The sequence below is a fragment of the Vibrio sp. 10N.247.311.12 genome, assembly GCF_041467515.1.
GTDB lineage: Bacteria > Pseudomonadota > Gammaproteobacteria > Enterobacterales > Vibrionaceae > Vibrio > Vibrio crassostreae_C.
Map to the genome: position 1 here is coordinate 1 of NZ_JBFSUV010000031.1, position 57671 is coordinate 57671.

Here is a 57671-nt window from a genome sequence, read left to right on the forward strand (position 1 = left end):
TGGCTACCGATGTATTGTTGAACGCGAAATGTACAGCAAAGATCAACACGCCCTAATAAATATAAGCCAAGTTCATGGAATTGCGAGTCATTGATTTAATTGTCACTCGGTGGCTTTTGGAAGAGAAGAGGATGGGGATGAAGTAGAAAAGGGCAGGTTGCAAGATACGCTAAAATGACTCGAATGTTGGCCATTCAATTATTTTAGCGACCTGCTTGTGAGCTCGTTAGTTGTTTAGAGTTGAAATCGATTCAACGTTAGAAGAGGAATCAAATCGAACGTTGACCAACACATTTTCACTTTCGAAAGTCACATCATCAAAGTCAGTCGTTGCGATCTTAAATCCATTTCTTGCGAATAAACTCGTCACCGTTGTTCGTTGTTTCTGTTCCATAGCGCATGTCAGTAGTTCGTTCATCGTGATCTCCATTAGGTAACCGTGTGCATAGTGTAAGCGTACAGACTCTACATTATGAGATCAATCGCTTAATCGATAAGCTATATTGATATGTTCAATTGAGTGATTCAGGTATTTAAAAGCCGGATGGATGGTGGGCAAGGGAGTTATACGACCTATGACAAGTGGAGCGTTATGTGACCACTGTTCAGCATTCCTTGAACACGAAGTTTGTCGCAAAAATCGCGTTGAAATAAGTGGTTACAAAGCAGGAGGAATTATGCCCGCCGTTTGGTATGTTTGGTCGGTTATTGGAAATATTATCGGCCTATATCTCACTTAACTAAAGTACATCGATTTACGATGAATAGACTCCTCAATAAGCCTTCTTTTTATTTGAATTTTATATGCTAAGTGGTGTTGTTATAATTGTTATTAATTGCATAGGCTTGATTTTAATATTGGTTTGATTTATAAAACAAGCATTCGTTCATTAACTTCATGATTATATTAGTTTTTACTAACCTTTAAATAACATGGAGAAAGGCGATGAATAAGAACCAAACACGCAACAGGTTAGCGAATTTAGTGCGACTTCGTAGGTCATACAAAGCATCAGATTTTCTGGTGAGCTCTAACGAACTCCGAGTTAAGAAAGATGTGTACAGCTTACGTAAAATCAAACAGTTAGAAATTCGCCAATTGGGTCTTAAAGAAAACGCAATCAATATTGTTTCGTTGGCTTTAGTTCTCTCGGCTGCGACTTGGGCATTTGTTCCTCAGTTCGGTTTACCGATGCTTGCACTGACCTTTATCTTGGCGTTTGTTACATGGCGAAGATATGAGTTGCGTGCAGAGTTTAAAGGAGCCGATGAAACTGGCGACCATTGGGTTTCCGTGGCACGCGGTTGTACTCGAGAAGAGTTCAAAGTGTTGAAAAACGTTGAATTGGCTTTACGCGATCAGCTGTCTTAGTGGCTAGATCTGTTAAGGTTAAGGTCTTATAAGCGTTAAGCTCCCATAATCAACAAGGCTCGTCATTGTATGGCGAGCTTTTTATTTTCTGAAAAACACAGGTAGTGCAGGTTACTTTGAGAGGCCAATGCTTATATGTGTAATGGGGGTTGATATGAATCTTAAGTCACGGCGTTTTTGATGCTCTTTGTGGTTTTGAATATAGGGAGAGGGTGGAAATGAATACACGAGTCAGTGAGAGTTCTTTTAAAAGGCTCATCCAGTTAGTTGGTTGTGTTTTGATTATAGTGTTGAGCAATAGTCGACTCTCCAATGCTCAAAGCATCGAGTTTCCTAATTGTGTACAGAGCGAGGTTTTGAATACAGAAATCCACCTTTATGTTGATGAATCGGTGTTAGATGAATATTCCAAAGCATTTATAGCCTCTAAAATAGCGACATGGGAAAGCTATTCGAATCTGGTGTTAAAAAACTCCTGCGTCCCTATGACGAGAAAAGTCACCAAGGTGACTTATACGTCTGAAATCGACAGCCTTTGGTTTCAAGATTTGGGCGCAGCAGAGAGGTTATTAAAACTCTCGATGGAAGAACCGATTCCAGAAACAACAGAAGACGGCGTCCCCATTTTTACTGGGATAGTATTTTCTAATTATAATTTTAGCTTTGAGTCTGATTATTGTGGTATGTCTTCTTCGGTATCCTACTTTTTTTCTTTAGCGATAAACTGCCCTGATTACTTAATGGAGCATGAAATTGGCCATTTAAGTGGTGCTAATCATGACTATAAAACGTTATTGAAAGATTTTGATAGTATCGAAAGTTACATTTCTGGAACGTATCCAAGAGCTCCTCAATATTCCTTCGGTGCAATTTGTGCTGACAGAGGGACAGTGATGTCTTATGAGCGAGATGTTATACCTGCATATTCCAGCCCGGACATCAGAGTAGATGGCATAAAATGCGGAGATAGCAAACACCACAATAATGCAAGAGTGCTTAGAGAGTTCGCACAAGCTTATTTAACCCCATGATTGCCTAGTTGGTAGCCTGTTGTTTTATCGAACGTTATAACGCGTTCAATTCAAAGTGTTTGTCCTGTGATCTTTAAATTTGGAACGAGCGTATTTCTCCCAGTTTATTAAGGAAGAATATGTATGATGTTATCCAAAGAGAATGAATCAAGAATTATTGAAATGGCGTGGGAAGACAGAACGCCGTTTGAAGCAATAGAACAGCAATTTGGTTTGAATGAATCGCAAGTGATTCGTTTTATGCGTAGCCATCTCAAGCTTGGCAGTTTTAAGCTGTGGCGCTCACGTGTTTCTGGGCGCTCGACCAAGCATGTAAAACTGCGCAGTTCGGACGTTTCGAGAGGTTATTGTCCGACTCAGTACAAGCATCGTTAAAAGAGGGGATGCCCAACCAGTATCCCAAATCAACACACAGATATGGGAAATGAAAGGAATGAAACAATTTTTCGCTCTACTTATAGTGCTGCTTAGCTTCGGCATCAGTCATGTTCAAGCGAATGATACGCGACTTAAGCAAGCTTACGAAAATCACCAAAGCGACGTTCAGGTGCGCGGATCGGGTACGGTGTATCGAGTACTTCCTGATGATAATAAAGGCTCTCGACATCAGAAATTCATTTTGCGACTCGATAGCGGACAAACCTTGTTAGTCGCACATAATATTGACTTAGCGCCTCGTGTTCAGGGACTGGCAAAGGGCGATCGAGTTGAATTTTATGGTGAATATGAATGGAACAAGAAAGGTGGCGTAATGCACTGGACGCACAAAGACCCTCGTAATCATCACACTCATGGTTGGTTGAAGCATAACGGGAAAGTATACGAGTAAACACCTCCGAGACTTTTCCTTTCAAGGCTATAAGATAAAAAGGAATTTTGATGTTTAAGCTGGAAACTGACAGGTTGATTCTTCGAGATATGAGTCTCGAAGACGAGTGTGCCTTTGTTGCGATGTCTCAAGACGCTAAGTATCAGCGTTTCTATGATGAAAGTGATTGTGAACCTAACAAATATCGAGAGCTAACCCAGTTGTTTGTTGCACAGGCTTTGGAAGTACCACGCCAGTCCTATCAGCTAGCGGTTGAAAGCAAAGATTCGGGGAAGTTTATTGGAACCGTTTGTTTACGTCTTGAACGCGATAAACAAGCTTCAATGGGCTGTGCTTTCTCAAGGGAAATTCAGGGAAAAGGGCTTTCTATAGAAGCTTCTGAAGCCCTCGCTGATTTTGGTTTCTCAGAGTTAGGCATACACCGTATCTACGCTGAAACCATCAGCAAGAACTTGGCTGCGATTAAATTATGTAAGTCATTAGGAATGAAACAAGAAGCGTGTTTTAAAGATCATCGATTCTTCAAAGGTCAATGGTGGGATACAGTTGTGTTGGCGGTTCTACGTTCTGATTGGAAAAAGGCTTAGTGATGGAAAGTGGTATGCAGAAGCTAGATAGAGGGCTCGATCGAGAAGGGTTCATTCAAAATCTTTATTCGCCAAAGAACATTGCGCCTGAATTTCAAGAAGTGGTGTCAGCAGTCGTTGATTCGTTGCTAAGAGAACTTCCAAGTCAAGTTGATGGTATCTACTTGTATGGAAGCGTGCCTGGAGGAACGGCCATTGTTGGTCGCTCTGATTTGGATGTTTCTATCGTACTCGCTACGCCTGTTGGTCAGAGAGAAAAGGAAGTATTTAACCTACTTTCCGGCACCATACCCCAAACCTATCCGCAAGTGACTAAGCTTGATATTGATCCAGGGTATCTCTCAGAGGTTCTGCAGCCCAACGAAGAATTCCATTGGCAGTTTTGGCTCAAGCATTGCTGCTGTTGTGTTTGGGGGAATGATTTATCTAATGAGTTCCCACTATACAAACCAAGCATTGAAATCGCTCAAGCTCTCAATGGTGACTTGTCTACTTTTCTTGAGCAAATGCCCTCGAGTTTCAAAACAATGACTGATGCGGATGTCGCTAAGGTGATTGGAAAGAAGTTGGTTCGAGTTGCGTATTACTTTGTGGCTGAGCAAGACGGCAGCTGGTACACCAACCTGAGCCAGTGTGCTGCAGTCGCCAAGCGCTATTACTCCAATCAAAGCGACGATATTGAGCTAGCTCATCAATACGTTCTCGGAAATTTGATATCTAAAACAGAAGCTTTTGAATTGTATGAAAGGCTGAGTAAAAAGCTTGTTGTAAATTAAGCATTAACACAAGCTAGAACAACAAACTTAACTACCTTTGTAACGGCTTTAGGAAAATTAGATGGATGTCCACGAGTGTGTTTCTTTTATCATGCTGAAGGAATCGCAGGTATTACTAGAAAAGCGTAGTGAGTCTAGGGAGACCGATCCCGGTTTAATCACTATACCTGGCGGCCATATTGAACACGGTGAAAACCAGGTTCAGGCGCTGTTTCGTGAACTTGATGAAGAGCTTAATGTTGTTCCGATTGATTACCAATACTTGTGTTCGCTTTACCATCCTACGAAGGAACTTCAGTTGATTCATTATTTTATCGTGAGTGACTGGAAAGGAGATATCACCGCTCAAGAGACTGATGATGTTAAGTGGTATTCACTAGGTTCAGCTCCTGTTGGTATAGCAGCCGATGGTATTGCTTTGAAAGAAGTAGAGCGCGTGGGTAGGTATCTTTAGTTTGGATTCGATAAGATGTTTTGGACGTTTTTTGAGGGCTCAAAAACGGTGAAACCCCGATGTTGGTAGCATCGGGGTTTCGAATTTCTAGATTTCTCGACTGGTAAGATCGATTATCTTTTCTATGCAGAAGGCTGGATTAATCCAATCTTATTCCTTGGTAGGGAATTAGATGCGGATGAAGTCCATGTGCTCAACTTTTGGCTTGAACGCGTGACGTTGAACGTCTTGTGGCTTAACCTTAACTTCTGCGCCGTCAATCAGTAGAGTGATTGCTTCGTAGAATTCAGGCTTGTCCATTTGGTTGATCACGTCAGCGTGAACAAGTTCGATAGCTACAGCTTCAGCTTCGCCACCGTAGATTACAGCTGGGAATTTACCAGCGTGACGTAGGCGGCGGCTCGCACCTTTACCTAGTTCAGTACGTACTACTGCTTCAAATTTCATAGTTTTACTCTCAAATTAGTAAAAATTAACTTCACACCTCAATGCGACCTTGAGTGTGTGGTAATGCTTAAACATAAAAGTTCATGCTTAAGCGAGCGCGGATACTAACATCACATTCCAATATGAGCAAGTCAGAAGCCCATCTCAAAGTGAATTTCCTTCGATAATGGGTTCGTTTGGAGATAAAACGTTCGCTAACGCTTGTTTAGCGCATTTTACTCCCTTTTACATCGCAATCCTTATCTATTTATATCACTGCTAAATCATCAAGTTAATGAACGGAAAATGAATGTTTGCCTAAGACTTGGTTAAGTCTTAGTTCGTTAATCTTAGTGTTAATTAAACAGCAGAATGAATAGGTGAAAATATGAAACCGGTAAGCATTGTCGTAATTACGCTAAACGAAGAGAAACGCATTAGCCGCTTAATGGAAGAGTTGAGCGTGCAAACCCACCAAGAGTTTGAAGTGATTGTTGTCGACTCGAACAGTGAAGATAACACCAGAGAAGTGGCGCAAGCTTATGAAAACGCGTTGCCAAAATTAACGGTGCATCACATGGAAAACCGTGGTGTGAGCCTTGGCCGAAACACGGGTGCTTCATTGGCGCAATACAACCGAATCCTTTTCTTAGATGCTGACGTGAGCTTGCCTCGAAACTTCCTTGCGAAAGCGCTTTATGAACTAGAAGAGAAGAAGCTTGAAGTGGCGGGTGTGTACATGAGTTCGAAAGGTTTGCCGCTTGTACACAAGTTTGGTTACGGGCTATTTAACGCAGGCTTGTTTACTACTCAGTTCTTTTTCCCGACGGCGATTGGCGCATGTATTTTCTCGACTAAACGGGCGCATGATGAGATCGGCGGTTTTGATGAAGAGATCGTCCTGTGTGAAGATTGTGACTACGTAAAACGTGCGAGCAAAACATGGCGATTTAGATTCCTAAATATGACTTTTGGTTTTGACCCACGTCGCTTAGACCAAGATGGCGTTGTGAAGACAGGCTCTACTTATCTTAAAGCCAATGTAAGACGCTTCTTTAAAGGAGAAATGCGTAATAACGAGATGAACTACAAGTTTGGTCACTACAAAGAACAGTAAGCGTTGAGGTTGTTATGTTTGATGGACTAGGGTTGTTTCTGGGAGCATTGGGTGATGCTCTCATTGGCCCAAACCTATTTGTACCGGGAGAGCCGTTCTTTATCGCAGCGGGCTTTCAACTGTATTCAGGTGCATGGATGGCGTTGGTTTTGGTGATGCTAGGTGGTTTGCTTGGTGATCAACTCAGTTATTTCATTGGTTATAAATACGGTGTTAAGGTGCAACGAAGGCTCATTAAGTTTCGCCCTAAAACCAAAAGATTAATTGCGCGCTGCCGCTATCTGGTTGCTCGCAAAGGCACATACATCATTCTTTTTGCTCGTTTATTAGGGCCTATCGCTTGGGTTGTGCCATTTATAGCTGGCTCGCATCGTGTACCGTGGCGTAATTTTAGTGTGTTGGCGTTTATCGGTTTGGCCCTTGGTGGAGGGCAGTTCATTGCTTGGGGCATGTTACTGGCGCACGGCGTTGAAAACTTCCCGTGGCTTAATAGCCTTAAGATATTTATCTCGGAGCATAATAGCTTGATCGTTGGTGTGTTCGCGGTATTAGTCTTCACCATTATCGGTTACCGAATGAAGTGGCGATGCTTAGTACTTAAGTCTAGTGCGCTGTTGTTGGCGTGGGTATTGTTTGCGAACTACGCTCACTTTTTCTGGAAAGCGGATGACTTTCAGAATCAACCAGAGACGGCTCAAATAAACAAAGTCGACTGGAACTCGGTTACCTATAAAGCGTTCCCCGGTAAATCTTCGTTCTACTCGGCGCAAGCGATCAACGTAATTTATGTTGGAGCAACCCCAAGAGACTTAATGAAGCAATTAGGCTGGATAGAGAATCAAACCTTCTCTCGAAATGAGATTGAATGGGGTGGTTATCTCGCATTGCTTAGAGAAAAAACGCCGCCAGTGTCTGATTTATATTGGCGAGACAAGCCGCAAGATATGGCTTTTCAATTGCCGGGTAACCTGATGAAGCGCAGCCATATTCGTTGGTGGCGTGCAGGTGTTGATATTAAAACTAACCAGCCTCAGTGGTTAGGCGCAATTAGCTATGATGATGGCCTTAAAGTCACGCCTTACTCAGGCATTGTGACCGTGCTTCATAACATTGACCCTAATGTTGATGAAGAGCGAGATCGGCTTGCTAATCAGATACGAACGTTACTACCAGACATCGAGTTAGACAAGTACCAATTAGCAACGGTGGAAGTGATCAATGACGATCATGACTATTACACTGATGGCCGGGTATTAACGATTGGAGCAACGACCCTTAGTGATAATTCACAAACTTTGGATGTTGCTGTGAACGATATATAGAGTTGTATATAAGGTCGATAGAATTAAGCCCTAGCATTACGTTAGGGCTTATTGTGTTTAACTTTTACTTAGCTTGTTCAGCCTTTACTTACTTTAAGCACCAGAGAAGCTTTTAAGCCGCCCATTGAGCTCTTGCTGAGCGTTAGGCTGCCTCGGTAACTGTGTGCCATTTCATTTACGATATTAAGCCCTAAGCCTGTTCCTGGTGTGGTTTCATCAAGTCGGACGCCACGTTTGGTCACTTGCTCAAGCTTCTCTTCAGGAATGCCTTGGCCATCATCTTCAATCACCAACTCTATGTTGCCATCGTCGAGTTCATTTGCATGGACGCGAATAATGCTGCCCGCCCACTTGTAACTGTTCTCGAGTAGGTTGCCGACCATTTCATCAAGGTCGGTTTTTTCTACTGCCACTTCAATCTCAGAGTCTAGCTCGTTAATCATGGTGACTTCATTGGCAGCGTAGACTTTATCAAACGCCATTGAGATAGCTTCGACACGCTCACAAGGTGAAGACTTCACCGAAAGAATGTTCATTGCACCTGCCATACGAGCGCGGCCAAGGTGATAATCAATTTGGCTTTGAATCTGATGAATGGGCTGTTGCAGCAGTGCCTTGTCATCCTCTGGAAGTCGCTCTATCTCATTTTTTAGAACTGAAAGCGGTGTTTTCAACGCATGAGATAAGTTACCCGCGTGGTTACGAGCTCGTTCTAATAACTCTTGATAGTGAAAGAGCAGGGCATTGAGGTCAGAGACTAATGGAGAAACCTCTTTCGGGTAGTTATCGCTTAACCCTTGTTGCTCGCCGTTTCTTAGCATTACCAGTTCGCGTTGCATCTTGCTGAGCGGTAATAACGACCAACTGACTTGAATACCGATCAACATCAGCACGCCAACAAACAGCAACATTAGGATCAACCAGACTTGACCAGTAAGCTCTGTCAGTGTGGATTCTAATGGATCTTCATCAATACCAATGGTGATCGTGACAGGGTCGCTCAGTTCAGGCAGGTAGATATCTTGCTCGATGTAAATCAGCTTTTCTTTCTCTGGCCCTTTGACTGATGTGTGAATCGGTGAACGCTTGATGGTGAGGTCTTTATCCCATAGCGAGCGAGATCGAATGATCTGCTCTTGGGTAGCGGCGCGCCAATAAATACCACTGTAGGGCTGGTTGAACCTAGGATCAGACAGACGCTCTGCCATGATCAGGTTACCACTGTCATTGGTTTCGATATTGGCGGTTAACTCATCCATGGTTAAGCCAAGCTGCTGCTTCATGTCATCGACTAGGTAGTCGTTAACCAGTTTCGGAATCCCGACACCAGCCGCTAATATCATCGCACCTAGCCAAAAAGCCGCAGCAAGGAGCAAGCGGCTTTTTAGACTGACGTTTTTAAGTGTTCGTTTTTTTAGATTCATACGTTACCAGCCTGTCTTTGCTCATCTTGCTATGAGAACAACGACGATCAGCACAGGCTGTCCACTAATTGGAGATTGCTCTTAGCTTAATTAAATACAGCATTATTCAGCATTCAGTTGGTAGCCAAGGCCACGAACGGTTTTGATGATCTTAGGTGCGATCTTCTTACGAATACGACCGATAAAAACTTCAACCGTGTTCGAGTCGCGGTCGAAGTCTTGCTTGTAGATATGCTCAACCAACTCAGTGCGCGAGATAACCTTGTTTTGGTTATGCATGAAGTACGCGACAACTTTATATTCCAGCGCCGTGAGGCTAACTGCTTGACCTTGCCACAACACTTTAGAACTGCGTGTGTCTAGGCTTAGATCACCGATTTGAAGTATCGGAGCAGCACTGCCTGATGCTCGGCGCAGTTGAGCTCGGATACGGGCAATCAGCTCGACCATCTCAAATGGCTTAGTTAGGTAGTCATCAGCACCGGCGTTCAAGCCCTCAACACGTTGAGTTAGCGTGTCACGAGCACTTAAGATAATCACTGGCGTGTTGATGTTTTCGTCTCGAATGCCTTTTAATACCGTTAGGCCGTCAAGCTTAGGTAAACCTAAATCGAGGACAATCGCGTCCCATTCTTCTGACGTTGCACGGTAGAGTGCGTCGATACCATCTTGAGAGAGCTCTGGAACCCAGTCGGCCCCCTCAAGTGTTTCAATAATTTGTTGGCCCAAACGAGGCTCATCTTCAACGACTAAAATTTTCATAATTGTTCTTCTAATTTCTTCTAATGACTGTTCGTCGTGCTTAGCTCTTCGCCGTACGTAACTAGTCGCCGTGTTTAATTGCGTCTTTAAAGTTGCGGCCTTTGATCATAAGCATTTCTAACGTCTCAGCGTTGTATTCGACTTTGATGATGTTGTTTTGGTAATTGATTTTTAGTTCATACACCCAAATGTCGTCATCTTCTTCTAGTTCTACTTTAATGATTCTGCCATGAAGATCGTTTTCAACCGCCGCATACATTTCTGAGAAAGGGCGAATGTAGCCTTCTCGTACGGCTTCATAGACTTCGTCTTGATCTTCTTCAAATTCGATGCTGGTTCCTGCTTTATGAACGTCCTGCACTAATTCATGACCATTATGATGTGAGTCAGCCCATGCGCCAGCAGAAACAAATAAGCCTAAGCTTATAGAAAACAAAGAAATCATAGCTTTACTAAACATAGCGAATCCTAGAGAAGGTTGATAGCGTTCAGTATAAAAAAGTAATTCTGAACAGAAAGTGAACCTGATTAATAATGAGAATTTGATACCGAAAAACTTAACGCTTAAATGGCGCAGGCTTTAATACATAAGATTAATTGCCGAGTGTTAAGAACGTAAGACTTACTTTTATTCTTAACCTTAACGCTGCTGTAGTTCGTCTTCGAATATCTTGTCTCTCATTTTCCAAAAGCGTCCGACTTTACGGGCAATCACGAATTGAGGTGGGCGGAATCTATGTTGGTGAGCAACCACTTTCGTCGGTGAGGCTTCTTCGAAAGGGCGATGTCTGTCTGCAAGGTGAGGGCGAACAAACTGGTCTTTGAAGTTCTGCTTCTGCTTTTTGCTGGTTAATGACCAAAACTCATGCACTTGCGCTTGGTTTTCTCCGCGATAGGTGACCTTAAGTTGTGATTTACCTTTCTCGTCTTTAAGCACGTTGAGGTCCATTTCCAAGCATTCAAATACCAAGGCATCTTTTAGGTTCAGTGCTTCTTTTAGCTTTTTGTCTGGGTCGACTAAGGTTGCATCGCACTCATGACAAATGCGCGCAGCAATGTCATTATCAGCACCACATTCACCGCAATATTTCGCTCGGAAGCGATAATTACAGTGCTCGCGCTCGCCCGTGTCTTCATCGGTAAAGTAGCCTTGGCATTTGCGCCCAAAGTGCTCAAGCAAGAAGCCATTGCTGTCTAGCTTGCCCCAAAAGTTATTATTGAAGCCGCACGCAGGGCAAGGGATGGTGATGATTTCACTGTCTGAATCGGGTTTAGGGTCGCCAACCTCAGGTTGGTAGAGGTCGTAACTGTTGCCCGCATAGTCGAGCACCAAACACTCTTTTTTACCCGGAGATAGGCGTAAGCCACGGCCAACGATTTGTTGATACAAACTGATGGATTCTGTCGGGCGCAAAATCGCGATTAAATCGACGTGTGGCGCATCAAAACCTGTGGTTAATACCGATACGTTAACCAAAAACTTGATTTTACGTTCTTTGAAGTCGCTGATAATTTGGTCACGTTCGAGAGTTGGTGTATCACCAATCACAATTGAAGCTTCACCTTCTGGCAATAAGCCGAGGATCTCTTGCGCGTGTCGAACGGTCGCAGCGAATACCATGATGCCTAGTTTATCTTGGGCTAGGTGAATAATCTGATCGACAATCTGTGGGGTCGCTCGTTTCGATTGCTCGATCACCATGTCGAGTTCTGCTTCTTTGTAGCGACCAGTGCTCGCGGGCTTTAACTGCGAAAAGTCATAGCTCAACACGGGTGCATCAATCATGCGTGCAGGAGTTAAGAAACCTTCATCGAGCAGGTAACGAATCGGCAGCTCAAAGATACAGTCGCGGAAGAAACGTGGCTCATCTGAACGCACTTGACCGCGAGTGTGGTATTGATAAATCCAACCCATCCCAAGACGATATGGGGTCGCTGTTAATCCAAGCACCTTGATGCCCGAATTATTCTCGCGTAAGTGAGTGATGACTTTCTGATAACTACTGGTCTTTTCATCGGGAACACGGTGGCATTCGTCGATAACCAACAGCGAAAATTGGTTAGAGAATGAATCGAGATTTCGCACCACAGATTGCACCGAAGCAAACACGACTTGTTGGTCGGTCTCTTTGCGTCCTAAACCCGCAGAGAAAATCGAGCCTTTCAGCCCGTAACCTTCATACTTTTCATGGTTCTGTTCAACCAACTCTTTTACGTGAGCAAGCACCAACACTCGACCTTTCGCAAGCCTTGCTAACTCTGCAATCACAAGGCTTTTTCCTGCACCTGTCGGAAGCACGAGCACTGCCGGAGTTTGGTGTTTTCTGAAGTAATGAATCACTGATTTTACAGAATCAGCTTGGTACGGGCGGAGTGTATACATATCGCGTCTTGTAAGAAGGAAAACAAATAGTGTGAAATAGCTCAACTAATTGAGCAAAGGTGACTATAATACCCGACTTAGATTAGTTGAGGTATTCATGCGTTTAGATAAATTTCTGTGCGATGCATTAGGCGTCACTCGAAGAGAAGCAACACACTTATTAAAATCCAAGGCAGTGACAGTAAATGATGTCATTCAAAAAAGCGGCTCACTCAAGGTAACTGAAGAGTGCGTTGTGGAATGGCAAGGCAATGAACTGAATGTTCACGGCCCACGTTACATCATGCTTTATAAGCCAGAAGGCTTTGTTTGTTCGCATGAAGATGGCGCAAATCGTATCGCGTTTGAATTACTTGATGAAATCAAAATGGACAAGCTGCACTTTGCTGGTCGTCTAGATATTGATACAACAGGTCTTGTGTTGATTACAGACGATGGTAAGTGGTCTCACCGTATCACTTCGCCAAAGCACAAGTGCGAGAAGACGTACCGTGTGTGGTTGGTTGAACCTGTTGAAGACGATTACGTTGAAAAATTCAAAGAGGGCATCCAGCTTAAGAGCGAAGATGGCCTAACACTTCCTGCACACCTAGAAGTTCGTGCAGAGCGTGAAGTGCTGCTAACGATTCACGAAGGCAAATACCACCAAGTTAAACGTATGTTTGCTGCTCTTGGTAACAAGGTAGAAGCACTACACCGTGAACGTATTGGCGAAATTGAGATGGACGAATCTTTAGAGTTAGGTGAATACCGTTACCTAACGCAAGAAGAAGTCGATTCAATCTGGAAGTAGTCCTTAGCTAGAAGTTGCTCTTAACAAGAAATTGTTCTTAACAAGAGACCACTTTTGCTGGAAATAGCCCTTTCGTTGTAAAGCCGACCATGGATAGCGTCGGCTGATGATGTTGACTGGTACTAGGAAAGTCTCAGCCAATCTTTGACTCGCGTACTCACGCTAGTCCCTAGCTCTATCAGTTGAACATTCGGAGAACCATGCAAACATCGACCTCACAGAGCCAAAGCTCCCAACTAGAAACACCTCAATTAGGCTTAGTGCTGTTTTTGATTCTAGGTGCGATTGGTGCACTTACTCCGCTAGCCATTGATATGTATCTGCCAGCGATGCCGACCATTGCTAAAGATCTTGGTGTGACGGCGGGTGAGGTACAAATCACGCTAACAGCCTATACCGCAGGTTTCGCGCTGGGGCAGTTGCTGCATGGCCCGTTGGCGGATAGCTATGGTCGCAAGCCTGTACTGCTTATTGGTGTGTTCTTGTTTGCTATCGCTTCTATGGTGAGTGCGACAACTCATGGCATTGAAGCGCTGACTTACATCCGTACCGCTCAAGGTTTTGCTGGTGCTGCGGCGGCCGTTATCATCCAAGCGGTGGTAAGAGATATGTTCGATCGTGAAGATTTCGCAAGAACCATGTCTTTCGTTACTTTGGTGATGACAGTTGCGCCATTGGTTGCTCCGATGATTGGCGGTTACTTAGCGTTGTGGTTCGGTTGGCGTTCAATTTTCTGGGTTCTGGCTATTTTTGCGGTGATCGTGATTCTGGCGGTATCGATGAAGATCCCAGAAACGCTTCCTGCAGAAAACCGACAACCATTGCGCTTTAAAACAACGATTCGTAACTATGCTCGACTGTGTAAGAACCCAACGGCGATGGGCCTGATTTTCTCTGGTGCATTCTCATTTTCAGGGATGTTTGCGTTCTTAACGGCAGGTTCATTCGTTTACATCGATATCTATGGCGTTCGCCCTGATCTGTTTGGCTACCTGTTCGGCTTGAATATTGTTGCTATGATCTTGATGACGAGCATCAACGGTCGAATCGTTAAGAAAGTGGGCTCTCACGCTATGCTCAGAGTCGGCTTAACCATTCAACTGTTTGCAGGCTTAGGTCTGTTAGTTGGTTGGATGTTAGATATCGGTTTGTGGGGTATTGTGCCATTCGTGATGCTGTTTATCGGCACACTGTCTACCATTGGTAGTAACTCAATGGCACTGCTTTTAAGCGGATACCCGAATATGGCCGGCACAGCTTCTTCGCTTGCAGGCACATTAAGATTTGGTACTGGTTCTGTAGTGGGGGCAATTGTTGCTATGCTACCAAGTGACACTGCAGGGCCAATGGCTATGATGATGGCAGCATGTGCAATACTGTCAGCATTACTATATTGGACATTAGGAAAGAAGGCATAATGTCAAAATACTATATTGAAATTCAGAAGTTAGTGAACGATGCGCTGGGCGAGCTGTATGCTCTGCATAAGTCTGGTAAAGCGATCGACGCACCTATCGCGAACAACCTTTATCTTGTTCGTTGGGTAACAAAAGCGATTAAATCTCAAGCTTATGATCGCGTGATTGTGCCTGACTTAGTTCGCTGGCAGAAACAGGGTCGCTCAAAAGGCAACAACTCTGATTTAACTTTTACCTTTAAACGTATTTCTGCGTTTTACGGACGTTTTTTCCCTGAAGGCGAAGAGCCTAAAACGCTAAAAGACAGTGATGTTGAAGCGTTCATGGATAAAATGTACGAGATGGGTTGGAGCGTATCGAGTGAAGACGAGCTAACGACTGGCGGCAAGATTCAATTCTTCACCGATGGCGAGCACTCTTTTGCTTTATGCGGTAAACAGTGTGACGACTCTTTCGACGGGGAGTTGATGGTTAAGCCAATGAACTGGTTTGTTCGTGGCAACCATGCTGAGTTCATCCAAGCGGCGATGGAAGCGGGCTTCATGCTTCACAAAGTAACGGACTATAAGTCTGCGGTGAAGTATCACGGTGAATACATCGTTTACCCTGCTAACCAAGGCAACCAACTGGCTGAGATCCCAATTAGCGTTATCGGCTAATAGCGGATTCGAGATGAGAGATACGAAGAGCGGAATTATCCGCTCTTTTTTGTCTCTCATAGCGCGTGTCGCTAATTTGCTTTTAGTCTTTTCGCATCTCGACACTCGAATCCCGCATCTGCTTTTAATCCTGTTCTTTAGCCTGCTTCTCAATTGCCTTCACCATGCCTTTAAAAATAAACAGGTGGGCTGGCATCATAGCAAACCAATACAGTAACCCTAGAAACCCCTTTGGATGCCACCAAGCCGAGATATTCAGCTCGCGAGAGTCACCGTGGTCAGAGACAGTAATCTCGAGTCGCCCTAAACCGGGGCCTTTCATACCGAAAAGCAGAGATAAAAACTGATTCTCTTCACAGCGAATGACCTTCCATGAATCGATTTTGTCACCGACTTTTAGGTTGGGCCCTTCTGGCATTTGTCGAACCGGTACACCGCCACCGAAAAGAACATCCAACCATTCGCGTGTGCGCCATAAAGTGTTAGCAAAGAAGTAACCTTGCTTCGGGCTTCCGATTTGCTGAGCAACATGCCAAAGCGATTCCAATGAAGCGCTTGAGGTGATACTTGCGCCTGTTTTCTTCGGGTAATAGCCATACCCAGCTTGCCAGCGTTTGAATGCGGTTTTATCAAAGCCCCATACATTGCTTTTGACAAAGTTTCCTTCAGCGTGAATGGCTTGTTCAACCATATTTTCGAACGAGATAAGCTTTTGAGGGTACTTTTCTCTAATGATGGTCGAACTGGCGATGAAGTCGTGCTTTAAGCCTGCAAGTAGTGCTCTACCTATGTTAGACGGTACAGAAGTCACCACGCCTAACCAATATGAAGCAATCTTTGGTGTCAGTAGCGATGTCGCCCATAGCCTGAGTGGACGATCGGCGGTTTTGGCAATATGAGCAAATTGGTTTCGGTAAGAGACAATATCCGGCCCGCCAACCTCAAAGGTTTGGCTTTCGCTAGGCGTGTCTTGTGCGAGTTTTAGTAAATAGTGGTTCAGGTTCTGCAAAGCAATCGGGTTGGCTTTAGAGTCAACCCATTTTGGCGCAATCATAATCGGCAAGTTGTACACGAAATCTCGCATGATCTCGAATGCCGCAGATCCTGGGCCAATGATCACGCCAGCTTGAAGTTCGGTAACGGGTACAGGCCCTTTACGAAGCAATTCGCCGGTTTTCTTTCTCGCTTGAAGGTGCTCTGAATCACCAGTCTGAGGCTGTAAAGAACTCAGGTAGATGACGTGTTGATTCTTTGGCCCAAGAGCAGAAACAAAGTTACGGGCTAAGTTCAGCTCATAATCGATAAAGTCGTGGCCTTCCGCCATGCCATGGACGAGAAAGAAGATAAGATCAAAGTCGGGGACTAAGGCTTGTGTCGCAGCTTGATCGGCCAGATCAAGATACTCAAGCAATAAGCTTTCGTGAGGCTCGGTCCGTGCCTTTAAATAGTCGATATGCCTTGCTGCTGCCGTAACTTGATAGCCTTGCTCAAGCAGGAGAGGGAGGAGTTGCGAACCAACATATCCAGAAGCGCCTAAAACCAGTACTTTCTTCATTGTTACTCCATTTATATCTGTGGTTAAAAACCGAACATTGATATAATAGCGCGATATTTATCTTTATTCATCAATACGTTCCGTTTAGGTATCTCTCTATGTTGCTCTCTTCAATTATTCATCACACACGAGGTGATTTTGTTCGCAGGCTTATTGCGATTGCACTGCCCATCACCTTGCAGAGCATTATGTTTTCAAGCCGAGGCTTGGTGGATGTATTGATGTTGGGCCAACTTGGCGAAGCAGACATCGCAGCTGTGGGGGTGGCGAGCCGAGCGATGTTCGTGACGACCATTATGCTGGTGGGTGTTACCACGGGCGGTGCTCTTCTTACTGCTCAATATTGGGGCGCGGGTAACAGACAAGGTGTGAGAGAAAGCACTGCGCTGACGTGGCTGGTGTCGACACTGTTTGCTTTACTGACTATCGCGTTTTTCGTTTCATTTCCTGCACAAATCATGGGCGTGACGACCGACTCTCAAGAGGTCATCAACTTAGGCGTTGAATACATCGTAATTACGTCATTTAGCATGCTAGCGGTATCGTGTGTCAGCAGTATGGCTGTGGGTTTGAGAGCGATGCACAAACCCGGGCTAAGTACATTTTTCAGCGGTATCGGCATCCTGTCTAACGTGTTCTTAAACTGGGTGCTGATCTTCGGTAACTTAGGCTTTCCTGCGCTTGGAATCAAAGGTGCGGCGATTGCGACGGTACTGAGTGGCGCGATTGAAGTCGCGACTTTGTTTGGTTATCTCTATTTCTCTAAGCATTTATTAGCATTTAAGTTTTGCGATATTAAAGCGGCAGCTTCGATTGATAAGGTGATTCGCTTCTTGAAGCTGTCTCTGCCGACCACGTTTAACTTCTTAGCATGGGCGGGTGGTTTGTTTGCTTACCACGCGATCATGGGGCAATCGGGCGTTCAAGGTCTGGCTGCGCTATCGGTCATGACGCCGGTTGAATCTATCTCATTGAGTTTATTGATTGGCCTTTCGAATGCGGCAGCTGTTTTGGTGGGTAATCAACTTGGTGCGAAAAACAATGAAGCGGTTTACTATCAAGCGCTTGGCTTAACAATTTTGTGTTTCTTAACTAGTATTGTTGTAGCCGTTTTTCTCTATTTCGTTCAAACGCCAATACTTAATGCCTTTAGCGCACTGACGGAAGAAACCAGAGCCCTCTCAGAGAAGTTCATTCTGATCCTCTGTGTGGGTATTGTCATTCGCTCGGTGCCATTGACTGTGATCGTTGGGGTGTTGAGAGCGGGTGGTGATGTGAAGTTCTGCCTCTATCAAGATTTGATTGCTCAGTGGGTGATCGGTATCCCATTGGCAGCCATCGCGGCTATCTATTTTAAGTTTCCACCTGAGTGGGTATATCTGCTTTTCCTAACGGAAGAAGTCCTCAAGTGGGGCGGGTCGCTCTATCGCATGAAAACAAGAAAATGGATTAAAAACTTGATAGGAAGTTGAAGTAGGGCGCACCAATCGCATCACTTTATCGTTGGCGTGTGATCTATCTTTCAAAATACTTCCTCCTAACAGGGAATTAGTGTAGATTCTCCTTCCAAATTCTAACTAATGCGAGCTGTTTAATGTTAAAGCTGTCAGACCTATGTAAAGGCTATGTCGACGGGGGGGAGTTCCACCCTGTTTTGCAAGGTGCTGAGTTAACATTAAACCAAGGCGATCAACTCGCATTAATGGGAGAAAGCGGTTCAGGGAAAAGTACATTATTGAATCTTATCGCGGGTTTAGACCTAGCAGACTCAGGTGAAATTGCTTTTCCTCATTTCAACATGCACGCCTCCACTGAACGTGATCGTACTGCTTATCGCCGAAATAATATTGGCCATATCTTCCAGCAATTCAACTTACTGCCAACGCTTAATATTGCCGATAACATTCGCTTTTGCCGTCAATTAAAGGGTTTACCAGAAGATAAAGGACTCTGGAGACAAATTCTTTCTGCTTTAGACCTTATGCCTTTACTGGGCCGTTACCCTGAAGAAGCGTCTGGTGGCCAACAACAACGTGCGGCCATTGCGCGTGCGCTGTATATGGAACCAAAAATATTGCTGGCCGATGAGCCGACCGGTAGTTTAGATGAGCGTAATGCAGAAGCGGTAATGCGTTTGCTGACCTCTTTGGCTCGTCAATTAGAATGTACGTTGCTGTTGGTAACACACAGTGAAAAAGTAGCTCTGCACATGGATGGTAGGATCCGTCTACAAGGAGGGCAACTGCATGTTATGGCCCGTAGTTAAGGCACTACTCGGTCACTATCGACGTTATCCACTGCAAATTATTTTGGTATGGCTTGGTTTAACCCTCGGCGTATCACTTTTGGTTGGTGTTACTGCTATCAACCAACACGCCAAGCAAAGCTATGCGCATGGTGAAAAACTCTTTTCGAATCCTCTTCCTTACCGTATTCGACCAAAACACAACGCCAATAAAATCCCGCAAGGCTTTTATATCCAGCTTCGCCGTGAAGGCTTTCAACAGTGTTCTCCTCTTGATCACCATCGTATCACTGATGAAAATGGCGCAAACTTCATGGTTGTCGGTATAGATCCTGTTTCTATGCTTCAGCTACAACCTGATATAGCGTTAAAAGACCTCACCGCTTTGAACCTCATGAAGCCACCATATCCAATCCTTGTCAGTGATGATCTTGCTGAACACATGGAATGGCACAACGGTGATTACATCCCTTTGATGGATGGTTCTGAACTTGGTCCTGTGGTTGTTGATCAAAATAATATGATTAATGGTACAAGGTTGATTGCGGATATCTCCTTGCTCCGAATGCTTAAACGCAGTGCTGGGCTTTCAGTGATTGCTTGTTCAGACATGCCCACCGAGAAGTTTGAACGTCTTAAAAACATGTTACCCAATGGTTTGACGATCTCTCGTAGCTCTAAGGCAGAGCTTGAGTCGCTGACCAGTGCATTCCACTTAAACCTAAAAGCGATGGGTATGCTGTCGTTTGTGGTTGGTTTATTTATTTTCTATCAGGCGATGTCGCTTTCATTTATTCAACGTCAGCCGTTAGTTGGAATATTAAGACAAACAGGTGTATCGGGCTGGCAATTGGCTAAAGCGCTTTGCTTAGAATTGTTGATATTGGTCGTACTGAGCTGGATCTGCGGTAATGTATTCGGTGTCATGTTAGCCAACCAATTGTTACCAGCGGTATCTTCAAGCTTAGGCGACTTATACGACGCCAACGTTGGCTTAACGATCGACTGGAATTGGCGATGGAGCGGCTACAGCTTATTGATGGCGTTACTTGGTGCGTTTTTAGCGTGCGCTTGGCCATTGGTGCGTTTGCTTAAATCTCAGCCTATTCGTTTGACCTCTCGACTGTCATTAATGCGCTTCGCTGGCACCGAGTTTACTTGGCAAGCCTTAATGGGTTGTGGGTTCTGTGTCGCTGCGGTTGCTGTGTATCAAGCGCCCCAAACCCAAGAAACGGGTTTTGCAATTATTGCCCTGATGCTGGTGAGTGTCGCGTTGTTTACGCCATTCTTGATGTGGAAGCTGTTCAATAGTTTGTCTTACTCTTTGCGTTGGGTTCGTGCTCGTTGGTTCTTTGCTGATGCAGCCTCGAGTATGAGCTATCGTGGTGTGGCGACAATGGCCTTTATGTTGGCGTTAACAGCTAATATTGGCGTTGAAACCATGGTGGGCAGTTTCAGAGATACTACGGATAAATGGCTAACGCAGCGTTTGGCCGCTGATCTCTATATATACCCAACTAACAATGCCGCTGCTCGCATGAGCAACTGGTTGTCAGATCAACCTGAAGTGGATTCTGTGTGGTGGCGTTGGGAAAAAGACGTCGCTTCACCTGTAGGCAGTATTCAAGTTGTTAGTACTGGCCCATCAGAAGGTGAACTAGAAGCACTAACGATTAAGTTAGGTATTCCGAATTATTGGTATCACTTGCATCATTCTAAAGGCGTATTGATCAGTGAATCTATGTCTTTGAAACTGGGTATTCGTCCTGGTGACTACATTGATCTTTATGACAGTCTCGGCTCTGGTTGGCAGGTTGTCGGTGTTTATTACGATTATGGTAACCCTTACCATCAAGTCATGATGTCGCATCGAAACTGGCTGTATGGGTTTGCAGGGCGGGGTAATGTCGGACTTGGCGTAATACTCAAAGACGATGTGAATTCATTAGGGCTTCGCAGTCGATTGGAAAGCGTATTTAGACTTGGTTCTGAGCGTGTTTTCGATAACAACAATATTCACAGTCAAGCAATGCGGGTGTTCGATAGGACGTTCGCGATTGCAGATACACTAGGTAACATCACCTTGGTTATCGCCGTCTTCGGTATCTTCTTCGCGACGGTTGCGGGAGAAGTGTCTCGCCAAAGGCATATTTCCTTGCAGCGCTGTTTGGGTGTCTCGGCGAAAGAACTGATCCTGACAGGTAGTTTGCAGTTGTTTGTGTTTGGGCTTATTTCCTCCTTAATTGCGATTCCGCTCGGATTAGCGCTAGCGAGCCTAATTGTTGATATCGTGATAAAGCAGTCTTTTGGGTGGTCACTTGAGTTACAAGTGATTCCTTGGGACTATTTGCAGACATTTGCATGGGCCATGGCAGCATTGATGCTAGCTGGTGCTTTACCAGTGATGAGAATGATTCGGAACACTCCGATGAAATCACTGAGGGATGCGCTTTAGTATGTTTTTACGGAATACTTCAACTAAGTTAAGACAACGAATTCTGTCTTCTCTGCTATTAATCAGTTTCTTCGGCATCTTTTTAAGTGTTTGGGGTTATTACTCCTATTTCATCGATCCTGGTGAAAAGGACGTGAATGAAGTTAACTCAATATTGGTTAATGAACACTTCAATGTGTTCGAACCTGTTTTGCCAGACCGTAATGTTTCGCTACCACAAGATTTTAAGTTCCACCCAGAGTTTCAGCACGAGTGGTGGCATTACTTTGCATCTTTGAAAGGTGATGATGGTAAAGACTATTCGGTCCAGTGGAGCTTTTTCCGTATCGCAACGGACGAACGTGAAACACCAGGGTGGCAAAGCCCTCAAGTCTATATCTCAAATGTAGTGGTCTCTTCTAAGTCCAAAGTATGGAAAGAACAGCGCATGGCTCGTGGCGGCATTGGCCAAGCGGGAATGACTAATCGTCCATTCAGGCTTTGGATTGATAACTGGAACTGGCGTGCACTCGGCAACACCCCATTCCCCGGGCGCCTTCAAGTGCAAACAGACACGTTTGGACTTGAACTCGACACCATTGCAAAAGGGCCCTATGTGTTCAACGGCGATAACGGTTATCAGAAAAAGCACGACTTATTACCTGTCGCGTCTTATAACTTCAGCGCTCCATTTTTATCGTTGAGTGGTGTGTTGAACCTAGACGGCGTTACCAAGGAAGTGGAAGGAACTGCGTGGGTACATAAAGAGTGGGGCAGTGGCTTACTTGGAGTGGGCCAACAAGGTTGGGATTGGTTTGTATTTAACCTCGATGACGGCACAGCGCTGAGCATTAACCGCTATCGTCATAACCAACAGTTGCCTTACATATTCGGGACATTAGCAACGCGCTCAGGCAAAGTTTACCAATTAACGGAATCCGACATTTCCATTCAACCATTGCAAAATACAACGTTGATGAATGGAAGACGGATGCCTTTGCAGTGGATCATTAACGTCCCTAAGCATGATATCAACCTCACAACGCGTATTATACGCAGGGATATGTGGCTTCCATTTGTCATACCATATTGGGAAGGGCCGATTAAGGCGAGCGGGAGTCATGAAGCGACAGGCTTTATGCAGTTAACTGGCTACTAAAAAACACCTAAGGCTATAATTTGATAGCCTTTTTTTATGCCTGCGCCTTTTAGCGTCCCCCAATGAATTGTGCATACAGGTTCGATGATCTCATCTATACTTAATTCATGGTGCATAACAACATTATGGTATATACGACGTATTGTTTAGTATTTGTAGGAAAAACCGAAGTTAAACATCCGAAGAAGTGATTATCTATCAATTAAACTTGGATATAAACTCGTGGTTATTCTTTGTTATTCGTTTATTTAAATAATAAATATAAGGGCGAAATCATGACCGACGTCATCCGTGACTTCTTTAAAATGGAATCTGCTGGCGGCATCATACTAGTCATCGCTGCGGCGATCGCAATGTTTGTAGCAAACTCACCACTGAACGAAATGTACCAAGGTGTACTTCACAGTTACGTTCTTGGTATGTCTGTGTCTCACTGGATTAACGATGGCTTAATGGCTGTCTTCTTCCTTCTAATCGGCTTAGAAGTTAAGCGCGAACTTTTAGAAGGCGCATTAAAGTCTAAAGAGACAGCAATCTTCCCAGCTATCGCAGCTGTGGGTGGTATGCTAGCTCCTGCACTTATTTACGTGCTATTTAATTCAAGTAACCCTGAAGCGCTTCAAGGTTGGGCTATCCCAGCAGCGACTGATATCGCATTCGCATTGGGTATTATGGCTCTTCTTGGTAACCGTGTACCGGTAAGCTTGAAGGTATTCCTACTAGCATTGGCAATTATCGATGACCTAGGTGTTGTTGTTATCATTGCACTGTTCTACTCAGGCGACCTATCAACACTTGCACTTACAGTTGGCTTCATCGCGACTGGTGTGTTGTTCATGCTAAACAACAAGCATGTGACTAAGCTGAGTGTGTATCTCATTGTTGGTGCAATTCTGTGGTTTGCAGTATTGAAGTCTGGTGTTCATGCAACGCTGGCTGGTGTAGTGATTGGTTTTGCTATCCCACTGAAAGGCAATAAAGGTGAACATTCTCCGCTGAAGCATCTAGAACATGCTCTGCACCCATACGTCGCTTTTGCAATCTTGCCAGTCTTTGCTTTTGCAAACGCAGGTATTTCATTGGAAGGTATCTCAATCTCAAGCCTAACAGGTATGCTACCGCTTGGTATCGCTATGGGTCTATTGATTGGTAAGCCTCTTGGTATCTTTGCATTCAGCTGGGGTGCGGTGAAATTGGGTGTTGCTAAGCTCCCTGAAGGTGTGAACTTTATGAACATCTTCGCAGTATCTGTCCTGTGTGGTATTGGTTTTACAATGTCTATCTTTATTTCATCACTAGCATTTGGCCCAACGAATGTAGAGTTTGACACACTAGCTCGACTAGGCATCCTGATGGGATCTACAACAGCTGCAATTCTAGGTTACTTCCTGCTAAGCGTTTCTTTACCGAAAACAGCAAAGCAACAAGAAGTAAAACTATAATCAGCGGTAGGCTCGTTTAACGGCGAGCCTATTCACTGATTAACAAGCTAACTTCTGAGTAGCAAGACGAGTCACAGAGTCTCCCTCGACTCATGTGACGACAAAGAACAAAAAAGCCGTGATGGGCAACCCTATCACGGCTTTATTGATCTTATAACTAAGCTGCTGTTGTTCGACACTCGCTCTATGTCACATCTAGATCCACAGTGACAATGTCACGCTACTTTTCAAGCGTGGTAAATATGGTCCACTCCTCGACGATCTGTTCGCTTAGTCCGACAACTGTGGCTGTTACTCGGCGGTTCAGTGCATGAGACGTAGCATCGTTGCCATCGCTCTCTAAGCGGTTTTCACCGTAACCGACAACTCTTACTCGGCTCGGGTCTATACCATTCGACAATAATTCATCTTCAACGTGGTGAGCGCGCTTCTTTGATAACTCTAAGTTGTATTCACTCGCGCCGACTTTACTGGCGTAACCTTGAATTTCTATCGATGCACTTTGGTAGGTTTCTAAGAACTCAGCCATGGTAGTGATTTGATCTGAGAAGATAGGGTTAACTTCATAGGAGTCATTGGCGAAAAGGATGTTCAGCCGTCTGACTTCTTGCGAGCTAACCGTCTCTCCACAGCCTTCGTTGTCTACCAGAGACGACTCTGGTGTGCCAGGACAGGTGTCTCGTGCATTGACCACACCATCGTTATCATCGTCTTGCAGGTCAGAAATTTGCTCCGCTTCTGGCGTTTCTATGTAGGGCTCTTCATTTTGGCTAGAGCATGCACATAGCGTTATCGTTAATGCGGAAAGTAATAAATAAGGTCTCTTCATCATTAATACTCCACTGCCGTTGTCCACTCGTCTGGAATGTCGACCAGTAGAGCGTTCAATAGAGAGCCTGTCGCGTTCATTACACGGTATTTAGCGTACTGTTCAGAGTAATGCGCATCTAAGTAATCTTTGCGGGCTTCAAACAATTCGTTTTCAGTGTTAAGCAGATCAAGTAGCGTACGTTTGCCGATTCGATATTGTTTCTCATAAGCGATAACGGTTTCTGACGCCGAATCCACGTGATCAGACAAGAAGTTCTTTTGTTGTAACGTCAGATCCAATGCACTCCAAGAGAGGCGAAGGCCTTCTTCAACTTGTCGATAAGCACGATCTCTTAGATCTTTTGCTTTATTGAGTTGGTAAGCTGCAGCTTCTGAATTAGCACTATCGGTACCACCGTTGTAGAGGTTGTATCGCATTCTCAACATTGCCAAAGTCTCTTGGCTCGAACCTTCATCGCCTCCAGCATCATCTCGCCATGATTGAGATGCCTCGATAGAGAACGTCGGGTAGTTAACCCCTTTTGATTGTTTGTACTGGAAGTGCGCTGAATCGACATCTGCAGTCGCGACTTTGATGACTGGGTGTTGGTCCAGAGCATCAACAAGCGCGTCTGATAATGACAGAGGAATCATAGAAATATCGGCTCTTGGGTAGACTAAGCCAAGCGGTTCTTGACCCACTATTCTTCTAAATTGGGTGTGGGTATCAATTAGGTTGTTCTGTGCGGCTAATAAGTTGCCGTGCGCTTTTGCAATCCTTGCTTCTACCTGAGATACATCTGCGGTTGAGCCTATGCCTGAGACTGCACGCTTTTTGATGTCTTTATAGATTTTCTTGTGGATAGCGAGGTTACTTTCCGAAAGGGCTAAAACTTCAGTTGCTTTGACTGCGTCTAAGTAGATCTGTGTGACCTCTAGCGCTTTGTCTTCGGCATCCGCGAGCAATTGCAAACGAACCGATTCTGCTTCTGCGGCAGTACGATCAATATCATTGAGAGTCGATGAACCATCCCACAGCAACTGAGTGAGGGAAATCGTCGCTTCCTTTCTTGTGAGATCGGTATCTGGGCCGTTATTTGGTGCAGGGTTTATGCCTTCGTAACCAATACCAGCATCCAGGTCGATACTAGGTCTATAAGCACCACCTGCGGCGTCATTTCGTTTCCGTACACTCACAAACTCATTAAAGATACTCTTTATCTCAGGGTTTGTAGCCAAGGTAATGGCTACGGCCTGTTCTAAAGTTTGAGCAGAGAGTGGAGCTGCAATAACTAAGCAACACATAATAGGTAATTTCAACAGTCTCAAAGTAGGTCTCCTTCTACTTTTAAAAGCTCCCGCCGCTTCCCAACAAGCGTTTAACTACTTAATTGAAAAGGGTATTAAACGAAGCTTAGGACATCTGCAAGAAATTGCTAAGTTTGTTGGCTTTATTTCGAATGTAAGTCTCTATCCTTATTGATTAATTTACCAATAGTAGCAAGTGGCAAGCTTCGAATGGATGCACCGTAAATAGAGGAAACGTAGTATTAGGTTTGGACTCAGATAGGTAAACGTTGGCTAGTAGGTTGTTTGAAATACGAGTTCCAGTGATAACAATGTGCCAAGCATGGTAGTTCGACTCTTAGGAAGAAATGACAGCATATAAAGAGGCGGTCGCGCTGTTCAGGTTGTAGTTAGTAGCTGTGAAGAGGGGTAAGTAAGGCTCACTCTCGTCCCAAACAACAAACAAAAAAAAAGCCCAAACCAACGTGGTTTGGGCGGATACAAGTATAGGAGTTAATAAGGAAAATGCAGTAATTAAGAAAGCAGTGAGAAGAACAAGTTTGACGGCCTGTTAAACTTCTAAATACGCTGTTTTCTACCTAATTTAGGACTCTCCATTTCCATTTCAGTTCCAAGAAAATTCATTATTTTTTTCTTTTTTTATAAACACACAGCGATTCAATCGGTTAGTGCTGAGTTTTATTAACTGGTACGACCAATTTGTGAAAATGTGATGTTGCTTGCTTGTTAAATAAATGTACAAAGCGTATATTTCAAACAGTTGTTTAATACGAGTGATTGAAATGGCACCAAGAAGTACAACCAAAGACAAAATCTTAGATGTGGCTGAAGGCTTATTTGCTGAGCACGGTTTTAATGACACCTCTTTACGTACGATTACGAGTAAAGCGAATGTCAACTTAGCTTCAGTGAACTATCACTTTGGCGATAAGAAGACTCTGGTTCGTGCGGTACTCAATCGTTACTTAGAAGCATTTATGCCAGCACTGCAAGATGCATTAGTGAACTTAAACTTGAACGAAACGTATTCTATGAGTGACGTGTTTGAGTCGTTGAGACAGCCACTAAGAGCACTTAATGATGTTAGGCCAAATGGTACAAGCCGATTCATGTTACTTATCGGCAGAGGCTATACGGATGTGCAAGGACACTTGCGTTGGTTCATTACTACTCGCTACAGCGAAGTACTTTCTTTGTTTACGACATCTGTAATGAAGGCGAATCCGAACCTCACTCAAGAACAGTTATTTTGGCGATTACACTTCACCCTAGGGACTTGTGTATTCACCATGGCATCAAGTCAGGCTCTGGTAGAAATTGCAGAGAATGACTATGACAGAAAGATAGATGCTAAGGCAGTGGTCGATATTCTTATTCCATATTTATCCGCTGGCATGTCAGCAGAAGAATAAAACAATAAAAAGCGAAACATTCACAACCAATATAGTGAACAAAAGGATCTGAACTATGAGCTCTCTAAGACAAAAATGGGTAAGTGACCCAGCTTTTAAACTCTTTAAAAAAGTACTACCACCACTATCTAGCACCGAGAAAGAAGCGATGGAAGCGGGTAGCGTGTGGTGGGACGGAGAGCTGTTTTCTGGTAAACCAGATTTCACTAAGCTGCACCAATACCCAAAACCTCAGCTGACAGCAGAAGAGCAATCGTTCATGGATAATGAGCTTGAAACCTTGCTCGCTATGCTTGATGACCACCAAATTGTAAAAGAAGATCGAGACCTTCCTGAAGAGGTGTGGAACTTCTTACGCAAAGAGCGTTTCTTTTCGCTAATTATTGCGAAAGAGTATGGCGGTCGTGAATTCTCAGCACACGCTAACTCAACTATCGTAACTAAGATTGCGACTCGCAGTATCAGTACTGCGGTTTCAGTAATGGTTCCAAACTCTCTTGGTCCTGGTGAGCTGCTGTCTCACTACGGCACTCAAGACCAAAAAGACTACTGGCTACCTCGTCTTGCTGACGGTACAGATATCCCATGTTTCGCACTAACAGGCCCAGAAGCGGGTTCTGATGCGGGTGGTATCCCTGATGTCGGTACTGTGTGCATGGGCATGCACGAAGGTAAAGAGACGCTAGGTATCAAGCTTAACTGGAACAAACGCTACATTACACTAGCACCAGTGGCGACGGTACTTGGTCTGGCTTTCAAACTGCACGATCCAGAAAAGCTACTGGGTGACAAAGAAGACATTGGCATCACTTGTGCGCTAATCCCGGCTGACCACGAAGGTGTTGTGATTGGTGAGCGTCATGACCCACTTGGTCTTGCGTTTATGAATGGTCCAACACGCGGTCACGATGTATTTATTCCTATGGAATGGTTAATCGGTGGTGCCGATTACGCAGGTAAAGGCTGGCGTATGCTGGTGGAATGTCTGTCTGCAGGTCGTGGTATCTCATTACCCGCACTTGGCACGGCGATGGGCCACCTAACGGCGAAAACGACCGGCGCATACGCTTATGTTCGTAAGCAGTTCGGTATGTCGATTGGTAAGTTTGAAGGAGTTGCAGAGAGTTTAGGTCGTATTGGTGGCTTAACGTATCTACTAGAAGCGACTCGTACACTAACAACTACTTCACTCGATATGAAAGAGAAGCCGGGTATCGTTACGGCTATCGCGAAATATCACATGACAGAAATGGCGCGTACTATCCTGAATGATTCAATGGATATCCACTCTGGTCGTGCAATTCAAGATGGTCCAATGAACTACTTAGCTGCGCCTTACCTAGGTATTCCAGTTGCTATCACAGTAGAAGGTGCGAACATCTTAACTCGCAACCTGATGATCTTCGGTCAAGGTGCGACACGTTGTCACCCATACGTGCTAAGCGAAATGGAAGCGGCAGCAAACCCAGATGAGAAGCAAGGTGCGAAGGATTTCGATAACTTGTTGTTCAAGCATATCTCTCACGCAACTAAGAACACGTTTGGTGCGTTCGGTGCGGCATTGACAGGCTCTAAGTTCATTAAAGCGGATATGAGCGGTCCAACGAAGCCTTACTACCAAGACTTAACTCGCTTGAGCCGTGCGCTTGCAGTGAGTGCGGATTTCGCAATGCTTACACTAGGTGGCGAACTGAAACGTAAAGAGCTTATCTCTGCACGTCTAGGTGATGGTCTAAGTTACCTATACATGGCGTCTGCAGCGCTTAAGAAGTATGAAGATGAAGGTCGTCAACAAGCTGACCTAGACTACGTACACTACGCGGTTCAACACTGTTTCCATAACGCGGCTAAATCGCTACAAGAAGCGTACAGAAACTTCCCGAACAAGATGGTAGGTAAAGTACTTAAAGGTCTAGTTTTCCCTGTCGGTAACCACTTTGAAAAACCAAGTGATAATCTAACGGTACAACTGGCAGAAAGCTTGATGACTCCGGGAGCACACCGTGAACGTCTAACTCACCTTTGCTACATAGGCAAAGAAGAAGAGGATAGTGTTGGCCTAATGGAGAATGCGTTCAATGCGATGTACAGCATCAAGCCTCTCGAACGTAAGATCTTCAAAGCAGTGAAAGAGGGCAAAGTGGCTCGTAAAGGTCTATTGCAAGATAAACTTGCTCAAGCACTGGCGGCAGATGTTCTTACTCAAGACGAAGTTGACCAAATCATTGCAGCAGACAAACTTCGCTACGCAGCGATTCAAGTTGACCACTTCAGTCATGATTACAGTGAAACTTTGACGCGAAAAGAGTTAAAACCTAAGCTAAATAGCGTTGCTTAGATAAAGAAATGACAAAAGGCACCTTATTAGGTGCCTTTTTTGTTTTTGTCGTAGAAGTTGCAATAGAGGCGTTAACAAATGGTGACTTAGTCAGCAAATATTCACTGAGTGCTCCAACCACTTGCATTTTCGCCACATTTTTACAGAAATTAGATGCCATTTGCGTACGAAACTTTTATCCTTAACCTGATTTTTTAAGGAAGTTGAATATGATCATCAAACCTCGAATTCGCGGATTCATCTGTACTACAACACATCCAGTCGGTTGTGAAGCTAATGTAAAAGAACAAATTGCTTACACAAAAGCTCAAGGCCCAATCGCAAACGCCCCTAAACGTGTACTAGTTGTTGGCTCTTCAAGTGGCTACGGCTTGTCTTCACGTATTGCGGCTGCATTTGGTGGCGGCGCTTCAACTATCGGTGTTTTCTTTGAGAAAGCCGGTACTGAGAAAAAGCCTGGCACAGCTGGTTTCTACAACTCAGCAGCGTTCGACAAGTTTGCTAAAGAAGAAGGCCTATATTCAAAAAGCCTGAACGGCGATGCTTTCTCTAACGAGGCGAAACAGAAAACAATTGACCTGATCAAAGAAGATCTAGGCCAAATCGATATGGTTGTATACTCACTGGCGTCTCCAGTGCGTAAAATGCCAGAGACTGGCGAAGTAATTCGTTCATCTCTAAAGCCTATCGGTGAAACGTACACGTCAACTGCGGTTGATACGAACAAAGACACAATCATCGAAGCAAGCGTAGAGCCTGCAACTGAAGAAGAGATCAAAGACACTGTTACTGTAATGGGCGGTGAAGATTGGGAACTTTGGATCAATGCTCTTTCTGAAGCTGGTGTTCTAGCGGACGGTTGTAAGACGGTTGCTTACAGCTACATCGGTACTGAACTAACGTGGCCAATCTACTGGGATGGCGCACTAGGTAAAGCTAAGATGGATCTAGACCGTGCAGCGACAGCGCTGAACGAGAAGCTAGGCCAAACTGGCGGTACTGCAAACGTTGCTGTTCTTAAGTCTGTAGTGACTCAAGCAAGTTCTGCAATCCCTGTAATGCCTCTTTACATCGCTATGGTGTTCAAGAAGATGCGTGAAGAAGGTATTCACGAAGGTTGTATGGAACAGATCTTCCGTATGTTCAGCCAACGTCTATACAAAGAAGACGGCAGCGCGCCAGAAGTGGATGAAGTGAACCGTCTACGTCTAGATGACCTTGAGCTTCGCGAAGACATTCAAGATCACTGTCGTAACCTATGGCCTCAAATCACAACTGAGAACCTAAAAGAACTGACTGACTACGTAGAGTACAAAGAAGAGTTCTTGAAGCTATTTGGTTTCGGTGTTGAAGGTGTTGATTACGAAGCTGACGTTAACCCAGCTGTTGAATTTGATGTAGCTGACATCTAATTCAAGTTATCGAATCTAAACGAAATAGGCGCTCATTGAGCGCCTATTTTTTTGTCTGCTATTTGGTTCAAGAGATTAAGAGCAGATATGGGATTCGAGTGGCGGGATGCGAAGAGGTTTAAGAGCGGATACGGCTACCGCGATTCGAAGGGGGACAAGAGTAGAAATAAGGGATGAAGAGAGTTAAGAGCATGAGTGGGGAAGAAGGCTTGAACCGCTTAAAACAGGTTATAAAAAATGCACTAACCCAAAGTGAATTAGTGCATTCGAAATATCTAAGCTTGGCTGCTTTTAATGCAGCAGATGCTAGCTAATTATGATGATGAAAGTACCTGCTAAGGTCATCAATATATTGGCTATCGCATAAGTACCCGCATAACCCAGAGCCGGAATCGTTGAGCGAGCGTGGTCATTTACGATGTCCATCGCTGGAGCGCAAGTTCGCGCGCCAATGATTGCACCGAACAACAAAGCTCGGTTCATCTTCAATACGTAAGCGCCAACCAAGTAAGCGAAGAATACTGGCAGCACACTCACTACTAGGGCAATACCTATTACCTGTGGGCCAACTTGGGTTAAGTGCTCAAATATCTTACCACCGGCGCTCAAGCCTATACCGACCATAAAGAACATCAAACCGAGGTCTTTGACCATGTTCAGAGCACCTTGAGGCACATAACCGAAAGTAGGGTGGTTCGCTCGTAGGAAACCAAGCATGATGCCCGATAGAAGCAGGCCAACCGCGTTACCTAGCCCAAACGATACCTGACCGAATGTCATGGTGATCAAACCAAACAAAATACCCAAAATGAAGAAGCTACAGAAGGCCATCAAATCCGCCATTTGGCTGTGGATTGAGATGAAACCAATTTTCTCAGCTAGGCCGTGCACTCGACTCTTTTCACCACTCACCTGTAGGACGTCACCTTTAGAAAGCACGATGTTTAAGTCCATCGGCATTTCAATCTGAGCACGTACTACGCGGTTAAGGAAACAGCCGTATTCAGACAGGTTTAAGTCTGATAGGCGCTTACCTGCGATACTGTCACTCTTAACGACGATCTCTTCTTCCACGATACGCAGATCGAGAAGGTTACGGTCGAAAACTTCTTTACCGTTACGGAAGCTTGGGTCTAGACGAGCGTGGCTATCTGGGAAACCAACCAATGCGATCTCATCGCCTTCTTGCAGAATTGCATCACCATCTGGATGGGCAAGAATACCATTACGTCGAATACGCTCGATGTAACAGCCTGTTTGGCGATAGATGCCCAGTTCACGCAGATTCTTACCGTCAGTCCAAGAGATGAGCTCTGGTCCCACTCGATAAGCACGAATAATGGGCAAGTAAACCTTACGCTGACCTGAAGCGCCTAACCCACGTTCTTGGGCGATTTGCTCTGCCGAGTCGTGTAGGTTCACTTTTTGAAGTTTTGGAATCAAGCGAGCAAACATAATCATACTGATTAAGCCAACCAAGTAAGCCATCGCGTAACCGACTGAAAGGTTTTCGATAATCAGGCTCAAGTCCATGTTTCTTGGTAATTCTGCAAGCCCAGAATTCAGAGCATCTTGAGCACCTACCAATATCGGCGTTGCTGTTAAGGCACCTGCCATCATGCCTGCAGATAAACCAAAGCCTAGGCCAAGGTAATGACTACTGAAATAGGTTAGGGCAATTGCGGTAGAAAGTACCACAAGGCTCAGAATGAGGTAGTGCTTACCGTCTCTGAAGAAGATACCGAAGAAGTTTGGTCCAGCTTCAATGCCAACACAGTAGATGAACAGCATGAAACCAATGGTGAGCGCATCTGCGTTAAAAGAAAAGCCAAGATGTCCCATGATAAGGGAAGTAATCAAAACACCGATTGAATTACCAAGTTGGAGGCTACCGAAACGAATTTTACCAATGGCTAATCCAATCGATAAAACAACAAAGATGAGGAGAATGGGGTTTTGTTCTAACAGAAAAACAACGTCGATATTCACGGTGGTCGCTCAATAATTGGCGTGGAACACAGGGTAAGTTTGAGAGGTGAATTGTATCTAAATATAAATAAATTATAAGCAATATTTTGTTAATTTACTTGATTTTGACCTTATTCTTATTCCGTATGAAAACTGGTCATAAAAAAGCCCGCTACAGTGAGCGGGCTTTCTATAAATCGCACAGTCTAACGCCTAAATGGGTCAGCTGTTTAAGGCTTTAGCCCTGATTCTCGTTTGAGAAATCCTAGCTTAGTCGAAAAGACCTAGGTTTTCTTTTGCGTATGCTTCAAATTCTGTGCAGCCGCCGATGTGGTCTTGGTCGATGAAGATTTGTGGAACTGTATCGACAGGTTTACCAACAGTCTTCTCTAGATCAGCTTTGCTGATACCTTCAGCGTGGATGTCAACGTAACGGTAGTTGAAGTCATCGCGTTTAGCTTTAAGAGTTTCAGCATGCTCTTTTGCACGAACACAGAATGGGCAAGCAGGGCGACCAAAAATAACTACAAACATTTAATTTCTCCTAAATACGGGATGAGGCTCGTTAACTCGATTATGTTAACTATTCTTTAGTGAATGCCACTCAAAATTTCATAAAACCAACTATGCCTCAATGCCATGGGGAAATAAAGATGGAATTACCTCTTAATACAATAGGTTTTGTCTATCAGAGCAAATAATGGTCACAAAAAGGATCCATGCTGATTTCTGATGGGTATTCAGATTGGTTACCCTTAATTTAAGAGTGTGAATTACCCCTAAGAATACGACATTAATCCATCTTTAATGCGACAAGTTGCACCTCGTCAAAAAAAGCGCATACAGAACGAGGCATCTTAATACTGATGCACTATATAAAGGCTAAATTCCAATAACCAAGAGTTCGCAGTTTTGTTCGGTCATAGGCGCAGGAGGCACCATGTTTCAATTTATGACATCTACAAAGATCATCTTTGGTGATGGAGCACTTTCCGCTTCATTGTCTCTCTTTAATCAATATGGCTACAGCGTGCTATTGGTTACAGGCAATACATTAGAGCGCACTTCAATTGTTACTGACTATCTTGATGCGCAGAGTATGCGTTATCAGCACATTGCCGTTTCCGGTGAACCTAATATCAAAATGGTTGAAGAGGCGGCTATTTCTGCTCGTCGATTTAAGCCAGATATGGTTGTCGCCATGGGGGGCGGTAGCGCCATCGATATGGGCAAAGCGTTGGCTGCGGTTTTACCTAATCAAGGCAATTTATATGACTATGTTGAAGTGGTCGGGCGTAATGTTCCTCTTAAAACCAAACCACTTCCGTTTATCGCAATTCCAACCACAGCGAGTACCGGCGCCGAGGTCACTAAAAACGCGGTGCTGAAATCAGGCCAAGACCAAGTGAAAATCAGCCTGAGAAGCCCAGACATGCTGGCCGACGTTGCGATTGTCGACCCAACCCTAACTCATGGAACCAATCTATATCTATCTGGGCGAGGTGCGATGGATGCCTTTACTCATCTAATGGAAGCCTACGTGTGTGGTGAACCGAATCCGTTAACCGATATGATTTGTGAAGAAGGGCTGCGTAAGTTGAGTGGTTCTGTGGTTAAAGCGTGTGTTTATGATGAGCCTCAAGCGCGTTCTGATCTTGCTTTCGCTTCTATGCTCGGTGGTATGGCGATAACTAATGCCAAGCTTGGCGCAGCCCATGGTTTAGCCTCCGCACTAGGAGGTAAGATTTCTGCGCCTCATAGTGTGATTACCGCGCGTTTAGCGCCGTTTGTGATGTTGGAGAACATAGCCGTTGCAAAAGAGCAGCAAAGAAGCGACATCCTAGCGCGTTATCAGCGAATCGCTCAGATAGTAACAGGTAACGTAGAAGCAATAGAAGAGGAGGCAATTTCTTGGTTATCGGAAGTGCTTGATACGCTTAAGTTACCCAACTTGTTGGAATTTGGTGTCTGTGAAGCCCAGTTTGATGAGGTGTCTGCCGACGCGCTCAAATCAGTGGCGATTAAAGGAAACCCTTTGCCGCTTAACCAAGAGAGGCTCGTGCATATTTTGAAGCAAGTATGCGAGAAGTGCAGTTGTAGAGAAGGGCATCATGAGGGAGCTTCAATGAATCAAATTGGGCAAGAGCCAGCTGTCGAGTCGAGCTTTACCATTATCAATTCTTATGCGTCCGAAAACAGCGTGGTTGAGAAGGGCAATAGTTGGACTATCTAACGGTCTTAAACTTGTTCGTTGTATAAGTCATTTTATACAGACAAATAAAAACGGAGCTCTAGGCTCCGTTTTTTTAATTCAACTTGTTCTCTGGTCATCTGTTTTCAGTTCATGACTAAGCAGATTAGAACTGAGAGTACTTCTCGTAACGTGAATCACGAAGTGACTCTTTGACGCGCTTTAGGTTCTCTCTGAAACCAGAACCACGACGTAGCGTAAAGCCTGTCGCTAGCACATCGATAACCGTCATCTGAACAACGCGACTTGCCATTGGCATGTAAACGTCAGTGTCTTCTGGAACATCCAGAGAAATAGACAACGAGCTCGCTTTATCCAGTGGAGAATCTTTTGCTGTGATAGCAATAACTGTCGCACCGTTTTCACGCGCTAAGTTTGCAATCTCAACTTGGCTTTTAGTGCGGCCAGTATGAGAGATAAGAACAATAACGTCGTTATCACTGCAGTTAATGCAGCTCATTCGTTGCATCACGATGTCTTCGAAACATGTGATTGGGATATTAAAACGAATAAACTTGTTTTGAGCATCTTTGGCGACAGCAGAAGAGGCACCCAGTCCGAAGAACGAAATGCGTTTTGCTTGAGTCAGCAAGTCAACAGCACGGTTTACTTGCATCGCATCTAGACTGTTTTTAGCAACGTCTAGACAAGCCATAGTTGATTCGAAAATCTTATGCGTATAAGCATCTGGACCATCATCTTCTTCAACATTACGGTTCACGTAAGGTGTACCGTTCGCCAAGCTTTGAGCTAGGTGAAGTTTGAAGTCAGGGAAGCCCTTTGTGTCTAATCGACGACAGAAGCGGTTAACTGTAGGCTCACTCACGTCAGCCATTTTAGCTAAGGTAGCAATGCTAGAATGAATTGCAGTTTGAGGGGAAGCCATAATTACTTCGGCTACCTTACGCTCAGACTTGCTGAAATTTTCCAGGTTTTTTTGTATTTTTTCTAATGTATTCATAGTGTTCACAAGGGTATAGAGAACAACTTGCTAGTTAATATCTTTTACCAGGGGGTATGGCTGAAGCAAATATCAGTAAACACAAAGCCGATGTATATTCGGTTTCGTAAATACTGCTGCGTCAAATAGATATCAAGCTAACTAGCACCATAGAGTCAGTATAAACCCAACATACTATTTACTAATACAAAAACAGGGCATGAATGCTTAAGAATATGACAAACCTCAACAAAATTTTAGAAAACTACAGAATTGGAAGAGAGTTTGAGCAAAAAGAATGCAAAATGGGTATGAACTGACAGCTTAGTTACATCAAAAAGAAAGAAATTTTCAATTTGATGCAACTAAAATTGAATGACTATGCGTTGATTTGCGTAACCAGTTTGTTGATTTTGCCCATCAAGTTTGGTGCTAGTTTAGAGATCTCACGCTGTTCTTCAAGCACTGACGAAAGAATGTCATTGCCTGTTAGTGGGTTTGCTAATACCACGCGGAAAACGATGATTGGCTGATGTACCCATGCTTCAGGGTTTAAGCGTGTACGTGACACGAAAGACTTACCTGTTTCACGCTGCTTCTTCTGAATAAACTTAGTCAGCTCATTGAGCAACTCATTCAGTTCGACACGATGTTCAGGCTCAGCTTTAAGCAGTGCCGCTTTGACTGACTCAGGGACATAGCGATAAGTCAGTAGGCAAAGCTCAGGTTCTGAAACCAGCTCGAAGTCGCTCTGATCTTTAATTAGGTCGGCAAAGTAGCGCGCTTTGTTGATGCTTTGGTCGATCAGCAGTTCATAACCTGGGCGGCTAATGATGTGCATTGCGGCGTAAACCAGCATTGCCATACCTGAACGAGAACCTTCTAACGTATGGCTGCCTAAATCTTTTGAGCCTTTACGAAGAATGTATTGAGCATGATGTTCAATCGCAGTCATCGCATCTGGCTTCTTAAACAGAACCATACCCGCACCCATAGGGATATAAAGCTGTTTATGCGCATCAATCGTGACTGAATCCGCCAGTTCAATACCATCAAGTAGGTGACGATGATTGTTAGACATCAGAGTCGCACCGCCCCAAGCTGCATCAACGTGGAAATGACAATCGGATTCGGCACACACCTCAGCAATGTCTCTTAGCGGGTCGATATTACCGGTTTCGGTTGTACCAGCCACACCAATGACGGCGAAAGGTTTGATCTTGTTCTGCTTGAGCTGCTCGATCTTGAGTCTTAAATCATCAGTACAAATACGGTTGTCGTTATCTGTTTTAACAGACACTAGACCTTCTTGACCAATACCAAGGACATCCGCGGCTTTTTTCAGAGAGTAGTGGCCACGTTCAGAGACTAAGATGGCAAGGCCTTCGTAGTCGTAGTGCTTCATGGCTTTAAACAGGCCTTCTTTTTCTACACCTTTGAACGAACCTTGCGCTTTTAGTGCGTTGTTACGTGCAACCCAGAGCGCTGTAATGTTCGCGATGGTACCGCCAGAACAAAACGCACCTAAAGAGTGGTTTGCGCTGTGCATCCAACGAGAATAAAACTGGTCACTATCTTGATAAATCAGGCGATGTAACATGCCCAGAACTTGACGTTCTAGGGGAGTGAACGCTTTTGAGGTCTCGATTTTTACTAGATTCTGATTCAACGCAATCATGATTTTTGAAAGCGGCATCAGGAAGTACGGCAACGCAGAGGTCATGTGGCCAATAAAACTTGGCGAAGACGTGTGAACCGAATGAGACACAAGAGAATCGAGGAGATGCTCAGTATGTTCAGAAACAAACTCAGGCTGCTCTGGGATATGAGCATTTGAAAAATCTTTCTCAATTTCACGCAGCGGCTTTTCTTCAGCCACAATATGTTCACGTAAGAATTGATTCAGGTTTCGTGAAAGTTTGTCTTCAATTTGAGTGAGTGTTGAATCTGGGCCTTCAGGTACCGTGAAGATACGTAGAAGACTGTCGAAGCTAACATCTGCTGTTTTTTGTTCCGTAACCATAGCAAGCGAGTTATTTTTCTAATATTGACGCGAGCGGGACAATCTAAACGAAAACGGGAACAATGTCCCGTCTTAATTATGAAATCCAACTTCTCAAAAAAGCATATTAAATGCGGGGTTATTTACACTTAATCGCTTCAAGTTTACTGATCGACTGGTTGTAACGCTGCAGCGCTGAGTCGATTTGCTTAGGGTGACTAAGCAGCTCTGCAAAGGCAGAACGTAGTTCGTAGTTTTGAGCGTGAGGCGTTGATTGGCGGTCATCGAATGTTGTTTTCGCGATTTTACCAAGCTCATCATCACGTGTTGATAGCGTTTTAATGTCGTGTTGCTCAAGTTGCAACCAACCTTCTACAGGTTGCTCTGTTGCCACTTTGCTTGAGTCGTTTACTAAGTAGTAGTGAACCGCAGCACGGTTAAGCTCAAAGTGGTGCTTACGACCTTCTAGGAACCACTCACTCACTTCTGTTAGCTCTGGATATTGCTCAGAGGTTAATGCAGCAAGGTCGGCATACCAATTCAAAGAAGCGTCGATGTACGCATCATATTTTTTTGCTTGGCACTGGTTTGTCTCAGACATTGAATCTGCTGCAAAAGAGAAAGTAGAAGTTGAAGCTAGCAGTAATGCGACGCAAAGGCGTTTCATAGTGGTTCCTTTTGTAAGTTTATTCTTTTTATAACTTTGTCGTTACAGGTTACCGTGATCGTTATTTGTTGAGCAATGACACTTAGTGTCTTTTTATTTCGGTAACTGTATCGGTGTCTTGGGCATTGGTATTCGAGTTGCATTCTAATCTAAAACAAACGCTATTCCTGCGATCTAGTTAGCAAGAGATACAAAGAACAACATCAATATCGGAACAAGCAAGCTGAGGATAAAGCCACTGACGATAGCGATAGGCACACATCTAACGCCGCCTGTTGTTTGAATGACCGGTAAGGTGAAGTCCATCGCAGTCGCACCAGCATAACCAATGGAAGTGCATGGGTAGCTGCGAATTAGCACTGGAATCAGTACCAAGGCAACTAACTCTCTTAACAGCTCAAGCATGAAAGAAGCGCCACCATAGACAGGACCAAAGGCGTCACCCATTAAGATACCAGCCAGAGAGTACCAACCAAATCCAGAAGACATTGCCAAGGCTTTGAACAGAGGGATATCTAGGATGTAAGCCGCGATTACACCACCTAACATTGAGGTGATGATAATGGTGATTGCGATAACCATACCGTGCTTGTTGAGTAAGATCTGACGAAGTGTGAGTCCGCTATTACGCAGCTGAATGCCGATAAAGAATAGAAGAACAAACAGAATCCATTCGCTTGCGGTATCAACCCAATCAAGGCCAATAGGCAGCACTAAGCCAGCGATTAGCCCTGAACCTACCACTAAGATGAGTTTTGCAGATTCCATCGCCATAGAAGAGAGGGGAAGCTTCTTCTTGCTACTGTCGGTTTTGAGTGGCAATAACTTATCAATAGCGGGCAGTGCCATTAGGTTACATACGCTTAAGCAGACAAAGAAAGTGACGGTATATAGAAGGATTGTCTGCAGGTTACTGCCTAGGTTATCGAGGGCGGCTAAGCTTAGTCCCATTAACGCCAGAATCACGTAGATCAACCGCGATGTTGAGCGGTTGATAAATTCTAATGTCTGAGCGTTCGAAATTGCAAAAAGATACCCCACGACGAGTGGCGCAAATATAAAGATCATCCCTGTAAACATGCTTTCCCCATTGCATTTACTTCATATTACACTTACTTGTAATTTAACAGTGACTTAGAAGCCGCTAGTATTGATCACGTCGCTTAGCTTTGCATTAAAATCATGCTTGCTCAAGTTGCTTAATTTATAAAGCACCTCTGCACCTGTCACGTTAAGTTCAACTTCGTGATCATCGATGTTCTCATCCTTGTTTCTGAACATCAGCAGGTGGTTAGCGATTCGAGCGATATCTAAGTAAGAGACTTCACGCTGTTCGTGGTTATTGATGGTATTGCTGCACACATCAATAAAGTCGCTGTCGAAGCCCCAACGGTTAAGCACCAATTTACTGGTAGCAGAACATTGGCCTTGGAAGATTTGTAGAGCGATGTCGTGATCTAGGTAATTGCCATTTTCGAGGTAGAGGTGGTATTCGCTAACCAAACAGAACAAACCAATATCAGCCAGTAATCCAACAAGCAGCGATTTTTCATGCTCAAGGTAACGGTATTCAGTAGGGGAGAGCTCTTTGAAGCTGTTGGTAACAAGCACCATAGTAGCGCCCAGCTCTTTTGATACAGAAGCGCTCTGAACCAATACCTTATTACATTCTTTACTGAGGTTGACTGAGTGTTTGAGTTGCTCAATAGCCTGAGCCGTCACGATGTCACGTACTCTTAATATGCCAAGGCGCGACACCGCCGTCATAATATCAACACAAGTAATATTACGTCGGTTAAAGACGACAGAGTTAGCCACACGAATGACAATAGCAGCGAGGCCTGGGTCTTCGAGTAAGCACTCGGCAACGTCAGCAATCCCAGTTGATTCAAGGGTACAAAGCGATTGAATCTTCAGTACAACGTTAGGGATAGGAGGAAGTGTTATTTTTCCCGCTGAGATAGAATGTCCAACAAGTTGGGCAAACTCTGATTCTAGACCCTTTAAGAGAAGAGTCTTATTTTGAGGTAGCCAGAAAAACGATAAATGATTCATATAAAAAGTAAAAACAGGTCTGTCCTGCCATTTTACAAGCCACGATGCTGCGAGGCAATACTCACCCGTCTACATAACCTTTAATAATTTGAACCGGTGTATCACTAGGTGTACAAATTCAAGCATGGTTTGATAGTTTACTGTGAAGTCAATCATGAAAAACCGGAATACTCAATTGATTGATGTGAACTAAGTCCAGACTTATTTTTCTTTTCGAAGTATGATTTATTTAAAGGTGAAAAACGAAACCATAATATTCACCTATAGAATAACAAAATAGATTTAAAATTTTCGCATAACAAGCTGCTTGTCTGGTGATCAACCTAATCGGGGTAATTTGATTAAGGATCAACGGATATGACCGAGACAGCATTTATTAATTACGTGAATCAATTTGGTGAGCATCAAAAACGTTCTATGTTCGGAGGTATTGGCCTCTTTCAAAATGACGCTATGTTCGCTTTATTGAGTGAAGGTTGTTTATTCATTAGAGGTGGAAAATCATTAGATAAAAAACTGACCGATCTTGATTGTGAAAAGTATCGTCATGTAAAGAAGCAGACAACAGCAACCGTAAACTATTACGACATTACGGATCTGTTTACCTGTGAACATCCTGAATTGGATAGTATTATTCGTACTTCAATCGATAATTCAATTCAGCAGCGTAGCTTCAAGAAGTCATCAGCTAGCCGTAGATTAAGAGATCTACCAAACATGCAGCTTACGTTAGAGCGCATGGTTAAAAAGGCGGGTGTGGATGATGTTTCAATGTTTATGCAGTTGGGCGCACCTGAAGTGTTTAATAAGGTTCGCGAAGCGTACGGAAACGATGTTGACCTAAAACTACTTTGGAAATTTGCGGGTGCAATTGATGGTATTCACTGGAAACTATTACAAGAGCCACGCAAGCAGCAATTACTAAAGAGCTGCCACTAAAGAAGTTTGCCTTATATGCTTAAGATTACTGTTAATAAATAAAAACCGAGGAATGTCCTCGGTTTTTTTGTTTCTGTCTTAGCCGGATTTCTTAAAAGACTAAGTATCAAAAGGCTAAGTGCTCATAGAGAGCTTATTTGCTAGGGCTTGAGCTTTAAGTATTAGTACTTGAAGCGAGCAGTGAACATAAGTTGGTCACCGTAGAAGTCGTTAATACGAGCTTCAGCGCCTAGAGAGAAAAGCTCTGTAGAGTGGAAACGCGCGTAAACAGAACCTGTCCAATCATCGTTGTCATCGATAGAAACGTAACCACCTTTACCACCAACTTCTAGTTGTGGACCAAGCCATTGGCGAACACCAATGTTGATTTCCATACCGATATCAGTAGAGCTTGAGTTCTCAGGTTGAACGATACGAGCTAGCATTTCACCTGTTAGGTCTGCCCAGTTGTTTAATGGAGCGTGGAAACCAAGACCTACAGCTGAGTCGTAATCGCTTTCAAATTCTGAATCGATACGTGCTATAGCGTGAGCGTTCGGGTGAATGGACTTACTGAACGCACCACCAAATGTTAATGGGCTAGCACCGATACGTGCTTCAAAGTAATCATAGTTAAAGTTGCTCATTACCTGTGGTTGTTCATCAACAGCTAGTGCTTGACCAGAAGCCAATAGCATAGCGGTAGTAAGTAGAATTTTGCGCATAACGACCGTAAACCTATATTAGTGTTAATTCCTTTGGTTTGAGACAAATCGGCAAACCATAAACATTGAGACAGTTTAATCTAACTCACGGAAAAGTAATCCTTTAAAATGTAAAACCTTACTCATTTAGTTAAAAAACAAGCAAATTAAGGATCAGTATGTAACGGAGATCTCATGTTTAGGGCGAATGAGAAAAATAGACGAGCGAATTATCCAAAATTTGTATACATTCGGAAGGTTTTTATATCGGATGACGCTATTCTCAGTATCCATTAACCAATCAGTGCTATTCACCAAAACTGGTGCGTTTATCCGCCATTGAAGTCAGTATGCGCTCGGTATCTAAGATGGAAGTCCAGTTTAGCAATTGCTTGTCGTTGGCAATGACATAGTCAGTCAATTGTTGAGTAATCGTGTCTCTCAGTTGGTCGCCTTGCCAAGGTTTTGAAATATAGAAATCAAGTGCTGCGTTGTTAATGGCTGTGACGGTATCTTCTAGCCCAGCTTGCCCGGTGAGCAACAGCTTACGCGTTGGTTTAGTAGCGTCGTGTTGGTTGAGTTCGATCAGAAAATCAATGCCGGTTTCTTCTGGCATGATGTGGTCGCATAAGATTAACGCGAGCTTAATACCATCTTGTCCCATTTCTTTGATTACTTGCTTGGCTTCATCGACCGACTCTGCACATTCAACCAGAAAGTTCTCTTCAAATATCGCCAAGTCCTGAAGGACACTATTGAGAACTTCAGGTTCATCATCGACACATAAAATTAGGTACTTATTCATGAGGTGCTCCTTCTTGTTTGAATGGAAGCCACACTTGCATGTTTGTATGGCTGCCTACCTCTGACTCCACCAAAATAAACCCTTGATGAGCCGAAACGATTTGTTGAGAAATGGATAACCCAATCCCTAAACCAAAGTTGCCTTCTTTTTTAGTCGTGAAATTTGGGTTGAAAATGGTGTTGATGTCTTCTTTGGCAATGCCGTGGCCAGTATCGGAGATTTGCACCACAAGAAACGCGTCGTCGCCTTTTGTCTGTTGAGAAGTGGTGATGGTCACTTTTCCTCGTTCAGATAGGGCATCGAGCGCATTGGAGATAAGGTTGGTCCACACTTGTTGCAGCGAGAGCGACTGGCACAATAAAGGCGGTAAGTCGGTATCGTAATGCTTTTCGAGTTGGTGGTGTTTAAGCCTGTTTTCGAAGATCACTAAGGTATCTTCAAGCCCTTCGTGGATATCTGTGTAGTGGCGAACTTCTTCATCTTCTCTAGCATAGCTTTTTAAGCTTTTGACCATATCGGCAATACGCTTGCTGCACACTTGAATTGAGCGGATAGAGTTTCCAACATAATGGTAATGCTCTAAGTCATTGAGCAGCTCTTTGCCTGCGACAGGGGACGCCTTTAATGTGTTTAGAACCGTAGAGTCTTGGCTTAGGTTTAGTCTCACGGCTTTTTTTGCTAAAGCACGGTCATTAATCGTCGACGTAAGATGCTTTACGAGCTGTCTTTCTTGGGCTGTTGATAGTGGCTTAGCTAACTTTGAATGTGCCAGTACGTCAGTCCCTTTATTGGACTCTGGAACGGATAGGTTTGCCAATATTTGGTCGAGATGGTCTGACAGAGTTTCGATGCTTCTTAATATGGCAGCAATCGGGTTATTCAGCTCATGTGCGACTCCCGCGACTAGCTGCCCGAGCATCGCCATTTTCTCTTTCTCGATCAGTTGTTGATGTGCAGACTCTAATGATTCTAGTGTCTGCTGCAGTTTGATCTTATTGGTGATGCTGCGTTGCAAACGTCGATTAAAATGACGGAGCAATAGATTGGTAAATAAAGGCAGCAGGGTATTGTTTGAATGCATCACCTGAGCAAAGCTATCTTTATCCAGTTTGATAACGCGAGTCTGCGTTAGGGTGATCGCCGTAGAAAACGAAGGCTCGCCTGTTACAAATGACATCCCGCCAACAATGTTCCCTTTGGAGTGACGTACCACTTCCCGCTGTTGCCCAAGTTCATCTTTCTTATAAAGAGCTGCTTCACCCTCAATGATCAGCCATAAAAAGCGATTGTCTTCGCCTTCCACAGTGAGTAGATGCTCGGGGGAATAGTCACGAATGGCCTTAGTTTTGTCATCTTTTGAAAACACATCTTGTAAGGCACTGACGACACGTTCTGCAAGGGCATTATCAGAAAGCTGGTGGTAATCGTGAATGAAACCCGATTGGAAAGAGTGAATCTTTTGCTCAATGTGCGCTCTGAGTAAGCGTTGTTGATCCAATGCATCGCTGTAAGAGAGCAGGTTTTCTGAGTCGTATTGGATAACAAAAGAGGTCAGCTCTTTTTGCGCTGATTTGAACAGAACCTGATCTTGAACCGGTTTGGTTAAACAGTGGTTGAGCCTACCTTCATTCACAGCGGTTAAAATGGATTGAATGTCTGACGAAGCGCTGACTAATATCGTTCTTGCGGTATTACTATGGGGCAGCTGTTGAAGTTCAATCAGGAATTGCACGCCATTAAATTCAGAATGATGATGAGTGATCACCAAGGCAACGGTTTGGTTGTGATCATGAATATCTTCTAATGCGTGATGTGCGTCTTCTATGTTCTCGGCAGTATAAATATCGAATACACAAGCCAACGGAGCCAGCTCCGAACGTATTCTTTCAATGCTAACCGGATTATTGTCCAAACAGATAACAGCGTATTGATTCACAGCTCAACCTTAATAGTAGCGACGTCTCTAGCCTAGCAAGAACCGCCGAATAAGGATGAGAGCTAGCCGTTAATTTATTGAGGCAATCGAAGTATCGAGCAATAGACTGATTTAACTCAATGTTTCTTGTTTGCTACTGATGGGGTAGACTAAAAAAAACAGACACGTGTAGAAAGAGAACTCATGGAACAGTTAAGAAAAATTGGTGCAATTGGCGGAGCAATCTCATTGGCACTATGTTGGCCTTTAGCGGTTGGGCAAATTGGACAAAATGCGATTACCGATGGCGTTGCAAAGCTTAACAATTCAAGCATTCAAGCTGAGATCGTGGAATACGATAGAGGTTACTTGTCTTCCAACGTAACCACTCGTTTAACTGTGATGGATGAAAACCTGAAAGAGCAACTTGCGATTGATGGGTTGCCGAGTGAGTTTGTCATAAATAGTGCGGTTAGCCATGGTTTGGTGAGTCTAAATGCACTGTCGACGTTTGAGAATACCGATATTCTGCCTTTAACTCTGACCACTAGTACTGAGCTAAACGGCAACACTGACTTTAACTTTGAGTTAAGCCAGTTCAATCACCAAGGTTCTGATGAGAATGGGACTTCGGTCTCGATCACTAAATCGAATCTTTCTGGCCATGCGACTGTTTTAGGCCAAGTTGATTACGAGCTTTCAATCCCTTCAGTTCAAATTGATTTTGAAACCGGTGAAGAGGTAACGCTGTCTAATCTGAAAGGTGTGGGTTCAGGCCAACAAGCGAAAGGCTACTGGTTAGGTACTCAGAATTTTACTATCGATAGCTTCTTGGTTTCAGATTCTGCAATGCAGCCTTTCATGACCATTGAAAATTCTAAGTACGATTTTGAATCACATCTAGATGAAGCAACTAAGCGTCTGCGCAGCAACCTCAAGCTGGATATCGCAAACATCGAGACCAGTGAAGGCCAGTTGAACAACCTAAACGTCGATTTTGAAATGTCGAAGTTGGATAGCGAGTCGTTTGAGAAAATCTTTGAGATTTACCAATCTAATCCTGTGATGACGCAAGAAGACGTTGCAGAGATCATTCCATTTATCGATATCCTGTTTGCTAAAGGTTTCGACCTTTCAATGAACAACATGTCGTTAGAGTTAGGTAAGGGACAGTTCGAATCTAAGTGGTTGGTGAGCGTGCCGGAAGGGACCGAAAACATCAGCAGCAACCCTTCGATGATCATGCCTGCATTAACGGGCAACGTTCACTCTAGCTTCTCAAATGAACTTGTTGAAGAGTATCCATTCATCCGTGAAGGTATCGATGAATTGCTTGTGATGGAAATGATCAAGGAAACAGACAGTGGTTATGAAATCAGCGCTGACTTAGAAAATGGAAACCTAGTGTTCGAAAATGGACAAGAAATTCCATTAATCGCTCTACTTATGCCGGTTTTGGTTCAATAAACAGAGCAGGCGTGAATACTGATAGGGTGATTTAGCAGGTTAAGCTTAAACATTTTATACGGTACAAAACAAAAGAGGTCTTAAGACCTCTTTTGTTGTTTTTATGTTGGGTAAAACATGGTATTACTTGCATAGTTATTATTTAGCAGGAGCAATCATCCCCATGGAACTTACATTAGATAACGTATTCAACTTCAGTGCTGGCCCAGCTGCACTGCCTAAACCGGTAATGAAACAAGCGCAAGCGGACTTTATTGATTGGAATGGTTTAGGGACTTCCGTGATGGAAATCAGCCATCGCAGCAAGGAATTTATTCAAGTTGCTGACGAGTCCGAACAGGACCTACGTGATCTTCTGAACATCCCAGACAACTACAAAGTTCTTTTCTGTCAGGGGGGCGCTCGTGCTCAATTCGCTGCTGTTCCTCTAAACCTTTTAGGTGATGCGACGAAAGCGACTTACATTGATGCGGGTTACTGGGCAGAAAGTGCAGTGACTGAAGCGAGCAAATATTGCGAAATCGATGTATTCAACGCGAAGACGTCAATTGATGGTAAAGCAGCGGTTGTTCCAGCTAAAGATTGGAAAATTGACCCGGAAGCTGCGTATGTACATTTCTGTCCGAATGAAACCATCGATGGTATTGAAATCAGCGAGCTTCCTCAAACGGATAAGCCAATCGTAGCGGATATGTCATCTAACATTCTGTCTCGTAAGATTGATGTGTCTCAGTACGGTGTTATCTACGCGGGCGCGCAAAAGAATATCGGCCCTGCGGGTATCTGCATTGCAATCGTACGTGATGATCTACTCGAACTCGCAAACGACGTGTTGCCGAGTATTCTGAACTACAAAGTACTTGCTGAAAAAGACTCAATGTTCAACACACCACCAACGTACGCTTGGTACCTATCAGGCCTTGTGTTCAAGTGGCTGAAAGCTCAAGGTGGCGTTGAAGCGATGGAGCTGGTGAACAAAGAGAAAGCAGCGCTGCTTTACGATGCAATCGATAGCTCAGCTTTCTACAAAAACGATGTTCACACTGCAAACCGTTCTAGAATGAACGTGCCGTTCCAACTGGCGAAACCTGAGTTAGATGGCAAGTTCCTAGAATTGGCTGATGCTGCAGGTCTGAAATCACTGAAAGGGCATAGAGCAGTAGGTGGAATGAGAGCTTCACTTTACAACGCAATGTCTCTGGAAGGCGTTCAAGCGCTGGTTAGCTTCATGAAAGATTTCGAAGAGAAATACGCTTAATCGATGATAGGGCTTTGACTGATAAATTGCTTATTTGATTTTTATTGTGTCGAATGCACCGAACGAGATAGATGCCGCTTTTGCGGCATTTTTTTTGTCGTTAATAATAAAGGGTATGGTATGTTGATTTATTGTAAGAACAGTCATCCAGAGATATGACGGATGTATCAGAATGAGCAGACCTTTCTCTTAAAGCGAGAGTATCAACTGTTATTTAGGCACTTTTTACTATATAACGTGTCGCCCAAAGCTAGGTCTCTAATCATGAGCAGTGAGCGATAAGCCGCATCGCCCGGTTTATTGATGGGCGATTAAAATCCAACGTCTAATTTTTACCACAAGGAACCAAGTGTGAGGTTATTGAGTCTATTTGCGATGCTATTTCCGGCCGTTGCTTGTTCGTCCACACTTGAAATATGGGCTGGTATTAATTATGAAACGGCCGATTATGTAAAAGAACATATCGAAGCGATGACTGATCATCGTGTAGAAATTCGTTCGTTTGACGTCAACAGTATTCGTTCTGAACTGCTTGTTGCTGATCCTAGAGACAATACCTTTCCCGACGCCATCTGGGTTCCTTCTGACTTCTTAGGTCTAACTGAATATATCGATTTAGCGACGCTTCCTGATGCTTGGGTCGATACCCAACGCTATGAGAAAAAAGCGCTTGATGCAGTGGTCATCAACGGTGAGCTTAAGGCGTTACCGGTTGGTATTGGAAACCAAGTCGTTCTGTATTCGAGCAAGCCTCAAGCGCAAGTCGTGACATGGGAGAGCCTAATTGAACGCTCTGCTCAGTCCGATCAAGTGAGCGTGCTTTTTCCCAATCCAAACATGTACTTCTATCTAGCTTTCTATCAGCTTTTTTCTGAAGACTTATTATCGTCGAAGAATGTTAATGGTGAAGGGTTAGTTGCTATCTTTGATTTCATCGACATGTTGCAGCAGAAAAAAGTCATCGAATCATCGTGCAGCGATATTTGCGCGAGGCAGAGGTTCATCAATGGGGAAGTCGAGTTTTTGATTGACGGTGATTGGGCGTTCAGCGAACTCGATGCCGCCTTTGGTCGAGATTTGTACATCAATTCGTTGCCGACCTATCGTGGTGAAAGTATGTCTTCATTTAGTGGCGCAAAGGTTTTTGCTGTCACGGAAAAAGGCATGCAAAACCCAGATAAGAAATTGGCTTTGAAAGAAGTCGTTCAATACCTGCAATCAAACAGTTTCACCTATTTAGCTCACTCGAGTGCCATGGTTTCGCCGTTTTATGAGGTTAATCAACGCCGTGTTGAGGAAGGTAACCAGACACTTTCAAATATGTACGATGAGTTTCAAGCATCGCAAATGATGTCGAGTGACTACAAGATGGCGATCGTTTGGGAGGCATCGGCTCGGGCGTATCAGCGTTACAAGTCAGGGATGCCAAAGAGTGAACTGCATAAGTTTTACAATGATTTTGTTCAATATTACTCGGCGAATATGAGGGTAAGAGATTGAAGCTATCATTAAAATACACCATGGGCTTGGTGTTGCTGGCTTGCTCAATGCTTCCTGTTTACCTAGCGGGACAGTTGATTCTCAATAAACAAAACCAAAGTTCTTTAGAGCAAAAAGAAACCAAGCTGGACAACTCTACGACCGGTATTCGTCAAACCGTACAAGAGCAAATTAAGCTGACGGCGAGCCTAACTCAATGGTACTCGCATGACCGATCATTGATTAAAGCGGGTGGTAATATCTTTTTCTCGAGTGTTGTTTGGGACAAGATGGATAGCTTCAATGCGCTAGCGGAGAGTGTGTCCGCGACTTATATTCTGGACCAAAACTGGAAGCCCATTTATGACAGCAAAGGCAGCTTGTACCATTTTGAGCAGAGCCAGTTATTAGAAAGCTTGAAGCGTCCTCAATCGGTTTATGGGCAAGGGAAATTGTTCCACACCGAGTTTACCGAAACTGAAGTGGCGGATAATGCCGCTGCAGGTATCGCTTTTGTCGCGCCGATTTTACCTTATCGTTTGATAGAAGGTTCTACATACACGCCGCAGGGTTATCTTGTGGTTCTTATGGGGTATGACAGACTTAAGACTAAAGTGACGCCTTTCCTTTATCAAAATGAGTCGGTTGAGTTTAACTATATTGATTCAACGGATGCTCAATCTTCTGAACAAAGTGCGAACATTATCTCTATCGACAGCACATTCTTTACCGACAAATTGGTACTGAACGTCAAACATCATATTTCCGACAGTGAGCGTTTATTAGAGATGCAACAAGCTCAGGTGGTCTTTGTCAGAATATTGGTGGCGACGCTTGCCATCGCGATTGTGTTTGCTCTGTTCCTAAGCCGCTGGTTCTCAGGGCAGTTAAACCTGTTGGCTGAATCTGTTACGTCGTATTCGCATAACCAGTCACCGACTCATAGTGTGGATGAACATCGTTTTACAGAGTTCGTCACGCTGAGTCGTTTATTGGAAACCTTGTGGGGTCGCATACAATACCAAGTCCGTGAGCTTACAGAAAGTAACGATAAACTCGAAAGGTTTAATGTTCTGCTAGAGGACTTAGTTGAAGAGAAAACCAGCAAGTTAACGTATTCGCTCGCGCGTGAAGAATCCCAGAAGCATCGTCTTTTGAAGATCGTTCAGTTTGCATCATCAAGACACGCGGCTGAATATCGGTTGATTCCTCAAATGGTCGATCAAGAGTTAAAGACATTACTTGTTCAACATTCGATTCAGTTTCATTTTAACCGGACTGGCGAGGCTGACCTGATACTCTGTGACTCACAGGGGACGGCGATCGGGTATTTTTGTTCAAGTTCATTTGATGTCCTCAGTGAAGAAGATCTTCTGATTTTTGACATGTACCAAAAACAGTTAGCTGGTTGGCTAGAGCTCGAAAATATTACACGGATTAACATGCCGACTGGCTGTTTGAATCGTAAAGCTTTTAATGAAGATCTCGAATTCAGTAAACGCAGCATTAACGACAATCAAAATCAGATTTCTTTGATCATTATTGATATCAATGGCTTGAAAACGACCAATGATGTTCATGGGCATGAGATCGGGGATGAGCTGATACAGCGCTGCGTAGACGTAATCAGCCACGAATTGACACCTGCCAGTAATCTATACCGTTTGGGTGGAGATGAATTTGCGGTGCTTACCTTAACGTCTGGTGAGTCGAGTTCGCTCAATGTCGCAAAGATGACTGAGCAGTTGTACATTGCTCAGGAGCAACAGGCAATCGAGACTAAAGCGGGTATCTCTATTCCTGTCAGATTCTCGATTGGTGCAGCCTCTAGTAATTCAACAGACGTTGAGCAATTGTTCTCAGTCGCTGATGAGAATATGTATCAGCAAAAGCGTCTTTATTACCAAACGTTGTCTGTGGTTGGGAAGTAATAATGCCAATCACGCTGACAAATAGCGATCACGATTTTCGACGCCCATTAGAGCGGAACTGCTGGGGTGTGACGTTATAATATGTTTAAACGCTTATGGGAAATGCGCTTAGTCGGGCCAACCGTTGCTTAAACACAGACGATAAAAATGAAAAAGCCGACCAATGGAAGTTGATGGGCTTTGTGTTTGTATTTAGCTTACGTAACTCAGCTAGAGCCAGAAACTCTTCAGAGGCATCTCAGAGTCAAAGTGATGAGCAATTTGCGCTTGGAGTAGCTCAGCGGTCGCAATAGCATCAGTTAATGCATGATGTGGCGTGTAGTCGGGTAGGTGGTATCGACGACGACTCTGACCCAGTCTCACTGAAGCCGGCTTCTTACCTTTTAGCTTATTCCACAAGCCGCCAGCCAGTTTATTTTGGATCTGAGATTCAATCTCCAGCGTGTCGAGGACTGGGAACTCAATGCCTTCACCTAACCTCACTTTTAATGCGTTATCTAAGAAGTCACGTTCGATACGACGATAGTGAACCACTGGGATATGTCCCGCCATTGATTCTAAGATCTCTCCCAACACTTCGTTAAGGTCTGGCGCATCAATGATGTCATTGTGAGTGATGCCATGAATCACGACAGACTCTTCTTCCAACTTCTGTTTGGGTCTCAGCGTCCAGTGTTTGGCTTGTCGTAAGTAGATACGATTGAGCGTAAATGGCACTAAACCAATGGTAATGATGCCGTCTTTGTTTGGGTTTAACCCCGTCGTTTCAAAGTCGACAGCCAAGAACATCACTTCTGAAAGTGGCGTATCAGGCGCAGGAAGAGGCTGGCTATAAAAGTGCTTTAAGCGCTCGTCTCTCGCTCGTTCTAGCTTCTGAGCAAACTTAAATGGCCAATCGACCGCAGGTGATCTGAATAGTTTGTTCATAGGCCCTACTTAAACTTGTTGCTGGCTTGATAACGGAACTTAAGGAAGTTTTGCGCATTACTTAATATTTGGAATGCATCCTTTAGGTTACGTCGTTCGAAGTCAGACAGGTTCTCTGGCTCGATGTTGTTATCAGGCTCGATGTTGTTGTCGACATCGTGTGCTTGGTGACGAATACGAACCAGAGAGATAAACTCCATCGCATCTTTCAAATCTTGAGCACGGCCTTTTGGCAGAATACCAGCGTCGATAATGTCATCTAAGCGTTCGAACGAGTTCTTAGAGCGAGACGCTACCGCGAGCGAGTGAACACGAATCAAATCGGCCAGTGGCGCAGTACCACGACGCTTAAGGTTGATAGAGTTGTTGTGACGGCCATCTTTCTCCATCACGAAATCTTTGAAGAAACCGAGCGGCGGTGTACGGTTGAGTGCGTTACGTGCAAGACACGCCAAGAAGCGATTGTTCTTACGTGCGCGTCGAACAATAAAGCTGTTCAATTGCTCGGCCCATTTTAGACGACCATAAACGCCATCTAAGTCGAAGAAGATTGAAGCATTTAACAGTGCTTTCGGGTTTGGATCATCAATCCAATCGGCAAAGCACTCTTCCCATTGTCGACGAGTCATACGCCACGTTGGGTTAGTCGCCATGATATCGCCAGTACAATACACATAGCCACACTGATCTAAGCCATCACAAATAAAGGTCGACAGCTCCTCAAAGTATTTACCGTGCTTTTTCTCGTCGTAGGTATCATCAAGAATGATTGCGTTATCTTGGTCGGTAACCAGCAGCTGCTCATCACGCCCCATAGAGCCCAGTGCGAGGAAACAGTAAGGAATAGGCGACTTGCCCAATTTCTCTTCGCCCAGTTCGATAATTCGCTGCTTAAAGCTACGACCAATTACCGACATTGCAGTACCCACCATGTGGGCGTTGGCATCTTCGTTAACTAAGCGCACAAAGCTGTCTTTTACTTGCTCGGAAAGCACCTTCAGATCTTCGATACTTTGTTGCTGGAAGATACTACTTACCAATAACAGCGAGTTTTGAGACTCATAACGAACAATATCGGTCGCTTCGATAATACCAATCGGCTTCTTATCTTTAAGCACTGGTAAATGATGCACGTTATAGCGAAGCATGGTCATCATAGCTTCGTATACGTAAGCATTGTGATCGAGAGAGATAACCTCAGGTGTCATTACGCTAGAGACTTCATCCGATGGGTCAAGCCCTTCAGCTAAAACGCGAGTACATAAATCTCGGTCGGTGATGATGCCAATCACGGGTGTTGAGTCATCTTCATCATCTTCAACGATTTCTGGGTCGATGATCAACAAAGAGGAAACATTATCCTGTGCCATCATGGTCGCAGCTTGCTGAATCGTGCGCGTTTTTTCGATCATTGGTGCTTCGCTGGTCAGCAGCGTTTTAACCTTGGATGTCGTTAAGTCGTTAGCGTCGTTGCTGTCTGAGTTGGCTTGGCGCAGTCGCGCGTTATCTTCTACTTCTACGAAATCGGCAAAGGAGTCGTAGTTGTCGTAGAGCTCTTGGAAGATAGGCTCAGGAATACAGTAGAGTAGGGTGTCTTCAGTCGCTTTAACTGGAAAACGCACCTTGTTGTTGGTCAGTAGGCCCATTTGACCGAACAAGTGGCCTTCATCCAGGCGGTTATAGAGTTCGCCTTTACGGCGGTAGACTTCGACTTCGCCACTTCGAACGATGTATAAGTCATGAATTTGATCACCAAAGTGAATGATAGGGGTATCTTGGCGGTAATAAGAAATTTCCACGCTACTGGTCACTTTCGCCAACATCTCCTCAGGGAGTTCTGTGAAAGGGGGGTATTGTGCCAGAAAGTTTTGAATCTCTAATAACTCAGCATCCATAATGATCATCCATTGGTTTGTATGATTTCATGGTACAACATTTGATAATATTTTGCCGTCACAAATCAATCTGTGAGCTAAAACCTTTTTAAAGTCTTATGGATAGACTAACCTTTCAATTAATGGAGTGACAGTTTAAGGATGATAAGAATGTCGAAGTGGAAGCTTAGTTTTGTATCTGCGGTTTTTATGTTTTCTCCAAGTTTGTGGGCGGACACTAACGCGGTGGATATTTTAGATTACGACCATATTTATGCCACGGCGCATTCGGGCAGTTTAAATGAAGATGCAGGCAGTAATAATAACGCCTCGTCGTATGGATTAGGCGTCAGTTACGCGATGACGGATGATTGGTTGTTGCTGGGAGACTACAGCGCACGCTTTATTCACCCTGATGACACCACAACTCGAATTGATACGCTGATGCCAGGTGTTGGTTACCGTTACAGCATTAAGAAAGATTTAGATATAGTGGCTTACTACCTGCTTGGTATCACTAAAGGTAAGGTTGAAAATAATGACACCAACCGAACTGAATCTTCAGACACTGAGTTCATCCAAGGGGTAAAAGCTGAGCTTAACTATGGCTTTGCGAAACGTTGGATTGCCAACGGCAGCGTGCAAGTGAATCGAAGTGACCTGTTTGATGAAGAGATCTATCACTTAGGTTTACGCTATCTAGTGACTAACAAGTTTGCGATTGGTGGGTCATACCAACATCGAGATGGTGAAGGTAAAATTCGTAGCGAGCGTACTAATGAGCTAGGTGTGGAATTTTTCCTAGAGTATTAACTTCCAAAGTATCTAAACCTGAAAGTGGAGACACAAAAAAGCCAGCTTGATTGCTGGCTTTTACACATCTATTGGTCTGTAAGTGCAAGCTTGTGGTCTGCAAATACAGGTTTCGCTTTTCGATTAAAGAACCGCAGCGATACCTTTACATAGAGGACCCATGTTTGACTTAGTCATACCAGCAACGCTGATACGACCAGAGCCAACAATGTAGATAGCGAATTCGTCTTTTAGGCGAGTTACTTGCTCTTTGCTTAGACCTGAGAACGAGAACATGCCGTTTTGACGTTCGATGAATGTGAAGTCTGCATCAACACCTTCTGATTTCAGTGTCGTTACGAATAGTTCACGCATCTCTTGGATACGGTCACGCATTTCTGCCACTTCTGCTTCCCATTCAGCACGTAGATCAGCATCACCAAGGATGTGAGTAACGACAGCACTGCCGTGGGCTGGTGGGTTAGAGTAGATAGAGCGGATAATGCTCTTAACTTGAGAGAATGCTGTCGTTGCTACGTCTGCTGATTCAGCAACCAGAGTGAATGCACCAACACGCTCGTTGTACAAGCCGAAGTTCTTAGAGAACGAGCTAGCAACAAGGATCTCTTTGTTGTATTGAGCAAAAATACGTAGGCCAGCAGCATCTTCTTCAACGCCTTTTGCAAAACCTTGGTAAGCAAAATCGAATAGAGGCAGCAGTTTCTTCTCAGCAACCAATTTAGCCAGTACTTCCCACTCTTCAGTTGTTGGGTCGATACCGGTTGGGTTGTGACAGCAGCCGTGAAGAAGAACGATATCGCCTTCAGAAGCTTTCTCTAGGTCAGCAACCATACCAGCGAAGTCTTTGTCTTTAGTTTCAGCGTTGTAGTAGCTGTATTGAGCAGTTTCGATCCCCGCAGCTGCGAAAACGCCGTTGTGGTTAGCCCAAGTTGGGTTACTGATCCAGATTTTCACTTCGCCCAGTTGGCGCTTGATGAATTCACCCGCTACGCGAAGTGCACCTGTACCACCTGGAGCTTGTGCTGTTTTAGCGCGTTGAGATTCAACGATCTCTGCGTCTGAACCGAAAAGAAGTTTCTGAACCGCTAGACCGTATTCAGCTGTACCTTCAATCGTTAGGTAAGATTTGGTTTTTTCGTTTTCAAGAAGTGCAGCTTCTGCTTTCTTTACTGTTTTAAGTACTGGTGTTTGACCATCTTCATTTTTGTAGATGCCAACGCCAAGGTTGATTTTCTCTGCACGAGAGTCTTTTTTAAACTCTTCAGTAAGGCCGAGGATAGGATCGGCGGGAGCAGCTAACACTTTTTCAAACATAATCTTCATCCATGTCAATTGAGAGGGGATAGTATCTATGGGTAGTTATACCTGTATGGAATTTTTAAGACAATACGAAGTGAACAGAAAGACCAAAAAAAATCCATTTCAATCAGATTTATTGACTAAAGAGGATATTTGATAACAAAACACCCTACGGATTAACCTATAGGGTGCAAGAAGTTAGTGGATTTTGAATAGATTACGCTGGTTGAGCAATAAAGCTTTCGCGCTCGAGTTCACTCGCTACATTTTTGCCATCTTTGTAGGTCGCAGCAATTGAAACAAACGCTTGTTCGACGACCAGAAAAGCTTGGACAACTTGCGGATCAAAATGCGTCCCATTGCCCTCTAAGATGATCTGTTTAGCTTGTTCATGAGTAAAGGCTGGCTTGTAGACTCGCTTCGAGATGAGCGCATCATAAACATCAGCTAATGCCATTAAACGGCCAGATAACGGGATATCTTCACCAGACAACTGATTAGGATAACCACTGCCATTCCATTTCTCGTGGTGAGTCAGAGATATCTCTTTTGCGACTCTTAAGAAAGAGCTGCTTCCTAACTGCTTTTCTGCAATAGACAAGGCTTCAGCACCAATCGCGGGGTGACCTTTCATTATCTCAAACTCTTCGTCCGTCAATTTACCCGGTTTCAATAACACGTTATCAGGAACGCCTACTTTGCCTACGTCATGAAGTGGAGCAGATTTGTAAAGCAGCTCGATGTAGTTTGGTGTTAACAAGTTTGCGTGGATTTCCGACTTACTGAGCTCTTGTGCGAGTACCTTTACGTATTCTTGGGTTCTCAGAATGTGAGCACCGGTTTCATTGTCTCGAGATTCTGCCAACGCAGACAAACTTACGATCGCAACGTCACGGGTCGTTTTGACTTCGTTTTGTGCCGTTTCGAGGC

The 57671-nt window shown here is 44.1% G+C and carries 50 protein-coding genes (1 of these 50 running past the window's edge); 27 read left to right on the forward strand and 23 right to left on the reverse strand.

The window, feature by feature from the left end; translation table 11 throughout:
* Positions 1-226 precede the first annotated feature (226 nt).
* Positions 227-418, reverse strand: a complete 192-nt coding sequence (locus tag AB6E30_RS14305) for a hypothetical protein (RefSeq protein WP_372097175.1) — start codon at positions 416-418, stop codon at positions 227-229.
* Positions 419-946: 528 nt separating this feature from the next.
* Between AB6E30_RS14305 and AB6E30_RS14310 the strand changes: the two genes are divergently transcribed.
* From AB6E30_RS14310 to AB6E30_RS14340, 7 genes are all read left to right on the forward strand, one after another.
* Positions 947-1372: a hypothetical protein gene (locus AB6E30_RS14310; RefSeq protein WP_372104052.1), complete on the forward strand. Its 426-nt coding sequence runs from the start codon at positions 947-949 to the stop codon at positions 1370-1372.
* Between the two features lie 218 nt (positions 1373-1590).
* Positions 1591-2403 (forward strand): hypothetical protein, encoded by an 813-nt coding sequence (locus tag AB6E30_RS14315; protein WP_372104055.1) that lies wholly within the window; start codon positions 1591-1593, stop codon positions 2401-2403.
* 123 nt (positions 2404-2526) lie between these two features.
* A complete protein-coding gene (locus AB6E30_RS14320) occupies positions 2527-2778 on the forward strand; it encodes a TIGR03643 family protein (protein WP_065583896.1) in 252 nt (83 codons plus the stop codon).
* A gap of 58 nt (positions 2779-2836) precedes the next feature.
* Positions 2837-3232, forward strand: coding sequence for a DUF3465 domain-containing protein (locus tag AB6E30_RS14325; protein ID WP_102320616.1), 396 nt, complete (start codon positions 2837-2839; stop codon positions 3230-3232).
* Between the two features lie 50 nt (positions 3233-3282).
* A complete protein-coding gene (locus AB6E30_RS14330; protein ID WP_102320615.1) occupies positions 3283-3819 on the forward strand; it encodes a GNAT family N-acetyltransferase in 537 nt (178 codons plus the stop codon).
* Positions 3820-3833: 14 nt separating this feature from the next.
* Positions 3834-4595, forward strand: coding sequence for a nucleotidyltransferase domain-containing protein (locus tag AB6E30_RS14335; RefSeq protein ID WP_372104057.1), 762 nt, complete (start codon positions 3834-3836; stop codon positions 4593-4595).
* Between the two features lie 61 nt (positions 4596-4656).
* The gene (locus AB6E30_RS14340) at positions 4657-5049 is read left to right on the forward strand and encodes an NUDIX hydrolase (RefSeq protein WP_017060354.1); all 393 of its coding nucleotides are present in this window, start codon (positions 4657-4659) and stop codon (positions 5047-5049) included.
* 168 nt (positions 5050-5217) lie between these two features.
* Here the strand turns inward: AB6E30_RS14340 and rplY are convergent, their stop codons facing one another.
* On the reverse strand, positions 5218-5496 hold the full coding sequence (gene rplY, locus AB6E30_RS14345) for a 50S ribosomal protein L25 (RefSeq protein ID WP_017060373.1): 279 nt from the start codon (positions 5494-5496) through the stop codon (positions 5218-5220).
* A gap of 367 nt (positions 5497-5863) precedes the next feature.
* On the opposite strand from rplY, the gene AB6E30_RS14350 reads away from it, so the two are divergent.
* On the forward strand, positions 5864-6592 hold the full coding sequence (locus tag AB6E30_RS14350; RefSeq protein WP_017070601.1) for a glycosyltransferase: 729 nt from the start codon (positions 5864-5866) through the stop codon (positions 6590-6592).
* 14 nt (positions 6593-6606) lie between these two features.
* Positions 6607-7914, forward strand: coding sequence for an LssY C-terminal domain-containing protein (locus AB6E30_RS14355; protein ID WP_372104060.1), 1308 nt, complete (start codon positions 6607-6609; stop codon positions 7912-7914).
* Between the two features lie 77 nt (positions 7915-7991).
* Here the strand turns inward: AB6E30_RS14355 and AB6E30_RS14360 are convergent, their stop codons facing one another.
* The 4 genes from AB6E30_RS14360 to AB6E30_RS14375 form a co-directional block, all read right to left on the reverse strand.
* On the reverse strand, positions 7992-9338 hold the full coding sequence (locus tag AB6E30_RS14360) for an ATP-binding protein (protein ID WP_372104063.1): 1347 nt from the start codon (positions 9336-9338) through the stop codon (positions 7992-7994).
* Between the two features lie 102 nt (positions 9339-9440).
* Complete coding sequence (locus AB6E30_RS14365; RefSeq protein WP_017060377.1) at positions 9441-10100, reverse strand: response regulator transcription factor; 660 nt, start codon at positions 10098-10100, stop codon at positions 9441-9443.
* Positions 10101-10161: 61 nt separating this feature from the next.
* A complete protein-coding gene (locus AB6E30_RS14370) occupies positions 10162-10560 on the reverse strand; it encodes a PepSY domain-containing protein (protein WP_017066076.1) in 399 nt (132 codons plus the stop codon).
* A gap of 180 nt (positions 10561-10740) precedes the next feature.
* Positions 10741-12483, reverse strand: a complete 1743-nt coding sequence (locus tag AB6E30_RS14375; RefSeq protein WP_017066075.1) for a DEAD/DEAH box helicase — start codon at positions 12481-12483, stop codon at positions 10741-10743.
* 97 nt (positions 12484-12580) lie between these two features.
* Between AB6E30_RS14375 and rsuA the strand changes: the two genes are divergently transcribed.
* The 3 genes from rsuA to AB6E30_RS14390 all read left to right on the forward strand — a co-directional run bounded on the left by rsuA (position 12581) and on the right by AB6E30_RS14390 (position 15353).
* Positions 12581-13276, forward strand: coding sequence for a 16S rRNA pseudouridine(516) synthase RsuA (gene rsuA / locus AB6E30_RS14380; RefSeq protein WP_017060380.1), 696 nt, complete (start codon positions 12581-12583; stop codon positions 13274-13276).
* A gap of 200 nt (positions 13277-13476) precedes the next feature.
* Positions 13477-14694, forward strand: a complete 1218-nt coding sequence (locus AB6E30_RS14385; protein ID WP_017060381.1) for a Bcr/CflA family multidrug efflux MFS transporter — start codon at positions 13477-13479, stop codon at positions 14692-14694.
* Entirely contained in the window at positions 14694-15353 is a 660-nt protein-coding gene (locus AB6E30_RS14390; RefSeq protein ID WP_017060382.1) for a DUF2913 family protein, read from the forward strand. The genes AB6E30_RS14385 and AB6E30_RS14390 overlap by 1 nt, the downstream gene beginning before the upstream one ends.
* A gap of 124 nt (positions 15354-15477) precedes the next feature.
* Here the strand turns inward: AB6E30_RS14390 and AB6E30_RS14395 are convergent, their stop codons facing one another.
* A complete protein-coding gene (locus AB6E30_RS14395) occupies positions 15478-16908 on the reverse strand; it encodes a DUF2867 domain-containing protein (protein ID WP_372104065.1) in 1431 nt (476 codons plus the stop codon).
* 98 nt (positions 16909-17006) lie between these two features.
* Here AB6E30_RS14395 and AB6E30_RS14400 point away from each other — a divergent pair, with 98 nt between their 5' ends.
* The 5 genes from AB6E30_RS14400 (at position 17007) to nhaA (ending at position 24188) form a co-directional block, all read left to right on the forward strand.
* A complete protein-coding gene (locus AB6E30_RS14400; protein ID WP_372104068.1) occupies positions 17007-18380 on the forward strand; it encodes an MATE family efflux transporter in 1374 nt (457 codons plus the stop codon).
* A gap of 122 nt (positions 18381-18502) precedes the next feature.
* Entirely contained in the window at positions 18503-19174 is a 672-nt protein-coding gene (locus tag AB6E30_RS14405) for an ABC transporter ATP-binding protein (RefSeq protein ID WP_010441489.1), read from the forward strand.
* Positions 19155-21608: an ABC transporter permease gene (locus AB6E30_RS14410; RefSeq protein ID WP_372104070.1), complete on the forward strand. Its 2454-nt coding sequence runs from the start codon at positions 19155-19157 to the stop codon at positions 21606-21608. The genes AB6E30_RS14405 and AB6E30_RS14410 overlap by 20 nt, the downstream gene beginning before the upstream one ends.
* A complete protein-coding gene (locus tag AB6E30_RS14415; protein WP_065583902.1) occupies positions 21598-22746 on the forward strand; it encodes a lipocalin-like domain-containing protein in 1149 nt (382 codons plus the stop codon). The genes AB6E30_RS14410 and AB6E30_RS14415 overlap by 11 nt, the downstream gene beginning before the upstream one ends.
* 275 nt (positions 22747-23021) lie before the next feature.
* The gene (gene nhaA / locus AB6E30_RS14420; RefSeq protein ID WP_010441484.1) at positions 23022-24188 is read left to right on the forward strand and encodes a Na+/H+ antiporter NhaA; all 1167 of its coding nucleotides are present in this window, start codon (positions 23022-23024) and stop codon (positions 24186-24188) included.
* 220 nt (positions 24189-24408) lie between these two features.
* Here nhaA and AB6E30_RS14425 read toward each other — a convergent pair whose 3' ends face one another.
* Entirely contained in the window at positions 24409-25020 is a 612-nt protein-coding gene (locus AB6E30_RS14425) for an OmpA family protein (RefSeq protein WP_102428233.1), read from the reverse strand.
* Entirely contained in the window at positions 25020-26327 is a 1308-nt protein-coding gene (locus tag AB6E30_RS14430; RefSeq protein ID WP_017095900.1) for a TolC family outer membrane protein, read from the reverse strand. Before AB6E30_RS14430 ends, AB6E30_RS14425 begins: the two co-directional genes overlap by 1 nt.
* Positions 26328-27088: 761 nt before the next feature.
* Here AB6E30_RS14430 and AB6E30_RS14435 point away from each other — a divergent pair.
* From AB6E30_RS14435 to fabV, 3 genes are all read left to right on the forward strand, one after another.
* Positions 27089-27718 carry a TetR/AcrR family transcriptional regulator gene (locus AB6E30_RS14435; protein WP_372104072.1) on the forward strand — a complete coding sequence of 210 codons (630 nt, stop codon included), beginning with the start codon at positions 27089-27091 and terminating at the stop codon, positions 27716-27718.
* Between the two features lie 55 nt (positions 27719-27773).
* On the forward strand, positions 27774-30056 hold the full coding sequence (locus AB6E30_RS14440) for an acyl-CoA dehydrogenase (protein ID WP_017071963.1): 2283 nt from the start codon (positions 27774-27776) through the stop codon (positions 30054-30056).
* Positions 30057-30265: 209 nt separating this feature from the next.
* Positions 30266-31468, forward strand: a complete 1203-nt coding sequence (fabV, locus tag AB6E30_RS14445; RefSeq protein ID WP_017065406.1) for an enoyl-ACP reductase FabV — start codon at positions 30266-30268, stop codon at positions 31466-31468.
* A gap of 306 nt (positions 31469-31774) precedes the next feature.
* Here fabV and AB6E30_RS14450 read toward each other — a convergent pair whose 3' ends face one another.
* On the reverse strand, positions 31775-33457 hold the full coding sequence (locus AB6E30_RS14450; RefSeq protein ID WP_017060395.1) for an aspartate:alanine antiporter: 1683 nt from the start codon (positions 33455-33457) through the stop codon (positions 31775-31777).
* Between the two features lie 249 nt (positions 33458-33706).
* Positions 33707-33970 carry a GrxA family glutaredoxin gene (locus tag AB6E30_RS14455; RefSeq protein WP_009847069.1) on the reverse strand — a complete coding sequence of 88 codons (264 nt, stop codon included), beginning with the start codon at positions 33968-33970 and terminating at the stop codon, positions 33707-33709.
* 406 nt (positions 33971-34376) lie between these two features.
* Here AB6E30_RS14455 and AB6E30_RS14460 point away from each other — a divergent pair, with 406 nt between their 5' ends.
* On the forward strand, positions 34377-35669 hold the full coding sequence (locus tag AB6E30_RS14460) for an iron-containing alcohol dehydrogenase (protein WP_017060396.1): 1293 nt from the start codon (positions 34377-34379) through the stop codon (positions 35667-35669).
* 124 nt (positions 35670-35793) lie between these two features.
* On the opposite strand, the gene AB6E30_RS14465 is transcribed toward AB6E30_RS14460, so the two are convergent.
* The 5 genes from AB6E30_RS14465 to AB6E30_RS14485 all read right to left on the reverse strand — a co-directional run bounded on the left by AB6E30_RS14465 (position 35794) and on the right by AB6E30_RS14485 (position 41351).
* Positions 35794-36648, reverse strand: coding sequence for a MurR/RpiR family transcriptional regulator (locus AB6E30_RS14465; RefSeq protein WP_004734686.1), 855 nt, complete (start codon positions 36646-36648; stop codon positions 35794-35796).
* Between the two features lie 358 nt (positions 36649-37006).
* A complete protein-coding gene (gene panP, locus AB6E30_RS14470) occupies positions 37007-38650 on the reverse strand; it encodes a pyridoxal-dependent aspartate 1-decarboxylase PanP (protein WP_017060397.1) in 1644 nt (547 codons plus the stop codon).
* Positions 38651-38768: 118 nt separating this feature from the next.
* Entirely contained in the window at positions 38769-39296 is a 528-nt protein-coding gene (locus AB6E30_RS14475; protein WP_017066066.1) for a hypothetical protein, read from the reverse strand.
* Between the two features lie 174 nt (positions 39297-39470).
* Positions 39471-40376 (reverse strand): lysine exporter LysO family protein, encoded by a 906-nt coding sequence (locus tag AB6E30_RS14480; RefSeq protein WP_017071961.1) that lies wholly within the window; start codon positions 40374-40376, stop codon positions 39471-39473.
* Between the two features lie 54 nt (positions 40377-40430).
* A complete protein-coding gene (locus AB6E30_RS14485; RefSeq protein ID WP_017066065.1) occupies positions 40431-41351 on the reverse strand; it encodes an HDOD domain-containing protein in 921 nt (306 codons plus the stop codon).
* Positions 41352-41708: 357 nt separating this feature from the next.
* Between AB6E30_RS14485 and AB6E30_RS14490 the strand changes: the two genes are divergently transcribed.
* A complete protein-coding gene (locus AB6E30_RS14490; RefSeq protein WP_017060401.1) occupies positions 41709-42290 on the forward strand; it encodes a TfoX/Sxy family DNA transformation protein in 582 nt (193 codons plus the stop codon).
* A gap of 161 nt (positions 42291-42451) precedes the next feature.
* On the opposite strand, the gene AB6E30_RS14495 is transcribed toward AB6E30_RS14490, so the two are convergent.
* From AB6E30_RS14495 to AB6E30_RS14505, 3 genes are all read right to left on the reverse strand, one after another.
* Positions 42452-42994 carry a hypothetical protein gene (locus AB6E30_RS14495; protein ID WP_017060402.1) on the reverse strand — a complete coding sequence of 181 codons (543 nt, stop codon included), beginning with the start codon at positions 42992-42994 and terminating at the stop codon, positions 42452-42454.
* Between the two features lie 286 nt (positions 42995-43280).
* The gene (locus AB6E30_RS14500; protein ID WP_372104075.1) at positions 43281-43778 is read right to left on the reverse strand and encodes a response regulator; all 498 of its coding nucleotides are present in this window, start codon (positions 43776-43778) and stop codon (positions 43281-43283) included.
* Complete coding sequence (locus AB6E30_RS14505; RefSeq protein WP_372104078.1) at positions 43771-45714, reverse strand: ATP-binding protein; 1944 nt, start codon at positions 45712-45714, stop codon at positions 43771-43773. Before AB6E30_RS14505 ends, AB6E30_RS14500 begins: the two co-directional genes overlap by 8 nt.
* Before the next feature lie 183 nt (positions 45715-45897).
* Between AB6E30_RS14505 and AB6E30_RS14510 the strand changes: the two genes are divergently transcribed.
* The 4 genes from AB6E30_RS14510 to AB6E30_RS14525 all read left to right on the forward strand — a co-directional run bounded on the left by AB6E30_RS14510 (position 45898) and on the right by AB6E30_RS14525 (position 51828).
* Positions 45898-47160 carry a DUF945 family protein gene (locus tag AB6E30_RS14510; RefSeq protein ID WP_372104080.1) on the forward strand — a complete coding sequence of 421 codons (1263 nt, stop codon included), beginning with the start codon at positions 45898-45900 and terminating at the stop codon, positions 47158-47160.
* Between the two features lie 163 nt (positions 47161-47323).
* Entirely contained in the window at positions 47324-48418 is a 1095-nt protein-coding gene (gene serC, locus AB6E30_RS14515) for a 3-phosphoserine/phosphohydroxythreonine transaminase (protein WP_017065411.1), read from the forward strand.
* Between the two features lie 351 nt (positions 48419-48769).
* Positions 48770-49918, forward strand: coding sequence for an extracellular solute-binding protein (locus AB6E30_RS14520; RefSeq protein WP_029235305.1), 1149 nt, complete (start codon positions 48770-48772; stop codon positions 49916-49918).
* Between the two features lie 20 nt (positions 49919-49938).
* The gene (locus tag AB6E30_RS14525) at positions 49939-51828 is read left to right on the forward strand and encodes a GGDEF domain-containing protein (RefSeq protein WP_017065412.1); all 1890 of its coding nucleotides are present in this window, start codon (positions 49939-49941) and stop codon (positions 51826-51828) included.
* A 210-nt stretch (positions 51829-52038) separates the two neighbouring features.
* On the opposite strand, the gene AB6E30_RS14530 is transcribed toward AB6E30_RS14525, so the two are convergent.
* Both AB6E30_RS14530 and AB6E30_RS14535 read right to left on the reverse strand, forming a co-directional pair.
* A complete protein-coding gene (locus AB6E30_RS14530) occupies positions 52039-52755 on the reverse strand; it encodes a 3'-5' exonuclease (protein ID WP_372104083.1) in 717 nt (238 codons plus the stop codon).
* A gap of 5 nt (positions 52756-52760) precedes the next feature.
* Entirely contained in the window at positions 52761-54650 is a 1890-nt protein-coding gene (locus AB6E30_RS14535; RefSeq protein WP_017060410.1) for a DUF294 nucleotidyltransferase-like domain-containing protein, read from the reverse strand.
* A 150-nt stretch (positions 54651-54800) separates the two neighbouring features.
* Between AB6E30_RS14535 and AB6E30_RS14540 the strand changes: the two genes are divergently transcribed.
* A complete protein-coding gene (locus tag AB6E30_RS14540; protein ID WP_372104086.1) occupies positions 54801-55442 on the forward strand; it encodes an outer membrane beta-barrel protein in 642 nt (213 codons plus the stop codon).
* Between the two features lie 123 nt (positions 55443-55565).
* Here AB6E30_RS14540 and AB6E30_RS14545 read toward each other — a convergent pair whose 3' ends face one another.
* On the reverse strand, positions 55566-56756 hold the full coding sequence (locus AB6E30_RS14545; protein WP_372104089.1) for an amino acid aminotransferase: 1191 nt from the start codon (positions 56754-56756) through the stop codon (positions 55566-55568).
* 202 nt (positions 56757-56958) lie between these two features.
* Positions 56959-57671, reverse strand: the final stretch of a protein-coding gene (locus AB6E30_RS14550; RefSeq protein WP_372104091.1) for an HD-GYP domain-containing protein. The gene runs 829 nt beyond the window's last position; 713 of the gene's 1542 nt are visible here — the last part of the coding sequence; its start codon lies off the right edge, out of view — the gene reads right to left on this strand; its stop codon occupies positions 56959-56961.

Coding starts and splice junctions, on each gene's coding strand:
- AB6E30_RS14305 (WP_372097175.1), bottom strand. CDS start 418: ATGAACGAACTACTGACATGCGCTATGGAACAGAAACAACGAACAACG.
- AB6E30_RS14310 (WP_372104052.1), top strand. CDS start 947: ATGAATAAGAACCAAACACGCAACAGGTTAGCGAATTTAGTGCGACTT.
- AB6E30_RS14315 (WP_372104055.1), top strand. CDS start 1,591: ATGAATACACGAGTCAGTGAGAGTTCTTTTAAAAGGCTCATCCAGTTA.
- AB6E30_RS14320 (WP_065583896.1), top strand. CDS start 2,527: ATGATGTTATCCAAAGAGAATGAATCAAGAATTATTGAAATGGCGTGG.
- AB6E30_RS14325 (WP_102320616.1), top strand. CDS start 2,837: ATGAAACAATTTTTCGCTCTACTTATAGTGCTGCTTAGCTTCGGCATC.
- AB6E30_RS14330 (WP_102320615.1), top strand. CDS start 3,283: ATGTTTAAGCTGGAAACTGACAGGTTGATTCTTCGAGATATGAGTCTC.
- AB6E30_RS14335 (WP_372104057.1), top strand. CDS start 3,834: ATGCAGAAGCTAGATAGAGGGCTCGATCGAGAAGGGTTCATTCAAAAT.
- AB6E30_RS14340 (WP_017060354.1), top strand. CDS start 4,657: ATGGATGTCCACGAGTGTGTTTCTTTTATCATGCTGAAGGAATCGCAG.
- rplY (WP_017060373.1), bottom strand. CDS start 5,496: ATGAAATTTGAAGCAGTAGTACGTACTGAACTAGGTAAAGGTGCGAGC.
- AB6E30_RS14350 (WP_017070601.1), top strand. CDS start 5,864: ATGAAACCGGTAAGCATTGTCGTAATTACGCTAAACGAAGAGAAACGC.
- AB6E30_RS14355 (WP_372104060.1), top strand. CDS start 6,607: ATGTTTGATGGACTAGGGTTGTTTCTGGGAGCATTGGGTGATGCTCTC.
- AB6E30_RS14360 (WP_372104063.1), bottom strand. CDS start 9,338: ATGAATCTAAAAAAACGAACACTTAAAAACGTCAGTCTAAAAAGCCGC.
- AB6E30_RS14365 (WP_017060377.1), bottom strand. CDS start 10,100: ATGAAAATTTTAGTCGTTGAAGATGAGCCTCGTTTGGGCCAACAAATT.
- AB6E30_RS14370 (WP_017066076.1), bottom strand. CDS start 10,560: ATGTTTAGTAAAGCTATGATTTCTTTGTTTTCTATAAGCTTAGGCTTA.
- AB6E30_RS14375 (WP_017066075.1), bottom strand. CDS start 12,483: ATGTATACACTCCGCCCGTACCAAGCTGATTCTGTAAAATCAGTGATT.
- rsuA (WP_017060380.1), top strand. CDS start 12,581: ATGCGTTTAGATAAATTTCTGTGCGATGCATTAGGCGTCACTCGAAGA.
- AB6E30_RS14385 (WP_017060381.1), top strand. CDS start 13,477: ATGCAAACATCGACCTCACAGAGCCAAAGCTCCCAACTAGAAACACCT.
- AB6E30_RS14390 (WP_017060382.1), top strand. CDS start 14,694: ATGTCAAAATACTATATTGAAATTCAGAAGTTAGTGAACGATGCGCTG.
- AB6E30_RS14395 (WP_372104065.1), bottom strand. CDS start 16,908: ATGAAGAAAGTACTGGTTTTAGGCGCTTCTGGATATGTTGGTTCGCAA.
- AB6E30_RS14400 (WP_372104068.1), top strand. CDS start 17,007: ATGTTGCTCTCTTCAATTATTCATCACACACGAGGTGATTTTGTTCGC.
- AB6E30_RS14405 (WP_010441489.1), top strand. CDS start 18,503: ATGTTAAAGCTGTCAGACCTATGTAAAGGCTATGTCGACGGGGGGGAG.
- AB6E30_RS14410 (WP_372104070.1), top strand. CDS start 19,155: ATGTTATGGCCCGTAGTTAAGGCACTACTCGGTCACTATCGACGTTAT.
- AB6E30_RS14415 (WP_065583902.1), top strand. CDS start 21,598: ATGCGCTTTAGTATGTTTTTACGGAATACTTCAACTAAGTTAAGACAA.
- nhaA (WP_010441484.1), top strand. CDS start 23,022: ATGACCGACGTCATCCGTGACTTCTTTAAAATGGAATCTGCTGGCGGC.
- AB6E30_RS14425 (WP_102428233.1), bottom strand. CDS start 25,020: ATGATGAAGAGACCTTATTTATTACTTTCCGCATTAACGATAACGCTA.
- AB6E30_RS14435 (WP_372104072.1), top strand. CDS start 27,089: ATGGCACCAAGAAGTACAACCAAAGACAAAATCTTAGATGTGGCTGAA.
- AB6E30_RS14440 (WP_017071963.1), top strand. CDS start 27,774: ATGAGCTCTCTAAGACAAAAATGGGTAAGTGACCCAGCTTTTAAACTC.
- fabV (WP_017065406.1), top strand. CDS start 30,266: ATGATCATCAAACCTCGAATTCGCGGATTCATCTGTACTACAACACAT.
- AB6E30_RS14455 (WP_009847069.1), bottom strand. CDS start 33,970: ATGTTTGTAGTTATTTTTGGTCGCCCTGCTTGCCCATTCTGTGTTCGT.
- AB6E30_RS14460 (WP_017060396.1), top strand. CDS start 34,377: ATGTTTCAATTTATGACATCTACAAAGATCATCTTTGGTGATGGAGCA.
- AB6E30_RS14465 (WP_004734686.1), bottom strand. CDS start 36,648: ATGAATACATTAGAAAAAATACAAAAAAACCTGGAAAATTTCAGCAAG.
- panP (WP_017060397.1), bottom strand. CDS start 38,650: ATGGTTACGGAACAAAAAACAGCAGATGTTAGCTTCGACAGTCTTCTA.
- AB6E30_RS14475 (WP_017066066.1), bottom strand. CDS start 39,296: ATGAAACGCCTTTGCGTCGCATTACTGCTAGCTTCAACTTCTACTTTC.
- AB6E30_RS14480 (WP_017071961.1), bottom strand. CDS start 40,376: ATGTTTACAGGGATGATCTTTATATTTGCGCCACTCGTCGTGGGGTAT.
- AB6E30_RS14485 (WP_017066065.1), bottom strand. CDS start 41,351: ATGAATCATTTATCGTTTTTCTGGCTACCTCAAAATAAGACTCTTCTC.
- AB6E30_RS14490 (WP_017060401.1), top strand. CDS start 41,709: ATGACCGAGACAGCATTTATTAATTACGTGAATCAATTTGGTGAGCAT.
- AB6E30_RS14495 (WP_017060402.1), bottom strand. CDS start 42,994: ATGCGCAAAATTCTACTTACTACCGCTATGCTATTGGCTTCTGGTCAA.
- AB6E30_RS14500 (WP_372104075.1), bottom strand. CDS start 43,778: ATGAATAAGTACCTAATTTTATGTGTCGATGATGAACCTGAAGTTCTC.
- AB6E30_RS14510 (WP_372104080.1), top strand. CDS start 45,898: ATGGAACAGTTAAGAAAAATTGGTGCAATTGGCGGAGCAATCTCATTG.
- serC (WP_017065411.1), top strand. CDS start 47,324: ATGGAACTTACATTAGATAACGTATTCAACTTCAGTGCTGGCCCAGCT.
- AB6E30_RS14525 (WP_017065412.1), top strand. CDS start 49,939: ATGGGCTTGGTGTTGCTGGCTTGCTCAATGCTTCCTGTTTACCTAGCG.
- AB6E30_RS14530 (WP_372104083.1), bottom strand. CDS start 52,755: ATGAACAAACTATTCAGATCACCTGCGGTCGATTGGCCATTTAAGTTT.
- AB6E30_RS14535 (WP_017060410.1), bottom strand. CDS start 54,650: ATGGATGCTGAGTTATTAGAGATTCAAAACTTTCTGGCACAATACCCC.
- AB6E30_RS14540 (WP_372104086.1), top strand. CDS start 54,801: ATGTCGAAGTGGAAGCTTAGTTTTGTATCTGCGGTTTTTATGTTTTCT.
- AB6E30_RS14545 (WP_372104089.1), bottom strand. CDS start 56,756: ATGTTTGAAAAAGTGTTAGCTGCTCCCGCCGATCCTATCCTCGGCCTT.